The organism is Fictibacillus fluitans (assembly GCF_030418125.1).
Classification (GTDB): Bacteria; Bacillota; Bacilli; order Bacillales; family Fictibacillaceae; genus Fictibacillus_C; species Fictibacillus_C fluitans.
Genome location: NZ_JAUHTR010000015.1, coordinates 1 through 57,671 on the forward strand (window position 1 = coordinate 1; position 57,671 = coordinate 57,671).

General features: G+C 45.7%; 53 protein-coding genes and 1 riboswitch (1 of these 54 running past the window's edge). Of the genes, 32 read left to right on the top strand and 21 right to left on the bottom strand.

Annotation, left to right across the window (positions count from 1 at the left end; translation table 11 throughout):
• The first annotated feature begins 241 nt into the window (after positions 1-241).
• Together iadA and QYB97_RS20265 are read left to right on the top strand one after the other, a co-directional pair.
• Entirely contained in the window at positions 242-1,414 is a 1,173-nt protein-coding gene (gene iadA, locus QYB97_RS20260) for a beta-aspartyl-peptidase (protein WP_301167847.1), read from the top strand.
• Positions 1,415-1,677: 263 nt separating this feature from the next.
• Positions 1,678-3,039 carry an aspartate kinase gene (locus tag QYB97_RS20265; RefSeq protein ID WP_301167848.1) on the top strand — a complete coding sequence of 454 codons (1,362 nt, stop codon included), beginning with the start codon at positions 1,678-1,680 and terminating at the stop codon, positions 3,037-3,039.
• 40 nt (positions 3,040-3,079) lie between these two features.
• On the opposite strand, the gene QYB97_RS20270 is transcribed toward QYB97_RS20265, so the two are convergent.
• The 3 genes from QYB97_RS20270 to QYB97_RS20280 are packed head-to-tail and all read right to left on the bottom strand — an operon-like array spanning position 3,080 to position 4,098.
• Entirely contained in the window at positions 3,080-3,523 is a 444-nt protein-coding gene (locus QYB97_RS20270; RefSeq protein ID WP_301167849.1) for a hypothetical protein, read from the bottom strand.
• 9 nt (positions 3,524-3,532) lie between these two features.
• Positions 3,533-3,889 (bottom strand): ASCH domain-containing protein, encoded by a 357-nt coding sequence (locus QYB97_RS20275; protein WP_301167850.1) that lies wholly within the window; start codon positions 3,887-3,889, stop codon positions 3,533-3,535.
• A complete protein-coding gene (locus tag QYB97_RS20280; protein ID WP_301167851.1) occupies positions 3,886-4,098 on the bottom strand; it encodes a YwbE family protein in 213 nt (70 codons plus the stop codon). The genes QYB97_RS20275 and QYB97_RS20280 overlap by 4 nt, the downstream gene beginning before the upstream one ends.
• A 303-nt stretch (positions 4,099-4,401) precedes the next feature.
• Here QYB97_RS20280 and QYB97_RS20285 point away from each other — a divergent pair, with 303 nt between their 5' ends.
• From QYB97_RS20285 to QYB97_RS20305, 5 genes are all read left to right on the top strand, one after another.
• Entirely contained in the window at positions 4,402-5,097 is a 696-nt protein-coding gene (locus tag QYB97_RS20285) for a Na-translocating system protein MpsC family protein (RefSeq protein WP_301167852.1), read from the top strand.
• Between the two features lie 126 nt (positions 5,098-5,223).
• Positions 5,224-5,898, top strand: coding sequence for a Na-translocating system protein MpsC family protein (locus QYB97_RS20290; protein ID WP_301167853.1), 675 nt, complete (start codon positions 5,224-5,226; stop codon positions 5,896-5,898).
• A gap of 185 nt (positions 5,899-6,083) precedes the next feature.
• Positions 6,084-7,823 carry an ABC transporter ATP-binding protein gene (locus QYB97_RS20295; RefSeq protein ID WP_301167854.1) on the top strand — a complete coding sequence of 580 codons (1,740 nt, stop codon included), beginning with the start codon at positions 6,084-6,086 and terminating at the stop codon, positions 7,821-7,823.
• Positions 7,804-9,642: an ABC transporter ATP-binding protein gene (locus tag QYB97_RS20300; RefSeq protein ID WP_301167855.1), complete on the top strand. Its 1,839-nt coding sequence runs from the start codon at positions 7,804-7,806 to the stop codon at positions 9,640-9,642. The genes QYB97_RS20295 and QYB97_RS20300 overlap by 20 nt, the downstream gene beginning before the upstream one ends.
• Before the next feature lie 154 nt (positions 9,643-9,796).
• Positions 9,797-11,182, top strand: coding sequence for an aldehyde dehydrogenase (locus QYB97_RS20305; protein ID WP_301167856.1), 1,386 nt, complete (start codon positions 9,797-9,799; stop codon positions 11,180-11,182).
• A 184-nt stretch (positions 11,183-11,366) separates the two neighbouring features.
• Here QYB97_RS20305 and QYB97_RS20310 read toward each other — a convergent pair whose 3' ends face one another.
• Together QYB97_RS20310 and QYB97_RS20315 are read right to left on the bottom strand one after the other, a co-directional pair.
• On the bottom strand, positions 11,367-11,507 hold the full coding sequence (locus QYB97_RS20310; RefSeq protein WP_301167857.1) for a hypothetical protein: 141 nt from the start codon (positions 11,505-11,507) through the stop codon (positions 11,367-11,369).
• Positions 11,508-11,630: 123 nt separating this feature from the next.
• Complete coding sequence (locus QYB97_RS20315) at positions 11,631-12,089, bottom strand: NUDIX hydrolase (RefSeq protein WP_301167858.1); 459 nt, start codon at positions 12,087-12,089, stop codon at positions 11,631-11,633.
• Positions 12,090-12,366: 277 nt separating this feature from the next.
• Here QYB97_RS20315 and QYB97_RS20320 point away from each other — a divergent pair, with 277 nt between their 5' ends.
• From QYB97_RS20320 to QYB97_RS20335, 4 genes are all read left to right on the top strand, one after another.
• Positions 12,367-13,776, top strand: a complete 1,410-nt coding sequence (locus QYB97_RS20320; RefSeq protein WP_301167935.1) for an alanine/glycine:cation symporter family protein — start codon at positions 12,367-12,369, stop codon at positions 13,774-13,776.
• Positions 13,777-13,927: 151 nt separating this feature from the next.
• On the top strand, positions 13,928-16,387 hold the full coding sequence (locus QYB97_RS20325) for an alpha-amylase family glycosyl hydrolase (RefSeq protein ID WP_301167859.1): 2,460 nt from the start codon (positions 13,928-13,930) through the stop codon (positions 16,385-16,387).
• A gap of 157 nt (positions 16,388-16,544) precedes the next feature.
• Complete coding sequence (locus tag QYB97_RS20330) at positions 16,545-17,810, top strand: sensor histidine kinase (protein ID WP_301167860.1); 1,266 nt, start codon at positions 16,545-16,547, stop codon at positions 17,808-17,810.
• Between the two features lie 55 nt (positions 17,811-17,865).
• A complete protein-coding gene (locus QYB97_RS20335) occupies positions 17,866-20,154 on the top strand; it encodes an ATP-dependent DNA helicase (protein ID WP_301167861.1) in 2,289 nt (762 codons plus the stop codon).
• A 51-nt stretch (positions 20,155-20,205) separates the two neighbouring features.
• Here QYB97_RS20335 and QYB97_RS20340 read toward each other — a convergent pair whose 3' ends face one another.
• Entirely contained in the window at positions 20,206-21,882 is a 1,677-nt protein-coding gene (locus tag QYB97_RS20340; RefSeq protein WP_301167862.1) for a M14 family metallopeptidase, read from the bottom strand.
• 278 nt (positions 21,883-22,160) lie between these two features.
• Between QYB97_RS20340 and pheA the strand changes: the two genes are divergently transcribed.
• The 4 genes from pheA (at position 22,161) to QYB97_RS20360 (ending at position 27,361) form a co-directional block, all read left to right on the top strand.
• Entirely contained in the window at positions 22,161-22,985 is an 825-nt protein-coding gene (pheA, locus tag QYB97_RS20345; protein WP_301167863.1) for a prephenate dehydratase, read from the top strand.
• A 9-nt stretch (positions 22,986-22,994) separates the two neighbouring features.
• Complete coding sequence (locus tag QYB97_RS20350; RefSeq protein ID WP_301167864.1) at positions 22,995-23,948, top strand: DUF1835 domain-containing protein; 954 nt, start codon at positions 22,995-22,997, stop codon at positions 23,946-23,948.
• A 313-nt stretch (positions 23,949-24,261) separates the two neighbouring features.
• Complete coding sequence (locus QYB97_RS20355; protein ID WP_301167936.1) at positions 24,262-25,371, top strand: endonuclease; 1,110 nt, start codon at positions 24,262-24,264, stop codon at positions 25,369-25,371.
• Positions 25,372-25,558: 187 nt separating this feature from the next.
• Positions 25,559-27,361: a Xaa-Pro dipeptidyl-peptidase gene (locus QYB97_RS20360; protein ID WP_301167865.1), complete on the top strand. Its 1,803-nt coding sequence runs from the start codon at positions 25,559-25,561 to the stop codon at positions 27,359-27,361.
• A gap of 250 nt (positions 27,362-27,611) precedes the next feature.
• Here the strand turns inward: QYB97_RS20360 and abc-f are convergent, their stop codons facing one another.
• Positions 27,612-29,168, bottom strand: a complete 1,557-nt coding sequence (gene abc-f / locus QYB97_RS20365; RefSeq protein ID WP_301167866.1) for a ribosomal protection-like ABC-F family protein — start codon at positions 29,166-29,168, stop codon at positions 27,612-27,614.
• A gap of 156 nt (positions 29,169-29,324) precedes the next feature.
• Here abc-f and QYB97_RS20370 point away from each other — a divergent pair, with 156 nt between their 5' ends.
• A complete protein-coding gene (locus QYB97_RS20370) occupies positions 29,325-29,522 on the top strand; it encodes a DUF2188 domain-containing protein (protein WP_301167867.1) in 198 nt (65 codons plus the stop codon).
• Between the two features lie 936 nt (positions 29,523-30,458).
• On the opposite strand, the gene QYB97_RS20375 is transcribed toward QYB97_RS20370, so the two are convergent.
• The 5 genes from QYB97_RS20375 to QYB97_RS20395 all read right to left on the bottom strand — a co-directional run bounded on the left by QYB97_RS20375 (position 30,459) and on the right by QYB97_RS20395 (position 34,672).
• A complete protein-coding gene (locus QYB97_RS20375; protein WP_301167868.1) occupies positions 30,459-31,067 on the bottom strand; it encodes a class I SAM-dependent methyltransferase in 609 nt (202 codons plus the stop codon).
• A gap of 122 nt (positions 31,068-31,189) precedes the next feature.
• Positions 31,190-31,933, bottom strand: coding sequence for an SDR family NAD(P)-dependent oxidoreductase (locus QYB97_RS20380; protein WP_301167869.1), 744 nt, complete (start codon positions 31,931-31,933; stop codon positions 31,190-31,192).
• Positions 31,934-32,001: 68 nt separating this feature from the next.
• Entirely contained in the window at positions 32,002-32,652 is a 651-nt protein-coding gene (locus tag QYB97_RS20385) for an SdpI family protein (protein WP_301167870.1), read from the bottom strand.
• On the bottom strand, positions 32,649-32,936 hold the full coding sequence (locus tag QYB97_RS20390; protein ID WP_301167871.1) for an autorepressor SdpR family transcription factor: 288 nt from the start codon (positions 32,934-32,936) through the stop codon (positions 32,649-32,651). The genes QYB97_RS20385 and QYB97_RS20390 overlap by 4 nt, the downstream gene beginning before the upstream one ends.
• A gap of 131 nt (positions 32,937-33,067) precedes the next feature.
• Positions 33,068-34,672 (bottom strand): FMN-binding glutamate synthase family protein, encoded by a 1,605-nt coding sequence (locus QYB97_RS20395; RefSeq protein WP_301167872.1) that lies wholly within the window; start codon positions 34,670-34,672, stop codon positions 33,068-33,070.
• A 125-nt stretch (positions 34,673-34,797) separates the two neighbouring features.
• Between QYB97_RS20395 and QYB97_RS20400 the strand changes: the two genes are divergently transcribed.
• Positions 34,798-35,532, top strand: a complete 735-nt coding sequence (locus tag QYB97_RS20400) for a hypothetical protein (RefSeq protein ID WP_301167873.1) — start codon at positions 34,798-34,800, stop codon at positions 35,530-35,532.
• Between the two features lie 31 nt (positions 35,533-35,563).
• Here QYB97_RS20400 and QYB97_RS20405 read toward each other — a convergent pair whose 3' ends face one another.
• On the bottom strand, positions 35,564-35,719 hold the full coding sequence (locus QYB97_RS20405; RefSeq protein WP_301167874.1) for a hypothetical protein: 156 nt from the start codon (positions 35,717-35,719) through the stop codon (positions 35,564-35,566).
• Between the two features lie 65 nt (positions 35,720-35,784).
• Positions 35,785-36,069 (bottom strand): hypothetical protein, encoded by a 285-nt coding sequence (locus tag QYB97_RS20410; RefSeq protein WP_301167875.1) that lies wholly within the window; start codon positions 36,067-36,069, stop codon positions 35,785-35,787.
• 145 nt (positions 36,070-36,214) lie between these two features.
• On the opposite strand from QYB97_RS20410, the gene QYB97_RS20415 reads away from it, so the two are divergent.
• From QYB97_RS20415 to QYB97_RS20425, 3 genes are all read left to right on the top strand, one after another.
• A complete protein-coding gene (locus QYB97_RS20415) occupies positions 36,215-37,105 on the top strand; it encodes an AraC family transcriptional regulator (RefSeq protein WP_301167876.1) in 891 nt (296 codons plus the stop codon).
• A 102-nt stretch (positions 37,106-37,207) separates the two neighbouring features.
• Positions 37,208-38,713: an alpha-glucosidase/alpha-galactosidase gene (gene melA / locus QYB97_RS20420; protein ID WP_301167877.1), complete on the top strand. Its 1,506-nt coding sequence runs from the start codon at positions 37,208-37,210 to the stop codon at positions 38,711-38,713.
• 151 nt (positions 38,714-38,864) lie between these two features.
• Positions 38,865-39,206: an HIT family protein gene (locus QYB97_RS20425; protein WP_301167878.1), complete on the top strand. Its 342-nt coding sequence runs from the start codon at positions 38,865-38,867 to the stop codon at positions 39,204-39,206.
• 36 nt (positions 39,207-39,242) lie between these two features.
• Here the strand turns inward: QYB97_RS20425 and QYB97_RS20430 are convergent, their stop codons facing one another.
• Positions 39,243-39,647: a hypothetical protein gene (locus QYB97_RS20430; protein WP_301167879.1), complete on the bottom strand. Its 405-nt coding sequence runs from the start codon at positions 39,645-39,647 to the stop codon at positions 39,243-39,245.
• 108 nt (positions 39,648-39,755) lie between these two features.
• Here QYB97_RS20430 and QYB97_RS20435 point away from each other — a divergent pair, with 108 nt between their 5' ends.
• On the top strand, positions 39,756-40,124 hold the full coding sequence (locus QYB97_RS20435) for a DnaJ family domain-containing protein (protein WP_301167880.1): 369 nt from the start codon (positions 39,756-39,758) through the stop codon (positions 40,122-40,124).
• A 412-nt stretch (positions 40,125-40,536) separates the two neighbouring features.
• On the opposite strand, the gene bshB2 is transcribed toward QYB97_RS20435, so the two are convergent.
• The 4 genes from bshB2 to pdxK all read right to left on the bottom strand — a co-directional run bounded on the left by bshB2 (position 40,537) and on the right by pdxK (position 42,820).
• The gene (gene bshB2, locus QYB97_RS20440; protein WP_301167881.1) at positions 40,537-41,199 is read right to left on the bottom strand and encodes a bacillithiol biosynthesis deacetylase BshB2; all 663 of its coding nucleotides are present in this window, start codon (positions 41,197-41,199) and stop codon (positions 40,537-40,539) included.
• A gap of 11 nt (positions 41,200-41,210) precedes the next feature.
• A complete protein-coding gene (locus tag QYB97_RS20445; protein WP_301167882.1) occupies positions 41,211-41,561 on the bottom strand; it encodes a YojF family protein in 351 nt (116 codons plus the stop codon).
• A 142-nt stretch (positions 41,562-41,703) separates the two neighbouring features.
• A complete protein-coding gene (locus tag QYB97_RS20450; RefSeq protein WP_301167883.1) occupies positions 41,704-41,901 on the bottom strand; it encodes a YfhD family protein in 198 nt (65 codons plus the stop codon).
• Positions 41,902-42,007: 106 nt separating this feature from the next.
• Complete coding sequence (gene pdxK, locus QYB97_RS20455) at positions 42,008-42,820, bottom strand: pyridoxine/pyridoxal/pyridoxamine kinase (RefSeq protein WP_301167884.1); 813 nt, start codon at positions 42,818-42,820, stop codon at positions 42,008-42,010.
• A gap of 224 nt (positions 42,821-43,044) precedes the next feature.
• Between pdxK and QYB97_RS20460 the strand changes: the two genes are divergently transcribed.
• Positions 43,045-43,551, top strand: coding sequence for a PTS sugar transporter subunit IIA (locus QYB97_RS20460; protein WP_301167885.1), 507 nt, complete (start codon positions 43,045-43,047; stop codon positions 43,549-43,551).
• A 35-nt stretch (positions 43,552-43,586) separates the two neighbouring features.
• On the opposite strand, the gene metH is transcribed toward QYB97_RS20460, so the two are convergent.
• Positions 43,587-47,030 carry a methionine synthase gene (metH, locus tag QYB97_RS20465; protein WP_301167886.1) on the bottom strand — a complete coding sequence of 1,148 codons (3,444 nt, stop codon included), beginning with the start codon at positions 47,028-47,030 and terminating at the stop codon, positions 43,587-43,589.
• Positions 47,023-48,870 carry a bifunctional homocysteine S-methyltransferase/methylenetetrahydrofolate reductase gene (locus QYB97_RS20470; RefSeq protein WP_301167887.1) on the bottom strand — a complete coding sequence of 616 codons (1,848 nt, stop codon included), beginning with the start codon at positions 48,868-48,870 and terminating at the stop codon, positions 47,023-47,025. The genes metH and QYB97_RS20470 overlap by 8 nt, the downstream gene beginning before the upstream one ends.
• Positions 48,871-48,964: 94 nt before the next feature.
• Positions 48,965-49,082: riboswitch (SAM riboswitch) on the bottom strand.
• A gap of 109 nt (positions 49,083-49,191) precedes the next feature.
• On the opposite strand from QYB97_RS20470, the gene QYB97_RS20475 reads away from it, so the two are divergent.
• The 10 genes from QYB97_RS20475 to QYB97_RS20520 form a co-directional block, all read left to right on the top strand.
• Positions 49,192-50,121, top strand: coding sequence for an MBL fold metallo-hydrolase (locus QYB97_RS20475; RefSeq protein WP_301167888.1), 930 nt, complete (start codon positions 49,192-49,194; stop codon positions 50,119-50,121).
• A gap of 80 nt (positions 50,122-50,201) precedes the next feature.
• The gene (locus QYB97_RS20480) at positions 50,202-50,450 is read left to right on the top strand and encodes a spore germination protein (protein ID WP_301167889.1); all 249 of its coding nucleotides are present in this window, start codon (positions 50,202-50,204) and stop codon (positions 50,448-50,450) included.
• A gap of 37 nt (positions 50,451-50,487) precedes the next feature.
• Complete coding sequence (locus QYB97_RS20485; RefSeq protein ID WP_301167890.1) at positions 50,488-50,730, top strand: spore germination protein; 243 nt, start codon at positions 50,488-50,490, stop codon at positions 50,728-50,730.
• Positions 50,731-50,830: 100 nt separating this feature from the next.
• Positions 50,831-51,067 (top strand): spore germination protein, encoded by a 237-nt coding sequence (locus QYB97_RS20490; protein ID WP_301167891.1) that lies wholly within the window; start codon positions 50,831-50,833, stop codon positions 51,065-51,067.
• Between the two features lie 268 nt (positions 51,068-51,335).
• Positions 51,336-52,130, top strand: coding sequence for a serine hydrolase (locus tag QYB97_RS20495; RefSeq protein WP_301167892.1), 795 nt, complete (start codon positions 51,336-51,338; stop codon positions 52,128-52,130).
• Positions 52,131-52,207: 77 nt separating this feature from the next.
• Positions 52,208-53,614 (top strand): amino acid permease, encoded by a 1,407-nt coding sequence (locus QYB97_RS20500; RefSeq protein WP_301167893.1) that lies wholly within the window; start codon positions 52,208-52,210, stop codon positions 53,612-53,614.
• A 191-nt stretch (positions 53,615-53,805) separates the two neighbouring features.
• Positions 53,806-55,203: a Na+/H+ antiporter NhaC gene (gene nhaC / locus QYB97_RS20505; protein ID WP_301167894.1), complete on the top strand. Its 1,398-nt coding sequence runs from the start codon at positions 53,806-53,808 to the stop codon at positions 55,201-55,203.
• A 113-nt stretch (positions 55,204-55,316) separates the two neighbouring features.
• Entirely contained in the window at positions 55,317-56,327 is a 1,011-nt protein-coding gene (locus tag QYB97_RS20510; RefSeq protein WP_301167895.1) for a LacI family DNA-binding transcriptional regulator, read from the top strand.
• 67 nt (positions 56,328-56,394) lie between these two features.
• On the top strand, positions 56,395-57,624 hold the full coding sequence (locus tag QYB97_RS20515; protein WP_301167896.1) for an ABC transporter substrate-binding protein: 1,230 nt from the start codon (positions 56,395-56,397) through the stop codon (positions 57,622-57,624).
• 27 nt (positions 57,625-57,651) lie between these two features.
• Positions 57,652-57,671, top strand: the 5' portion of a protein-coding gene (locus QYB97_RS20520; protein WP_301167897.1) for a carbohydrate ABC transporter permease. Its footprint extends 844 nt past the window's final position; only the first 20 of its 864 coding nucleotides appear in the window; its start codon is at positions 57,652-57,654; its stop codon lies off the right edge, out of view.

Below are 57,671 nucleotides of genomic sequence, written 5' to 3' on the forward strand. Positions count from 1 at the left end.
GACCGTGCGATAGGCACGGTCTTTTTTTGTCGGATTTGATATCCTAAATCATAAAAAACAAAGGAAAAGGCTAAAAAAACGCCAAAAAGGGGGAACAGTAAGTAATAAGACCAAAAAAGGCATGGCTATACGGAGAAGCCAGCAAGAGGATATCGTTGCGAGGAGCCATGAATGCCAAGCTGTTTGAACACATATCTTTAGACAATAGCAGCAACTGATAAAAATTGGAGGGAACGTTGAAGTGCTTACTTTAATAAAAAATGGTGAAGTTTACAGCCCGAACCACCTGGGCCAAAAGGATATTCTTCTCACGGGCAGCAAGATCGGGTACATCCGGAAACAGATTGATGTTCCGGAGAGCTTTGTTCCGATACAGGAAATCGATGCAACGGATAAACTGATCGTTCCTGGGTTCATTGATTCGCATGTCCATATTACTGGAGGCGGCGGGGAAGGCGGGTTCAGGACACGTACACCTGAACTGATGCTTACGGATGCGACTACAGCAGGAATTACGACGATGGTCGGGCTGCTTGGCACAGACGGAACGACAAGAACATTACAGAACCTTCTGGCCAAAGCGCACGCGCTGGAGGAAGAGGGGATTACAACTTTTATTCATTCAGGCTCGTATCAGCTTCCCGTACGGACGATCACCGGGAAAATAGAAGAGGATATCATCTTTATTGAAAAAATTATCGGTGTTGGTGAAATTGCCATTTCAGACCATCGTTCGTCCGTGCCGACATACGAGGAATTGATCAAAATTGCAACCGCTGCCCGTAATGGCGGCTTATTAACGGGAAAGGCGGGTATTCTGGAGGTTCATATCGGAAGTGGAGAGTCACGGCTGGAGCCGATTGAGGAAATGATTGAACACACGAATATCCCTATTATGCATTTTCATCCCACTCATATAAACCGTACGGAAGAACTTTTTCATGATGGCATCCGTTATGCCAAACGGGGGGGATTTGTCGATTTCACGACGAGCACCATTCCGAGGTTTCTCGAAGAAGGAGAAGTAAAGTGCAGTAAGGGATTGAAAATTATGCTCGATCAGGGAGTGCCGATTGGGAATATTACCTTTTCATCGGATGGACAGGCAAGTCTCCCAATATTTAATGATGATGGAGAGTTCAAAGGCCTTCAGGTTGGGAAAGTGTCCTCACTGTTTGAAGAAGTCCGTGAGGCTGTGTTAAAGGAAGGGGTTTCTCTTGAAGATGCATTGAAAGTAATTACGTGTAACCCCGCACAGGTATTGAAGCTGAAAAACAAAGGATATGTCCATGAAAAGAAAGATGCCGATCTTGTTCTGTTGAATAAAGATACGTTGGAAATTGATACGGTTATCGCCAAAGGCAGGGTAATGGTTAAGAAAGGAATCCCTGTTGTAAAGGGGACTTTCCAATAGAATGTTGAGAGGAGAAAAGGGTTCTGTCGGGAAAGACTGACAGAACCCTTTAATATTTCCCTTACTATTTTATTATTCCCTCGGAAATAATCGAAATTCCACGGAATATTGCCCGGAATGACTTAGTAACACCACGGTGTAGTTCCTGTGGTATGGACATTTGTTTATGCTGTATGGAAAAACTTCTTGCATCTTATTCGAAAACGCGCAATAATAAGAACTAAATTTCAGCGGACAAATTCCAACAGTAGGGGATGTTAACAATGAAAGTAGTAAAGTTCGGCGGTTCATCTTTATCATGTGCGGAACAGATAGAAAAGGTATTTCAAATTGTAGTTTCCGATCCGAATCGAAAGGCTGTGGTGGTGTCAGCACCAGGAAAACGGAATACAGATGACACAAAAGTGACGGATCTTTTAATAGAGTGTGCGGCCTCCTATTTACAGGGTAAAGAAGACAACGAGTCGTTTGAAGCCATTATTGGCAGATATGAAAGCATCGCCCAGGATCTTCAGCTTCCAGGGGAAACAGTGGAAGGCATTCGCAGCAGCCTTCTGAAGCTGTTAAACAGTGACCGCAGCAACCCAAAAAAATATATGGATGCGATAAAGGCGAGCGGGGAAGACAATAATGCCAGGCTCATTGCTGCCTATTTTCAGTTCAAAGGGGTAAATGCACGGTATGTCAATCCAAAAGAGGCGGGACTGCTTGTCACAGATGAACCGGGAAATGCACAGCCCTTGCCTGAAACCTATGAGTCTCTTTACAGGCTGAGAGAACATTCTGGCATTGTGATCTTTCCAGGCTTCTTTGGGTTTAATAGGGAAGGAGAAATTGTAACGTTCTCCCGCAGCGGCTCGGACATTACAGGCTCGATATTGGCCAGCGGGATGAGAGCCGATGTTTATGAGAATTTCACGGACGTGGATGCCGTCTATTCGGTCAATCCAAACATCATTCACCAGCCCAAAGAAATTACAGAGATTACGTACAGAGAAATGCGGGAGCTGTCATATGCTGGCTTTTCTGTGTTTCATGATGAAGCGCTTATGCCTGCCTTCAGAGCGGGGATTCCCGTTAATGTAAAAAATACAAACCAGCCTGATAAGCCCGGAACAATGATTGTGAAGGAGCGAAAGCTTACAAACGGGCCGGTGATCGGAATCGCGAGTGATGATGGTTTTTCAAGCATCTATGTCAGCAAGTATTTATTAAACAGAGAAATCGGATTTGGCCGACGGCTTTTAAATATTCTTGAGGATTTTCATTTGTCTTTTGAACATATGCCGTCAGGGATTGATGATATTTCTATTATTTTAAGGCAGCATCAGCTGAGCGAGTCCGTCGAAGAACAAATTGTTCAGCGGATTAAAGAAGAACTTCATGCCGATGACGTGAAGGTGCAAAGAGACCTTGCGCTGATCATGATGGTTGGCGAAGGAATGAGAGAGTCCGTCGGGACGGCGGCAAGAGCTTCAACCGCATTGGCAAGAGCCGGGGTTAACATTGAGATGATCAACCAGGGATCATCAGAGGTCAGCATGATGTTTGGTGTAAAAGCCGGGGATGAAAGAAAAGCGGTGCAGGCGATGTATGAAGAATTTTTTGCGGGAGTAACAATTTAATAGATTAAAAAAGAACAAAACAGGAGCGTTTTGTTCTTTTTTATGTCCAAAGCTGGGGCTTGGCTACCATGAACCAAAGCATGGAGAGCATCAGCGCCAGATAAATCCAAATCGTTCTTTTCAGCTTGGATGTAAGTTCCGCCCGCTGTTCCTCCGGGTCTTTAAACCTTCGGATCGTGGGAGAAAAGGCCCGTGCCAGAAAATACAGTGAACAAATTAAGATAACAATGGTAGTGAGCAGCCAGGAGGTGGTCCAGGACCGTTTTGTGATCCACACAAGGAGTACGCCGGTAACCACGAGTATGTGACCCGCATGCTTTGCCAGCCGGACGGCAGCCTTAAAGGTATCCAGATATGCTTCCTCATGGCCGGGGCCGGCCACCCTGAGTTTTTTCAGTAAGGGCAGAAGTATGAAAAAGGGACCGACAGACAGGATGACACTGAATATATGAAGATATAGCAAAAAGGGATACGTCAGGTTCATTTAATCCTGTTATTCCTCTTCCACTGCTTTGAATTCATGAACCCATACCTTCATATGAGGAAGCCATGGCATTCCGGGATGAATCGACAGAATGGAATTTTTATAGCCTTCTACATCTTCAAATCCTTCTTGCCGTGCATGCTCATCTGTTAATTCACCCAATGACTGGGAATAAACGTTTTCAACAACAAACTTTTTGCCTTTGAGTTCCATAATCTCTCCCACATCGGCATATCGACCGTTTCGGCGGGTTGCTGTTTTTTGGCCTGCAAGCACTTTTTCCACGTCCTGCGGCTGTGTGACAAGCCGCTCAACACTGCATGTTTTTGGCGGCAGGCTGTTATTTTCGGTCGTTTGATTGGTCATTTTTGTTCCTCCTTATTTTGCACGATCTCTTTTACTCTTCCGACTTGTCCATCCTCTAGACGAACCTTTATTCCATGTGGATGCTGGGCAGAATTGGTCAGAATATCTTTTACTATGCCTCTTGTGAGCTTCCCGGTTCTTTGATCCTTTTTTAAAACGATAAACACATCCAAACCTGGAGTGATATTTTGGCGGCTTTGGCCATTCATAGTGGATGCTCCTTTCCTTCAGCCTTTTTCCTAATAACTTTTGCTGTATATAATAGTATATCACGCCCGAAAAAGAGAAAAAGGTTGAAAAAAATCTATTCTATATTAAAATAAAGCATGGATAAGAGAAAGAACGCTGTTATCCGGAGATTTGCACAACTTGAATGTTTTATAGATAGTCAATCAATTAAATAGTTGGCGGTAATGAACTAGACATAGATGAGCTGGACTTGAGCCAAATAGAAACAGATACCCTCTGTTTCTATTTGGCTTTTTTAATATTGTGAATGAAGGGCGGTTAGAATGGAAAAAACTCAGATAAACAATCTTCAAATCAAGCTTGGGAGTATGATAGGAAAGATGCTCCGGGATCGTTTTGGAAAAGGCCCTGAATCAATTTTTGTTACAATCACCCCTTCGTTTTTTGCTGTGGTAATCAAAAACTTCCTTTCCCCCATGGAGCAGAATCTGCTGATCAAGGGAAAAGAATCGTTTGTTCATCAAGCTCGTGACATTATCATGGATGAGCTTCTGCCCGAAATTAGAGAACAGTTTTATTTGATGACAGGGGTGGAGCTTGCGGGAGAAATTTATTGCGACTGGAACCTACATAAGAAAACCGGATTGCTTCTTGCTGAAATTCCAGGAACAGAGCCGCTTTGGAGCTCTGATCAAGTAGTACAGTCGATAAATTATGTTGTAGACCAGGTCAGTGAAACCGCACAGAAAAGGCCGCTTAACATATCTTCCGTATTCTTATCAAACCGGCTGCTCCTGGTTAAACGTGAAGGAGTCCTTACGCGAATAGAGAGTGCATTGATAGAGGATGGTTTTGTTAAAGAACTGTTAATGACAAAAAAGAAACTGGAAAAGAACCTGATGGAAGCAAAAATAACCAGATTAGAAGAGATACTTGCTAAACGGATTTCGGATATTTTTGTCGAATGGAACTTCTTGCAGGACAAAAGTTATATATTAATTGCTCTATCGTCTAAATAAAGGCATTAAGCAGTTGAAGTTTTATGTATTTCTTACTGGGGAATTAGAAATAATAGCTCACATGCGTCAGGACAAGGATAAAAGAAAGGATGCTTTTATCTTAAAAGAATGTAGGTGTTAGGCCATATGTCTATAGAAGTGCAAATTTCGAGTTACATGGGAAAATTGTTAAGAGATAATTTTGGTAAAGGGCCAGAATCTGCTTTCGTTACCATTGAGCACCCTTTCATATTTATTCATATCCGCAACTTTATCTCGCCAATGGAAAGTGCCCTGCTGAAACAGGGAAAAGAATCTACGGTTGAAGAAACTCGAGAGACCATGCTGTCAGGCCTTCTTCCGGAAATACAAGCCTATATCATGGCTTTAACAGGAACAGAATATGAAAAGTTCTTTTATGACTGGAATACAGCAAATCAGTCCATGATGATAACCGGTGTGGTCAATAAAGAGGAAATGCTTCAATTTGATTACCCTTACAGTAAGAAGGATGAAGTAGAGAAGAAAATCAATGAGATTAGTCATATGGTTCAAAAAACACCTGAGCAAACAGTAACCGGAATGGTCAATGACAGAATACTGGTTTGCCTCAGGGATGGCATCCTCGTTACCATAGAAAAAGAATTGATTCAAAAAGGATATGCAAAGCCATTAAAGGTTACAAAACGAACTCTGGAAAAAAAGTTTTTTATCAACGATGGAATCGATCCAATTCTGGGCAAAAAACTGACAGATGTTTTTTGCGATTGGGATTTTGATACAGATACCGGGTTCCTTGTTTTTTACTTTTCACCAAGATAACAGGCGGAAATGAATAAGAGTCATACATGAGTGGAAAGAAGGCAGTGAAGACTGTTTTTCTTTCCGCTCTTTATTTTTTTGAAAAAGGTTCAAATAATTTCAAAAATTTAGTTGGCGATGTATGATTAAGCTAGTGAAACTTACATATTGTGCTTTTTATAGAAGACGTGGAGGATGATGCACCCTTGAAAGTAATCCGGATTTTAAAGCCATACCGAATACAAATAGCAGTAGCCCTGATATTAATGCTCGTTGAACTGGCGGTTGAGCTCCTGCAGCCGCTCTTGATTGCGAAAGTAATTGATAACGGAATAATGAAAAAGGATCTCGGTGTTGTTATGTTATGGGGGAGCGTGATGATCGGCATTTCGCTCTGTGCCTTTATTGCCGGCATTATTAATTCGTTTTACGCATCCCATGTCAGCCAGAATTATGGATATGATATCCGGAAAACACTTTTTACAAAGATTCAGGCCTTCTCCTTTGCCAACTTCAATTCTTTTCCAACTTCTTCCCTTATTACGAGAATGACCAATGATGTTACACAGCTGCAGAATACTGTCTTCATGAGTCTCAGGGTAATGCTGCGTGCGCCTCTATTGGTAGTGGGCGGACTGGTGATGTCCTTTATTGTGAATCCCGAACTGGCGCTTTTTCTGGCAGTGGCCGTTCCCAATCTGTTTGTCTTCTTACTGTGGGTTTTAAAAAAGGGCGGAACATTGTTCAAGTTTGTTCAGGGCTATCTTGATAAAGTGAACGGCGTGATGCGGGAAAATCTCTCGGGCATCCGCATTATCAAGGCTTTTTTAAGAAGCAGGCATGAGGTAAAGCGTTTTACCAATGCCAATACAAAACTGAAGGATCAGACCGTTTACGCATTGCGGCTCATGGAAGCCACCAATCCGATTTTACTTCTCGTCATGAACATTGCCATTATGTGCGTTCTATGGTTTGGAAGCGAACAGATCAGCACCGGCAGTGCGCAGGTAGGGGATTTAGTGGCGATTATTAATTACAGTACAAGAATTACTTCAACGTTCTCCATCTTTTCCTGGATTATCATGGCGTTTTCGCGTGCAAAGGCTTCAGCCAACCGGCTCACGGATGTGCTGGATACGGAAGTTGACCTTGTGGACCGGTCGGATTCAGAAATCGTCACTCCTGATATTAAGGGAAAAATCGAATTTCAGGATGTGGCTTTCCGTTACCCTGGAACTGAAAAGAAGGTGCTTGAGCATATTTCCTTTACCGCTGAAACCGGGCAGACAGTGGCTGTGATGGGGGCCACGGGGTCAGGAAAGTCTTCGCTGTTTCAGCTCATTCCCCGGCTGTATGATGTAGCGGAAGGAAAGATCCTGCTTGATGGCGCGGATATCAGCTCTATGAAACTGGAATCTCTGAGAAATGCCATTGGTCTTGTTCCGCAAGAGTCGCTGTTATTTACCGGAACAGTAGCGGAAAACATTGCCTGGGGCAAAGAAAATGCAACACCTGATGAAATTGAAACGGCAGCAGAGCATGCCCAGATTGCCGAGACCATTGCCAAACTGCCAGAGCAGTATCGTACCCGGCTGGGGCAAAAAGGAGTAAACCTATCGGGTGGCCAAAAACAGCGTTTATCGATCGCCAGGGCATTGGTACGGCATCCGAAAATCCTTCTTCTGGACGACAGCACAAGTGCGCTGGATTTAAAAACAGAAAGGAAGCTGCTGGAGGCCCTCCATCACTATCCTTCAACCCTGTTGATTATTACGCAAAAGATCGCCACAGCCATGGAAGCTGATAAAATTCTGTTAATTGACAATGGAAAGCTTTTAATTGAAGGGAAACATGAAGACCTGCTGCTGCGTTCAAGGCTTTATCAGGAAATTTTTGAATCCCAGTTTGGAGAGGAGACGTTGAAGCATGCTCAAGGATTTGATTGAGCCGTTCCGCCATAAAGGGGAAGTCGTCCAGGAAGTCTTGGAAAAGGAACCCCAGGTTAATAAAAAAGTAGAAAAAGCAAAGGATTGGCAGGGCACGCTGCGGCAGATCTGGAGCTATCTTGCCAGGGAAAAGGGCCGTCTATGGCTCGTTCTGCTGATGGTTGTGCTCAGTTCTGTATGCGGACTCCTTGGACCATTCATGATCGGGAGGGCGATTGACAACTATATCATCACACGGGACAACAGCGGTCTTTTGCGCCTCTTGGCCGGCTTGCTGGGTGTTTATGTTCTAAACTCAGCATCACTCTGGTTCCAAAACTACTGGATGATTGGAATTGCACAGAATACAGTGTTTTCCATGAGAACCCAGCTGTTTCGCCATCTTCACAGACTTCCGATCCCTTTTTTTGATAAACGTCAGTATGGGGAAATCATGAGCCGGGTTATTAATGATATAGAAAATGTAAGCTCCACGCTGAATTCATCGGTAATCCAGATTATTTCAAGTGTGCTGACACTGTTTGGGACGATTGGATTCATGCTTTGGCTGAGCCCGCTTCTGACTGCCATTACCCTCGTCATTGTGCCGGTCATGTTCTTCGGAATGCGCTGGATTACGAAACGAACGGGGAAACTGTTTAAGATGCAGCAAAGAAACCTGGGAGAACTGAACGGTTATATAGAAGAGACCATTTCCGGACAGCGGATTGTTAAAGCCTTCTCACAGGAAGACCGGGTCATTGCCGAGCTGCTGGAAAAGAATGATAAATTGAAGGAATCGGGTTTCTGGGCCCAAACCTATTCAGGCTTTATTCCCAAGCTGATGAACGTGCTCAATAATATCAGCTTTGCATTAATTGCCGGAGCAGGCGGGCTGCTGGCCCTCAAAGGGGTTGTTACTATTGGGACGATTGTGATTTTTGCCGAGTATTCCCGCCAGTTTACCCGGCCGCTGAACGATTTGTCCAACCAATTTAACACCCTTTTATCTGCCGTAGCAGGCGCCGAGCGGGTATTCGAAATTCTGGACGAAGAGGAAGAAGCAAGGGATGAGGAAGGTAATAAGGAACTCGGAGAAGTAAGGGGCGAAATTGAATTTGTGGATGTTTCCTTCTCCTATGAAGAAGGTGGAAACACGGTCAGCCATATCTCGTTTCATGCTGCGCCCGGTGAAACAGTCGCCCTCGTCGGACCGACGGGTGCCGGAAAGACGACGGTCATCAATTTGCTGTCCCGCTTTTATGATACAGACGGTGGAAGCATCCTGCTGGATGGCCGGGAAATTAAAAGTATCAAACGGGAAGCGCTTCGGGCCCAAATGGGATTTGTTTTACAGGATCCGTTTTTATTTGAAGGAACAATTATGGAAAATATCCGCTATGGACGACTGGACGCACGTGATGAAGAGGTGGTGAAGGCTGCCAAAGAAGCAAATGCTCATTCGTTTATTACGAAACTTCCCAATGGCTATGATACGGCCATCGAACAGGATGGCAGCGGAATCAGCCAGGGGCAGAAGCAGCTGCTCAGTATTGCGAGGGCCATTCTTGCCAACCCGGTTATCCTTGTACTCGACGAAGCAACCAGCAGCATTGACACCATAACGGAAATGAAGATCCAGGAAGCGCTGCAGCGGCTGATGAAAGGCAAGACCAGCTTTATCATCGCGCACAGGCTCAACACCATACAAAAAGCCGATCAAATCCTTGTTCTAAAAGACGGAGGGATTTTGGAAAGAGGCTCGCATCAGCAGCTGCTTAAGGAAAAAGGTTTCTACTCGGAGCTTTATCACAGCCAGCTGCAAAAGGAAATAGGCTAAACAGTTACCCGGTGCTTTGTTTCAGATTAGAAATGAAGTGCCAGGTATTTTTTTGTGAAAAATAAAAAGCAGCCTGTGTTGATTATTTGGCAGGAAGACTCTATAGTTTCTTTGTAATTATGTTTTATAAACGTTCAATTATGAGGTGAGCAAGATGATAGAAAGGTCAGCAGCGGAAATCCAGCAAATACTACAAAATCAAAGAACTTATTTTGCGTCACAGGAAACAAAGGCACTGCCTTTTCGGATGGAGCAGCTGAAAAAACTGAAAACCGGCATCAAGAGGCACGAGCAGGAAGTAATCGATGCTCTGGCGCTTGACTTAGGAAAGTCAGAACTTGAATCGTACACTACAGAAATCGGAATTCTGTATGAAGAAATCAATTTTACAATTAAGCACCTGAAAAGCTGGGTAAAACCAAAGAAAGTAAAAACCGCGTTAACCCATGTTGGCTCAAAAGGCTATGTTATTCCTGAGCCATATGGAGCAGTGCTGGTTGTAGCCCCATGGAACTATCCTTTCCAGCTTGCATTGTCCCCGCTGATCGGCGCGATTGCAGCCGGAAATACCGCTGTCATTAAACCCTCAGAGCTGACACCCAATGTATCGGGGATACTTGCAAACCTGCTTCAGGAGCTTTATCCTCCGTCGTATGTATCTATTATTGAAGGTGGAGTGCAAACAAGCCAGGCCCTTCTTGAAGAACGTTTTGATTATATCTTTTTTACCGGCAGCCCGGCGGTTGGAAAAGTGGTGATGGAGGCAGCTTCAAGGCATCTGACGCCAGTGACTCTGGAGCTGGGCGGAAAGAGCCCGGTGATTGTCCATGAGGATGCCAACATACCGCTTGCTGCAAAAAGAATTGTATTCGGGAAGTTTATGAATGCAGGGCAAACCTGTATCGCCCCCGATTATTTGCTTGTCCACTCAAAAATAAAGGCTCCCCTCATTAAAGCGATGAAGGAAGTCATACAAACCTTTTATGGTTCAGACCCGACAGAAAACCCTGCATATTCAAAAATCGTAAATGAACGGCACTACAACCGGCTGTCCGGCTACCTAAAGGATGGAACGGTCATTTATGGCGGGAAGAGGAATGACAGTAAACAAAAAATCGCACCAACTCTGCTCGACAGTGTAAAACTGGATTCCCCTTTGATGACGGAAGAAATTTTCGGACCAATTTTCCCCGTTTTGGAATACACATCGCTTGAAGAAGCGATTGAGCTGATTCATTCCCGGCCAAAGCCGCTTGCCCTGTACGTGTTTACGCAGGATAAGGACACAGCTGCCGAAGTCACCGGCAGAATTTCCTTTGGAGGAGGCTGCATCAATGACACGCTCATGCACATTGCCACGCCATTTCTTCCGTTCGGTGGTGTAGGTGAAAGCGGAATGGGAAACTACCATGGAAAAGCAAGCTTCGAGACGTTTTCCCACCACAAAAGTGTATTGCAACAAACGAACCGCTTTGACTTCTCCTTTCGTTATCCATCCGCAAAAAATGGATTAAAACTGGTCAAAAAACTGCTGAAATAAAACAAAAGCCGGCAGAGGATGCCGGCATTTCTAACTTTAAAGATTGTTTTCAAAGTTTCTTCACGGATTTATTGTTTCCTTCATTGATCAGTTGATTGCAGTGAAAGGTGCGAGCATCCTGAAACGAAAATCAACCGCTTCCAAAGGCATCGAAGGATATCGATATCGATATCGAATTTATCCTTTAAAAGAATGTCTTAACTTCTGTTTCTGTATGATCACAATTGGTGCACGTGTACTCCAGTTCGAGCGCATCTTCCCGCACCACGTGCATGGTTTCCTGATTACAGCTGCTGCAGTGCCTCTTTACTTTTCCTTCTTCCATTGGTGTGCACTTCCTTCCTTGGACATCTTAAAAATAGTATTCCTCCAACCTCTTGTTATAAAACAAACTTTCGGGTTGTGTCCTGGACTGGCAAAAGAGCCTGCAGAAAGCTAAAACAGTGGTCTACCATTGCCGCTTTTTCTCGATAAAATATTCAATGACCGGAACATCAGGCGGGTTTAGGTTTTCAGGAAGTTCATGAAGTCCAAAGAATGAAAGTTCCTCCACCTCAATCCCGTCAGGATGGGATAAACCTCCATATTTTACACAAACATAGGCAGCTATCACGTTATAAACCTCATCCCCATGAGGATATTTGTAATAGAATTCCTCTCCGGAAAAGATGTGCATGATCTTCAGATCACGAGCAATGTATCCAGTTTCTTCAAGCAGCTCTCTTGCTGCTGCTTCCTCAAGCTGTTCTCCCGGCTCCAGTGCCCCGCCGGGAAGTCCCCAGCATCCATTGTCCTTTCTTTTTTGCAGCAAAATTTCTCCTTTATTATCAAATAAAAGAACACAAGCGCCGGTCATGATGATTGGGCGGCTTCCGATTAGCTTACGCAACTCCATAATATAACCCATTTTCTCAGTCCTCGTTTCTGTATTCTTTCCTAAGATTCCGCGGAATCTTCTAAAATCCTTTTTTGCACTCCTTTTACTGTTTTTGCCTTGCCAATTACTTCCTTCCTGGTACAAAGGGCTTATTTATAGCATAGAATTTCATTTCTGACATTGTCATAGTACAGGTCATAACTTATAATTCTAAATAAGTAAAAAATTCAGACGATATAAATAAGGGGGAATACGTTTGGAGAAGTTTATCGATTTTTTGAACAATAACATTCTGTGGAGCCAGCCGATGATTTACATCTGTTTGGGTGTCGGCCTGCTGTTTTCCATCATCACGCGCTTTTTGCAGGTGAGGCATTTTAAAGACATGATCAAGCTGATGTTTCAGGGGAAAAGCTCTGCTGCTGGTGTTTCTTCCTTTCAGGCACTTTCCATTGCGCTTTCCGGCCGTGTAGGAACGGGGAATATCGCAGGTACAGCGACAGCCATCGGATTTGGTGGTCCCGGAGCGGTGTTCTGGATGTGGGCGATTGCTTTTATTGGAGCGTCTACTGCCTTTATCGAATCGACTCTTGCCCAAATCTACAAAGAAAAACATGAGGGGCAATATCGCGGCGGTCCCGCTTTCTATATTGAAAAAGGGACAGGCTGGAGATGGTATGGTGTACTATTTGCCCTGGCCGCCGTTCTTGCCATGGCGATCCTTATGCCGGGGGTGCAGTCCAATTCTATCGCGTTAGGAATTGAAAATGCGTTTGGAATGAATAAATCGATTACTGGACTTATTATTATTGTTCTTTTGGGTATTATTATTTTTGGCGGAGTCAAACGGATTGCAAATGTTGCTCAATATGTGGTTCCATTTATGGCGATTGGCTATGTAGCCGTTTCATTGATTATCGTCGCAATCAATATCACGGAGCTGCCTTCTGTGTTTGCATTGATTTTCAAAAGTGCATTCGCTGCTGACTCCGTATTCGGCGGAATCGTCGGTATGGCGGTACAATGGGGAGTAAAACGCGGAATTTATTCCAATGAAGCTGGTCAGGGAACAGGTGCCCATCCGGCGGCTGCTGCTGAAGTTTCCCATCCTGCTAAACAAGGATTGGTCCAGGCCTTCTCTGTCTATATTGATACGATTCTTGTATGTTCCGCGACAGCATTCATGATTCTGTTTACAGGAATGTACAATACGCAGGGACCAGATAGTACCTACCTTTATGATAATTTAAAAGGGGTAGAACCAGGGCCAGGGTTTACACAGGCTGCGGTTGAGCAGGTTATCCCAGGATTTGGTGCAGGCTTTGTTGCTGTTTCATTGTTCTTTTTTGCTTTTACAACCATTATGGCATATTACTATATTGCAGAAACGAACGTTACGTACCTGATCCGCGGCCGCGAAAATAAATGGGCGGTTCCGCTGCTGAAAGTGGTTCTTCTTGCGGCAACTTTCTACGGCGCCATCAAGGAAGCGGCTATGGCCTGGAAACTCGGAGATACCGGTCTGGGAATTATGGTGTGGCTGAACCTTATTGCCATTTTAATTCTTGCCAAACCGGCGCTAAAAGCATTAAAAGACTACGAACAACAGAAAAAACAAGGTCTGGATCCTGTCTTTAACTCCCTTAAAGTTGGCATTAAAAATGCTGACTATTGGGAAAAGGAGTACAAGGAACCGGAGAAGGAGCAAGTATCTTAATAAAAAAAACAGGCGATTGCCTGTTTTTTTTTTGCGGAAAAGACGAAATCAATAGTAAAAAAGATTCATTGCATATTTCTGTCAAGACAGATAAACTTTTACTAAAGGTTTATGAAAACGTTTGCACAATGTGATTAAGGGAGGAATTTGGTTGAAAAAAAGTTTTGGCATTCTGATGTCTTTGGTGCTTCTTTTAGGGATTATTCTGGTGCAGCTTCCACAAACAGTTGCTGCAGCAAGCTATCAAAAAGTAGTAGTAAGGGGAAGCCTGTCTCCGCTTGATTGGGGAACAGACAATAATCCGCTGACCCTTCAGCAGGATGGATCATGGAAGAGCAACCCCATTCCGCTGACAGGCGGCAATAAGCTGGAGTTTAAGTATGTAAGAGATGATCAGTGGATGGACGGCAGCAACCTGGAATTCGTACCGCCGCAGACAGGCAGCTATGTGTTTATCTTTCATCCGGAGGACGAAAGAAAAGTAGATATCCAGCTTGTGGAAGGCAAGGGGAAAGTCACGCTTAATGTCACCGTGCCAAATTCTACACCCGACTGGGCGAATGTCACAATTGGGACAAGCCTCAACAAGTTCAATTATTCACTTACCAGTCTGAAAAAGACCGGGGACAAGACCTACAGCATCCAGTTGACCGGGGAGCCAGGACAATCGTTCAGCTACCTGTATGCTCTCGGGGATGCCAAATATAAAGAAGTCAAAAGTGAGCCAAGAAAAGCAACCTTCTCAGAGGCGGGACAAACGGTCAGTGATACAGTGAAAGACTGGAGCGCCGTACCCGTTGCCAAAAGTGTAACACACGATTTTAACTATCAACCCTCTATTCCGGACCATAAGGATAAGGTAACCGTTAAAACCACTGTGGAACATTACGGGCCAATCGACAAAGGCGGAATATACTACACAACTGACGGTTCAACACCTGTGGGCAAACGCGGATTGGCAACGAACGGGCGGTTTGCGCCCATGTATGTAACCTCCAAGGTGAGCCTTGGCAACGGACTGTACAAGTCAGTGCTGACGGGTGTCATTTCAAAGCAAAAAAATGATACACGGGTAAAATACAAGGTTGACGTTTGGGATACAGAAGGCACTGGCTCTCAATTTGCAGACACGAACAGTATTCTGTCTGCAGATGCGACGGAATTTGCCTATTATGTGGATGACTACAAATCCCCTCAATGGGCGAAAAATGCCTCAATCTATCATGTGTTTGTCGACCGTTTCAAGGACGGCAATCCATTGAACAATGAGCCGGTCGACCCTAACCTGTCATACGATGAAAAGCTAAAAAACTGGATGGGCGGGGATCTCCAGGGTGTAAAAGAGAAAATCAGCTATATTAAGAGTCTCGGTGTAAATGCGATCTGGATTTCACCTGTATTCAAGGGTCCGTATTTTCACGGATATCATCCGGCCGACTTTTTGAAAATCGACCCACGCTTCGGAGACAACAAGGTGATGAAAGAAGTTATTAAAGAAGCGCATAAAAACGGGATGAAGGTGGTTTATGACCTCGTTCCCAACCATACCTCCAATCAGCACCCGTTTTTCAAGGATGCTGCAAAAAATGGAACCAAAAGCCCGTATTATAACTGGTACACGTTTACCAACTGGCCGAACGAGTATAAAACGTTTTACGGAGTCACTGAACTGCCTGAACTGAATAATGATAATCCGGCAACACGCAGCTATATGATGAACAAGGTTGTGCCGTTCTGGCTGAAGGATCTTGGCTTTGACGGGTTCCGCCTTGACTACGCCAAAGGGCCGAGCTACAGCTTCTGGGTGGACTTCAGGCATACTGTGAAAAAGCTGAAGCCGAATGCCTTTATCTACGGAGAAGTTTGGGACAGCAGGGAAAAAATCAACACGTACGCGGGCAAGCTGGACGGGGCGCTTGACTTCCCGATGCAGACTGCATTGCTTGATGTATTTGCCAAAGGCCAGTCGATGCAAGAGCTTAGTGACGCGATCCGTTTGAATCAGGAAACCTATGATCCTCAGTATGTGATGGGAACCTTCCTGGATAATCATGACATGCCGCGCTTTTTATTCGAGTCCAAAGGAGATGTAAACAAACTGAAGCAAGCAGCAGCGGCACAGTTTACACTTCCGGGAGCACCCATCATTTACTATGGTACAGAAGTCGGTCTTTCTCAAAGTAAAGACCAGACCACAGTCGATGAATATCAGGACCGCTATTACCGTGAACCAATGCCTTGGAATAAAGCGAAGCAAAATCTCGAGCTGAAAAAGTATTACAAAAAATTGATCAAGCTCCGAAATGATGAGCCTGCGCTTCGTACAGGCAAAATCAAAGAATGGTATTCCGATGATCAAGTGCTGGTCTATGAAAGAAGCAACAAACATGACCGTTTCCTCGTTGTTCTGAACAACGGAAGTGCCGAAAACATCACGCTGCAAAAGTCTTCGGATAAAGGCCATGAAGTAGTGTTGAAAAATGTATGGGACAAGAAAGATGTAATACACCCAGGAAAGAAAGATGATCTGAAGATTTCTTCCAAAGCAGGCGGTGTTCAGATCTACGAAATGGTGAAAGGCAAGAAGTACAGTAAGAAAAAAGCTTCCTGACCAGAAATGAAGGCCGATCCTCCAATTTAGGAGGGCCGGCTTTTTTTGCTTTTGGGGATATTTGCCACAAAAGGTCGATTTTTTCGGGTGGCGGCAGGGGAAGTTCATTTCTTGTCGTAATAAAATAAGAAAACTAAATTCGTCAGGAGACAGGCTGATGCTGACAGAAAAACTCCTTTTACACGTGTTGATGGTACTCGCCCCCGTTTTAAGTTACGGCTTCTTTTTTGAAAAAAAGCAGTTTTCCTCGTCTCCTTATCTTTGGGGAGCACTGCAAAGCATTTGTGCGGCTTTTTGTATGATCTTCGCGTATGAGGAAGGGGGCCTTTATTGGGATTTGCGTTATGTAGCGTTGATCCTTGCCTATTTATACGGAGGTAAAGTTTCAGGAGGGATGGTTTTAGTAACCATTCTCGTTTGCCGTACAGCTCTTGGCGGAGAAGCTTTGTTATTTGCTTTGGCAGGAATAATATTGGCTGCCTTGATTCCTTTTTGGTTTAGTAGTACTTTCAGGAACTACCCTCCATACAAACGGGTGAAGATAGCCATGCTGGTGGGTGTATGGCCGACTGTTGTACAAATCTTTATCCTTTTGTCCTACACCGCGTATTCGGGTGAAATCAACAGCATGATGATGGATTCGGTCTATCGTGTGCTGTCCTTTGGCATTATTGGCGTCCTCGGGGTGGGGACGGCGGCCCGTCTGAATGAATTAATTATTGAACGTACTCTTATGAAGCGGGAGATTGAGAAGGCCGAAAAGCTGAACACCATGGGTGAGCTGGCAGCCTCAATCGCTCATGAAGTAAGAAACCCGCTTACAGTTGTGAAAGGTTTTCTTCAGCTTATGCAAAAAGACGACAAGGATCATCATTTTTCTTATATTCCCCTTGTGTTAAGCGAGCTGGGAAGGGCAGAGGTGATTATTAATGATTATTTGAATTTCGCCAAACCCGAGTTTAAGAAGCTTGTGCGTTTCTCTTTATCTCAAATTCTTTCAGAGGTATGCATGCTTTTGAATGCCCTGGCAGTAAAGCAGGGAGTGGAGCTGAAATGGGAAGGGACGGAAGAGGCTTTCCTCTTTACTGACCGGAACCAGCTGAAACAGGCACTCGTTAACGTGATAAAAAATGCGATTGAGGCCACTCCCGGCGGAGGAACCGTTACCGTGTCACTCTCTTTATCCGGCGACCGGGCGGTTGTTTCAGTTGCTGATACAGGAAAAGGCATGACACCCGAACAGCTGTCACGCATCGGTACTCTGTTTTATACAACAAAAGAGAAAGGGACAGGGCTTGGAACCACGGTTTCAGTTAAAATTATTGAGTCCATGCAGGGGAAGATCTCGTTCAAAAGCGAAACCGGAAAGGGAACTGAAGTCACTCTCAGTCTTCCGCTCCACAAAAAGATGAATATCAATTAATAATCGTTATATTCTGTTAAACTGTTCATAAGAGAACTTATGGAATGGTGATAACATGCCGGACATTGTAAAAGTCTCCGTTCGGGGACTGGTCGAATATGTGTACAGAAGCGGCAGTATCGACTCCCGCTTCCGCTCGGTGAGCACGATGACCGAGGGCACAAAAGCGCATCAAAAAATACAAAAAACTTATGCCGACAATGATCAAAAAGAAGTGTTTGTCCAGACTGAGGTGGTACGGGATCAGCTTGCATTCGTTATCGAAGGGCGCTGTGACGGACTGCTCTTTTCCGAGGGCAATGTCACCGTAGAAGAAATCAAGTCCACGTCCCGTGATTTGCAATGGATTGAAGAAGATACCTATCCTGTCCATTGGGCACAGGCCAAGGTGTATGCGTGTATCTATGCTGCTGACCATGACCTGGATTCGATGGATGTGCAGCTCACCTATATGCAGGTGGAAACAGAGGAAAAGAAGCGATTTAAAAAGACTTTTACTCAAAGCGAGCTGTCTGATTTTTTAACCGAAACGGTGGACAAGTATGTCCCTTATGCGCAGCTGATGGTTCACCACCGCCAGGAGCGTGACCGGAGCATCAGGGAGCTGCCGTTTCCGTTTGACACCTACCGGGAAGGGCAGCGGAAACTGGCCGGAGCCGTCTACACAACGATTATGGAGGAGAAAAACCTGTTTGCCCAGGCGCCCACAGGCATTGGGAAAACAATGTCCACCATGTTTCCGGCTGTAAAAGCAATCGGTGAAAATCTTCTGCAGCGCTTTTTTTATCTCACGGCTAAAACCATTACAAGAGAGGCGGCCGAAGAAGCGCTAATGCTTATGCAAAAAAAGGGGCTTCAACTGCATACCGTCACACTGACTGCCAAGGAAAAAATGTGCTTGAAGGATAAAACCATCTGCCAGAAGGATTATTGTGAATTTGCAGAAGGCTATTATGACCGCGTAAACGGGGCCGTTTTGGATATTCTGGCCAATGAGACGGTTATTCACCGCAGTGTGATCCAGAAATATGCGCTTAAGCACAGGCTCTGTCCGTTTGAGTTTTCACTCGACCTTGCCTATGGAGCTGATGCGGTGATCTGCGACTACAACTATGTGTTTGATCCGAGGGTATCGCTCAAACGGTTCTTTGAGGAACAGAAAAAACAGAGCGCTCTGCTTATAGATGAGGCACATAATCTTGTTGACCGCGGCCGCTCCATGTTTTCGGCAGAACTGTACAAATCAGCGTTTCTTCAGGTATCCAGAGAATTTAAGGGAAGAAACAGTGAGCTGCAAAAAGCGGCCAAGGCTGTTAATGATTTTGGTCTGGCTTTGAAAAAACAATGTGGTGAAGAAAGAAGTTTGGTAAAGGAAGAGATGCCCGAAGAGCTTATTGAACTTCTGGAACATTTTGTTGTAACGGCTGAAAGCGAACTGCTTCGCCAGGAAGAGGGAGAAAGCCAGCAGCTTCTTCTTGATACGTATTTTACCGCGCAAAGCTTTATCCGCATTTCCAAACTGTATGATGAACGGTATGTCACCTATGTGGAATATGTGAGGAGCGAGGTGAAGATCAAGATGTTCTGTCTTGATCCGTCAGTGCTGCTTCAGCAGATGAGCAAAGGCTACCGTTCAAGCATCTATTTTTCGGCCACGTTCACACCAATTGATTATTACAAGGATATGATCGGTTTTCGGGAAGACGATTATGCCCTGGCGATTCCATCTCCTTTTGACCCTGAGCAGCTGGAGGTTTATATCCAGCCGTTGTCCACCCGGTACAGGGACAGGGAAAGTACGAAAGAGCCGATTGCAGAGATGATTGCCAGCGTGACCGGAAAAAACAAAGGAAATTTTCTTGTGTTTTTCCCTTCCTATCAATATATGAATGACGTTTATGAACAGTTTCAGAATCTTGATGTGGCTGAGCAGTCCATCGTACAGTCCCCCGGCATGACAGAGGAAGAGCGGGAAGGCTTTCTACAATCCTTTCAAGCAGGCACAGACGGAACACTGGTCGGCTTTGCCGTGATGGGCGGCATCTTTTCAGAAGGAGTCGATCTTGTCGGCGACCGTTTAAACGGTGTCATTGTGGTTGGAGTCGGGCTTCCTCAGCTAGGGCTTGAGAGGAATATTATAAAAGACTATTTTTCTTCGCGGAGGAAGAATGGCTATAATTATTCCTATGTGTTTCCAGGCATCAATAAAGTGCTGCAAGCCGGCGGCAGGCTGATCCGTTCGGAGAGCGACCATGGGGTCATCGTGCTTGTCGACGACCGGTTTTTAACCAGGCAGTATCAGTCGCTCCTGCCTATTGAGTGGAAACATTTCACCGTCATATAAAAAGGAAAAGCAGCAGCACAGCGGGAACATTCCGCTGCGCTGCTGCTTTGTTTATTTCACATTCAGTTTTTTATCGCTCATGTAGCGGTAGACCGGGATTTCGTCTCCTTTTTCAACCGGCAAAAAGTTAAAGGTAACATAACTGTCCACCGATTCGGGTTCAAGAGCCAGGGAGATAAAGTTTGCTTGGGGCTGTGCCATGCTGAAAACATAGCTTCCGGCCGGGAACGGATGAACATGTTCCTTTACCTCGGTGGTTACTTTATTGGTATAATGGCCGTTTTCAAGTTCCGTAGAAACAACTTTATCGGTCACTTTGTAGCTCTCAACAGAAAGGGAGGCCGGCTTTTTCAGCTTTTCCACTTTCACACCGAGAACAGAAAGCTTATTCGCAACATCATGATACGCTGGCGGCATGATATACGCTGTTGGGCGTTCTCTCTCAAGCGTTGGAAACGCATCAGTGGAGTCCTCCCAGATGATCGGGATGTCCGTTTTTTTCGCAGTGGCAAGGTCCACGACCTTCAGTTTCTGGTCCGGTACCCGTTTGTTTTCACTGGTAACCACTACGTTATCCTGATCGTTGGTTGTTTTCCCTTTTGCAACTACTTCCTGACGGGCATTGTTGACCAGCTTTTTCACTTTTGCGCCATTACCGGCCGTTACTTTGATGAAATATTGCTGTGCCATGGTCTGTGCATAGACACGGCGGTCAAAATCAGCACGGCCGATGTTAATTCCCCTTGTTTCAATGAGGAAGGTCATCGTATTTTTCAGGCCGAGTGCATTTCTTCCGATTCGGGTTTCTGTGCTGCCTTCCGTGGCAACGAGGTCACTGCCTTCGGTCGCCAGCGTATAGTACGGATGATGGGATAAATTTTTTTCATCGAGTCCTTTATTCACATTCTTCAGGAGAAGATTGTCAGATGCTTTTCTCAGGCTCTGCGGAATATTCAAGTTCTTTGCAGATGAAATCAGCAGGTCGAATGAAGGAAGTGATCCGCTTTCGCCAAACTTTTTAAGCGGGCTGGAATTCACCGTATATTCGTGTGTATCAAGCACAACGTCCGGCTGATATTCATTGATTGCCTTATGTATGGCCTGAACTTCCGGATATTCCACTTTCATGTAGTCCCGGTTGGCATCCAGATTGGTGGCGATATACCGTTTGAAGTAGTAGGAACCATCCGGGTTGACGCGCGGCATGATCGCAATATTTACTTTATCAAGAACATTTCCCATTTTGCCCTGTGCGAGCTTTTGAGCAGTGACAAGCACGGACTCACCGGCGGCTGGTTCGTTGCCGTGAATTTGCCCCTGAATCCAGATCAGCGGCTTCTTTTTGTTCGTTTTTATTGTGTCGGGATTGTCGTTGCTGAAGAGAAGCAATGGAAGCTTTCGTCCTTCAAGGGAACTGCCGATGGTGGTTAAGGAGACATTCTTGTACTTACGGTCCAGTTTTTTGATGAACGACATCATTTCTTCCTGGGAAGTGAAAGGCAGCCTTCCTTTTTCAAAGGCAGGAGTAGAAAAACTTTCGCTGGGCTTTGGGAACAGGTACGAAATGTTATCTGGCTGAATATAACTTGGCCCGTTGCCATAGTAGGGAGTGAACGGATCCGAAGCTTCAGCAGCGGCCGCCTTTTCGGTGTGAGATGCAGGGGCTGAGATGCCGGCTGCAAGGGCAAGAGCCAGTACGAAAGAAGTGGAACGCAGGACTTTTTTCATAAAAAAACCTCCTGTTAAGTTGTTTGATTATTCAATCTATAACATAGTTTTTGTGGTTGTTAAACCGAATACACCCAATTATAAGTAAAACAGGAGTAATTTACCAAACAAAGAGTGAATTTTGAGAGAAGCTGAGTGATTTGGCCCAGGAGGGCTGACAGGTGGTATGGACCTTGTATAATGCGAACAATCAGACATCTATGGTTATTCTTTCCCTAACATGGTATAATCCTCAGAAAAGTTTCCGTAAATGAAACATTAAAAGAGGAGTTTTGGCAATGAAAGTGGCATATTTGGGGCCTCATGGCACATTTTCCGAGGAAGCAGCGCATCGTTATTTTAAAGACCAGAATGTGGAATGGCATATGTGTGATTCGGTGCCTGAAGTGCTGGAGGCAGTTGGGGACGGACTGGCAGATTGGGGCATTGCACCCATTGAAAATGCAATAGAAGGAACTATCAACATGACTGTGGACAGCTTGCTGGTAAATGATTTATATATCAGGGGCGAAGTCATTCTTCCCGTTTCTCTTCATTTACTTGGCACGGAAGGTACACAGGAGGAGGATATACAGGAGGTTTGGTCGATTCCACCGGCTCTTGCGCAATGCAGGGAATACATACGAAGTCTGAAGGTAAAAACACGGCACTTTGACAGCACGGCTTCTGCAGCAGCAGCGATTCGCGAAGCTGGGCGGAGTGATGTGGCTGCAGTGGCATCCGCATATGCAGGGGATTTGTTCGGTTTGGTGAAAGTGCGCCAAAATATTGAAGAAAGCTATGAAAATCAGACGCGTTTTGTAGTCGTGACCAAGGACAAGAAAGCGCCGTCTGATGCTAAGAAAACGATGCTCCAGGTAATTCCGAGCGATGAATATACGGGGGTGCTGTCTTCTATACTGAATGTCTTCTCGGCATTGAATGTCAATCTGACCTGGATTGAATCACGGCCTACCAAAAAGAAGCTTGGGGCCTATCAATTCTTCTTGGAGGCGGGATTTGGAATTCAGGATCCATTGATCGAAAAAGCGGTTGCTGTTTTGCAAACCTATGGACACGAAGTCAATATTCTGGGCAGCTTCACTGCCACAAAGCTGGATTAGGGGGATTGCATGAACGTTCATATTGTCAATGGTGACACGGTTGGAAATAAGTTGACTGATCTTGAGGGTGACATCATCATCTGGCGGGAAATGTATGACTTGGGTCCTGTTGACCCGGATATGAATGATAGATTGCTAAAGAAAAGAGCAGGATTTTTTGAAAAGAAGCTGGGCCTACCAGCTGAATTGTTTCTTAACACGTGCCGGCTGCAGGAACAGGAGCTTCGTTCCATTCCTGCCGACGCGGACATTACGCTTTGGTTTGAGCATGACCGCTATGACCAGACCATGCTTCTCTATTTGCTGAAAACCTTGAAAGAGCTTGGATTAACCAGTCTATATATGGTGACGGCGGACGCCTATCCAGGCATCGAGCCATTTTTCGGATTGGGACAGCTGACTGCATCCCAGCTTGCGGCACTGCATAAAGACCGCGTCATCATTTCCGAAACACAGCTTCATGAGGCTGAGCTTGGCTGGAATGCTTATGCGTCTGATGACCCGAGGGATTTGAGGCACTGGCTGCTGCATGGGGAATGCAGTCTCCCTTATACAAAACGTGCGCTCCGGAGGCATCTCTCTTATTTTCCGTCAGAGAGTAATGGGTTGAACGAGGTGGAGGAGCACATTTTTCAGTTGATGCATGAGGGAATCAGCTCCTTTACTGAACTCTATCAACAGGTAAGAGCACAACGACCGGACGACGGGCTGAGCGATTTGCATTTTGCAGCCATCCTCGATCACCTGAAGCCGCTGCTCAAACTCACGGAGGGCGAACTGCCTCGATATGACGCTGAACCAGAGGAAGCTGTTTTGGAACTGACCTATGACGGCATTGAAGTGTTAATGGAACGTGAAGACCGCTTTGACTATGCCGCAGGTGAATGGTGGCTCGGCGGTGCAGCCGTGCAGTATGGAGAATGGCGCTGGAACGGGGGAAAAATAATCAATAAACGTACGTGAGAAAAGCCAGGATGAGAGTTCTGGCTTTTTTGCGTTTCAATCCATATTTGCAGTGTCAAAAGGTACGCTTTTTGATCATAAATAATTCCTTCTTTGGTAACTGTGTGAATGTTTTACAACTCTGTAAAATGGAATTAACAGAAGTCTTTTATGATAAAACTATATTCATCGTACATGATGCTGCTATTTCAGAGGGAATTCGAACTTCAGTCAGTATGTCCAATGGATAGATTAAGGTGCGGGAGGGTTCCATATGAAAGGTAAACCGGTTAAACATGTAAAACTGGTCTTTCTTTTTTCACTTGTTTTAACGATGATCATTGGCAGTCTGGCTTTTGTTCCAACACTGAAAGCTGCAGGGGATGGCTCGGCATCATCGCCGTATACGGTGTCACAGGCAATGGCCAACCAAAGCAACACACTAAAAACGGTGCAGGGGTATGTGACAGGACAGCCCACGGCGGCATCAACAGTGGTAACCAGTAATTATCCGAGTGATTATGCCATTGCCCTGGCAGATGCGGCCGGGGAAACAGCAACATCCAAAATGATTTATGTTCAGGTGCCATCCTCTTATCGCAGCCAATTTGGCCTGCAGAGCAATCCCGGCCTGAAGGGCACAAAGGTAACGGTAACCGGCTATTTAACCTCCTACTTTACACATCCTGGTGTGAAAAATGTTACTTCGATGGAAACGGGAAGCGGAGGAACGCCGTCTGATCCGCCGCCAGCAGATGCGGGGTCCTATTATGACAGTGCACAGGGAAAAACAGGGGCGGCCTTAAAGAGTGCGCTTCACGGCATTATCGATGACCATACAGAAGTTTCGTATGATGCGGTCTGGGATGCGCTCCGCCATACGGATGAAGATCCGAACAACAAAAACAATGTCAATCTTTTGTATACCGGACGTTCGCAAAGCAAAACGACCAATGGAGGCGGAGTGGACGACTGGAACCGGGAGCATGTCTGGGCGAAATCCCATGGTGACTTTGGGACTGCGATGGGCCCTGGCACCGACCTTCATCACCTTCGCCCAACCGATGTATCGGTAAACAGCTCAAGAGGAAATCTTGATTTTGACAACGGCGGAACGGAAAATTCCGAAGCCAAAGGGAACTATTCGGACAGCGATTCGTGGGAACCGAGAAATGCCGTTAAAGGTGATGTCGCACGGATGATTTTCTACATGGCGGTCCGCTATGAAGGCGACTCCGGTGAACCGGATCTTGAAATGAATAACAGTGTCAGCAATGGAACAGCTCCCTATATTGGCAAAATGTCTGTTCTGCTGCAATGGAACCAGCAGGATCCGGTGGACAGTTTTGAACGCCACCGCAACGAAGTTATTTATAATGATTATCAGAATAACCGCAATCCGTTCATCGATCATCCCGAATATGCGGCTGCCATCTGGCAGTAAGGAGCAGGCTCACCCGTGTGAGCCTTTTTTTATTTAGGCCAAAGGTAACGTTTTGACAAAAAGAATGGTAACAAGTTCCTGTTTTATCCATTTTTGATTAACGGCTGCTAATTAGCTCCTTCTTTTACGTTATGATGAAGATACAACAAAGTCAGTCATTTTTTATAAAAAAGGAGGAGATTGATAGGTGAAAAAGTCGCTTTCGGTTACATTGTGTTCTGCTTTGCTCCTGCCCCTTATGATGGGGGCCAACGTTCAAAAAACGGTACATAACACAGCAGCGGATGTGCAGCATCCAGTTGTGAAAAACGGAATGACACAGCCAGTCTATTCGCTGGATGATGCCATCACGGAGAAGGTTTTCATAGAAACAAAGATTGATAGCGACAGGGATGGAAAGCCGGACCGTGTGCATGCGGATATCATTCGTCCAAAAGAAACGGAAGAAGGGCTGAAAGTACCGGTCATTTATGAAATGAGCCCATATCGCGCAGGCTTGAAGGACGTGCCGGTCTATGATGTTAACACAGAATTGTATGCGGTTCTAAAAAAGGGCGGGAACGGCCACCGGGAAGGAAAACCGGCACCGGAAGCGAGTGCAGCGAATCTGCCGGGCTATTATGATGATTATTTCGTTCCGAGAGGATATGGGGTGGTGCTGGCAGAAAGCATCGGCACAGGATTATCGGAAGGATGTCCGACAACAGGCGATGAGCGGGAAATTGAAGGAACAAAGGCAGTCATTGACTGGCTGAACGGGAGAGCCAGGGCGTATACGGAGGATGGGAAAGAAGTGAACGCCGACTGGTCAACGGGTAATGTCGGGATGACCGGTGTTTCGTACAACGGCACCCTTCCCAATGCAGTCGCCGGCACTGGGGTTGAAGGGCTGAAAACGATTGTTCCAATCGCGGCTATCAGCTCATGGTATGACTACTACAGAGGAAACGGTGCAGTTATCGCTCCAGGCGGCTATCCGGGGGAAGACACAGATAATATGGCAGAAGCCATTTTAACCCGTGATAATCCGGAGGTTTGCCGTGATGTGATCAAAGAGCTGACAGAGGGACAGGACCGTCAAACAGGAGACTACAATGATTACTGGTCTCACCGTGATTATGTGAAGGATGCGGACAAGGTAAAAGCGAGCGTTTTTGTTGTGCACGGGCTGAATGACTGGAATGTAAAGACCAAACAGTTCGCCCAGTGGTGGGAAGCGCTTGGAGAAAATAATGTTCCCCGCAAGCTTTGGCTTCATCAGGGAGCGCATGCCAATCCGTACAGCTTCAGGCGTGACGTATGGCTGCCTACGCTGAATAAATGGTTCGATTACTGGCTGTATGATGTGAAAAATGACATTATGGACGAACCTGCAGTGGATATTCAGCGGGAAGACAAGCAATGGAAAACAGAAGACGTCTGGCCGGCCGCCAAAACAAAGCCGGTTGCGCTGCATCTCCGCCCTGGAGCGCTGTCCAAGCTGCCGGTTAACAATGGATCCAAGGTGCATCAGACCATCCTTGATGATGCAACAAAAAAGGCAGAGGATCTTGTATTGAACCCGAAAGCAAATTCGGCGAACCGATTGGCATATTTGACACCGGAGCTGGGCAAAGATGTCAGAATCAGCGGTACACCGAAAGTGAAAGTCGCAGCAAGCATTGACCGTCCGGTGGCTAATTTGACTGCCTTGCTGGTTGATTACGGACCAGAGAAAACAGAAATTGTGACGCGTGGATGGATGGATCCGCAAAACTTGAAATCCGATTCCCGTTCCAAAGCATTAAAGCCCGGCAAGCAGTATACGTTTGCATGGGAAATGCAGCCGGATGATTATGTGATCCAAAAGGGGCATAAACTGGGAGTAGTGCTCGTTTCGAGCGATTATAATTACACCCTGAGACCGGTGGCAGGCACAGTGATTACAGTGGATCCGCTAAAAAGCGAGCTGATCCTTCCGGTAACCGGGGGAAGCAAAGCACTGCAATAAAGAGAAGGAAAGTAAAAAGGAGCTGTCCTGAAAGTCAAAAATTGACCTTCAGTCAGCTTCTTTTTCGTAAAAAGCTTCTATGAAAAGTTGATTGTAGTGGAAGGTGCGAGACTCCTGGGGGACTAGCGTGACAGGTGAGACTCCCGCAGACGCTTGCGTCAAGAGGCTCACCGCACGCCCCGCGGAAAGCGAGCGGCCTGGAACGAAAATCAACGGCTTCCAGACTTCTTGGCCAGCCCCTTTTCCATTCTTAAAATACTTTAGTTGTCCAGTCTTCACAGTTCCAAACTTCGGTTACAACGTCACGGTAAAATTCCGGTTCGTGGGAGATGAGAAGAATGCTTCCTTTATACGCTTTTAAGGCACGTTTCAGTTCATCCTTCGCATCCACATCCAGATGGTTGGTCGGCTCATCAAGAATGAGAAGATTGGTTTCGTTGTTAATCAGCTTGCAAAGGCGCACCTTGGCTTTTTCGCCGCCGCTCAGCACCTGCACCTTGCTTTCAATGTGTTTGGTGGTGAGACCGCACTTTGCGAGAGCTGAACGAACTTCATGCATATTGAAGGAAGGGAACTCATCCCATACTTCTTCAATACATGTATTGTTGTTGCTGCTTTTGATTTCCTGTTCGAAATACCCGATATGGAGAAACTCGCCTTGTTCAACGGTACCTGATATCGGTTTAATTTCGCCGAGGATGCTTCTTAGTAAGGTGGTCTTACCGATTCCGTTTGCCCCGACAAGCGCAATCTTTTGCCCACGCTCCATGCGCAGGTCAAGCGGGCGGGAAAGCGGTTCGTCATACCCGATGACAAGGTTTTTCGTTTCGAAGATCAGCTTTCCTGAAGTTCGTGCTTCTTTAAAGTTAAACTCAGGTTTCGGCTTTTCCTTGGCTAATTCGATGACATCCATCTTATCCAGCTTTTTTTGGCGGGACATCGCCATGTTTCGGGTCGAAACACGGGCTTTGTTTCGCGCAACAAAGTCTTTTAGCTGAGATATTTCCTGCTGCTGGCGTTTGTATGCCGCTTCAAGCTGCTGCTTCTTCGCTGCATGGATATTCTGGAAGTTGTCGTAATCTCCGACATACCGGTTAAGACCCTGGTTTTCCATATGGTAAATTAAATTTATGACGCTGTTTAAAAACGGAATATCATGCGAAATCAGGATAAACGCGTTGTCATACTCCAGCAGATACCGTTTCAGCCATTCGATATGCTGCTCATCGAGGTAGTTGGTCGGCTCATCCAGAAGAAGAATTTCAGGTTTTTCAAGCAATAGCTTGGCAAGGAGTACTTTCGTACGCTGCCCTCCGGACAGGTCATGTACATCGCGATCAAGACCAATGTCATCCAAGCCGAGTCCCCGGGCGATTTCTTCCACTTTTGCGTCAATGACGTAAAAATCGTTATTGGTCAGTGCATCCTGAAGGACACCCACATCCTCAAGAAGTTTTTCGAGCTCTTCAGGAGTTGCTTCTCCCATTTTTTCATACATGCCGTTCATTTCCGCTTCGACATCAAACAGATACTGGAACGCGCTCTTGAGAACATCGCGCATGCTCATTCCCTGCTCGAGTACGGTATGCTGGTCAAGGTAGCCCACGCGGACTTTCCTGGCCCATTCCACCTTGCCTTCATCGGGCTGAAGCTTGCCGGTAATGATATTCATGAAGGTTGATTTACCTTCACCGTTTGCTCCGATCAAGCCGACATGCTCTCCTTTTAAAAGACGAAAGGAGACGTCATTAAAAATGGCACGGTCACCAAAACCGTGGCTTAAGTTTTTTACTGTTAATACACTCATCTATATACACCTTTTCTTGTTTGTTAAGATCACCATTTGATTATAGTATGTTTGGCAGGGAGAACTCAATGTTTCCGGGATATTTTTCAAATAATGTTTGATAGGGAGGAAGGTTGGGAAACTTTTACTGTACCAAGAAAAAGGAGGATTGCCAACATGAATGACTACAGTGTAGTACCTGACAGGGGAGTCAACGGATGGATTGTAAAACTTCAGGATGTGGCACCTACAGAAACATACACAAGCAGGGCAGAAGCCATTGAGGAAGCGGAGCGGCTGGCAAAGGAGAATACGCCAAGCAGAGTTCTTGTATATGATTCAAAGCTTGAAATTGAGGAAGAAAAAAAATTCTAAGAGAAAGGGGCTGTCCAGAAAGTCAAAAATTGACCTTCAGGAAGCCTCTTTTTGTGTAAAAAGCTTCCACGAAAATCAACGGCTTCCAGGCTTCTTGGACAGCTCCTTTTCCACATAAAAAAAGGAGCCTTGGGACCAAGACTCCTTCAATCTTAATTCTTCTTCAACATACGTGGTTTCTTGCCTTTCATTCGTCTTGCAGTGTTACATTCTTACATTCGTACTACAAACTTGCATTTGTTCTTAAAACTTACCTTCTTGCATTTCGTTCATATTTCCACCATTAGGTCCATCTTTCGGTTCTTCGCAAGGTTCGGAACCTAATCGCTCCGCTCCATGACAAATCACTCCAATTTGGATCTGAATAGCGTTTATTCCATTTTCATTAAAAGTTGCACAGGTCTTACATCCGTACAATGCTTTTACTTAAACTTTCTAAATTACCTTACGGACTTTCATGTTTCCTAAATCGCTCTTACACACTTACACGTAATACTAGGTCCATCTCTTGGATCATTGCATGTCTCGGAACTGTAAACGTTCTTACCCATTGCAAACCCTCCAGTATATGACTTAGTAAAGAGTAAAGCATCTTTCATAGAGCTGACTTTTTGAATCATAAATCGGTGTGGCTAAATTTCTTCTTGCTACTTACTACTTACTTTTTTGTTACCTTAATACTGAACTTCCCAATGCCTTTGTTGCTGAATTTCCTTCTTACTGTGTTGATGTAGTACTGAATTGCCTTTTACTGTCTTGCTGTATGGCTTGTGTTGCATTCACTATTTCGGTCCATCTCTTGGCTCATTGGATGTTTCGGAACGATTGTTCTTACTCATCACAATTCCCTCCATATGGTTGATATAGTGTTGCATAGTTTGTTTTCCCGATCATCCAGATTTAAAACACTTTTTTTAAATAAATTTTAAAAAAACTTTAGAGTGGATTAACAGCCGTTACAATGACTGCATCCACAGGCTTTAAGTCCAAAATGGTCTCATTGATTTGTCCGAATTCGGCTTCTTTTAAATACAATGAAATAACCTTGCTTATTTCCTGTGTTGTTTCATCATCTGCGCCTTTTTCATGAGGCTGAAGGGTGATGGCAATGCGCGCTCCCGGTTTCATTAACTGCTTGATCGTTTTAAGGTAAGCAATGGGATCCTTCCATATGAGGATCGAGTTGACGGAATACACACCGTCAAACTGCATGGACTTCTCCGCAGAAGAAATAGGGCCGTGGTATAGTTCCACACGACCATCATTAATATATTCCTCATTTCGTGAGGCTGCTTGTTTTTTCATTTCTTCAGAGACATCAAAGCCAACGATATGGCAGGAAGGGTAGGTACTGCATACATATTCAATGCCTACGCCGGGGCCGAAACCCACTTCAAGCAGATTGTCGTTGTCTTTAGGATTTAGAGCGGAGATGGTTTTTTCATTTAATTCTTTATTTTCATTGGACATGATCTTGCCGGCAATCTTGCCCAGCAATCCCTCCGGCTTTTCAAATTGCTCTGAAACTTTTTTACGAATGCTCATGCGGCACACTCCTGTTTTTATGGATTCACTAATCAATGTACCCAAAAGGGAGCCATCCAAAAAGTCAGGAGAAGGTAAGAACACAAAAAGGACCGGATGAGATTCCATCCGGCCGGAGATTCCTATTGAGCTGTATATCCGCCATCAACAAGCAGATTAGCTCCGGTAATAAAGCTTGCGTCATCAGAAGCCAAAAAAGCAACGGCTTTGGCCACTTCTTCGGGTTTGCCCAGCCTGCCGACAGGATGCAGGGAAATCAGGTGATTTCTCATATCATCATCAAGCTGCTGAAGAAGAGGGGTATCAATGTAACCCGGACAAACGGCATTTACCCTGATATTTTCCTTGGCATATTCAACCGCCAGAGTACGGGTCAGGTTAACTACGCCGCCTTTGGCTGCGGTATAGGCTGCGGTAGCTCCCTGACCGACATGACCGAGGATGGAAGCACAGTTGACCACACTTCCGCCTCCACTTTTTCTCATGGCGGCAATGGCGTGCTTGGCACAGAGAAAAACACCGTCAAGGTTAATGGAAATCACTTTTCTCCATTCTTCAATTGAAAGGTCAACTGAAGGAGACATGCCGCCAATCCCGGCATTGCTGAACAGGATGTCGAGCTTTCCAAACTCTGTAACGGCTTTCTCCACCATGTTCTGAATGTCGTCTTCATTGGTGACATCAACATGCTGGTAGATGACTTTCGTTTCATCTGAATGGAGCTCGGCGGCAAGCCGTTTGCCGCGTTCGTCGTTAACGTCAGCGATCAGTACATGTGCACCGCTGGCTGCCATTTCCCGTACAGCAGATTCTCCGATTCCACTGGATCCTCCTGTAATAATGGCTGCTTTTCCTTTTAATCTCATGAGTATGACCTCCCTGTTTTAGTCACTTTCACTATACCCTTAACAGCGGTAAAACAATGTGAATAAAGTTACAGGTTATTGGTAACATTTTTATTTTTTTTGAAAAAGTAGTAGGAAGAAGCAATGGAAATAAGTGAAGATATGATTATGACAGGGAAAATCAGATAGCTTCTCCAGCCGGAAGGGGCCAGCAGCGAAAGAAGGATAATAATCCCTGTTGCAAAAAAGAGCTTGGCGCTGAACCGGTGAGTCTTCTTCCATACCTCTTCATCGGAAAGGGTCCATGGAGTTTTAATGCCAATGAACCAATTCGGCTTGACCTGCTGCATATAGTTTCCAAGAATAATAAACAGAAGACCAAGTATGACCGGCATTACGATTTTAATGGAAACGGAATACCCAAGTCCTGAAACAATGATCATGAGATTAATGACAAAGAACAGGGCCATCAGGCAATAAATAATAATGAGATAGCTGCGGGAAAATTTTTGGTAGTTGTCTCGCTTTGGGTCGATCTTCGGTAAAAAGTAAAGAGACAGATAAACAAAAATCAAGAGTGCGAGGCTCATAGCCATGGCTGAGAACTTGGAGGCATATCCATCAGCCTCGCCGTTCAGTCCCCAATGAATAGGCAATTGGGAAGGGAGCTGTGAATAGAATATGAGCCAAACAGCTGCTGCAGCAAGAATGATGAAAATGGGAAAGGCGTGTTTTTTCATTTTTCATTCTCTCCTTTATGGATAGGATTGCTTTGCATGACACCAAAAAACCAATTCATCACGTCCTGGAACACAGTGGTGTTGATGGAATAGATAATATATTGTCCTCGCTTTTCATCCTGGATCAGCTCGGTTTTCTTGAGCGTGTTCAAATGGTGGGAGATTGTCGGCTTTGTCATTTGAAAATGATCAGCGATTTCACCTGCCGTCATATCCCTGTTTTTAAGAAGGTCCAGGATCCGGCGCCGGGTGGGATCGGCTAACGCCTTAAACACCTCGTTCACATCAACTCTCCTTTCTGGAAGAAAAAGTATTTAGATGTTCATCTAAATAGTATATAAATAAAAAGAAATTGTAAATAGGCAGAGATACAAATGGCAAAAAAAAAGACAGCGGTATGCTGTCACAGGTTTTTTTAGTGTTCCTGATGCTGCGTTTTCTTTGCGGCGTGTAAAATCTCATCCAGCGGGAACACACGTCCGAGCTTATCTTTATGAACGATATGCTTTCGTTCGAACTTGGTGGGGGAGTCAATCCCCGCAGCTGCAGCAAGGTTAAATAAACCTTCCCTCAGCGAAACCAGATAGTTGCAGACCCGGTATTGTTTTTCCTCAACAATGAGCCCGTCCTGCAGCTTTTTGTTGGTGGTTGCCACCCCGACAGGGCAGTTATTCGTATGGCAAACCTGTGCCATAATGCAGCCCACGCTGATCATGAACCCGCGGGCGAGGTTGACCAAATCTGCGCCCATGGCGAGCGCAATGGCGATTTTGTCCGGAGTGATCAACCTTCCAGATGCAATGAGCTTGACCCTGTTCCGTATGCCGTATTCTTTGAGCATTTCATCGACAATAGGGAGGGCGGACTGGATCGGCAGTCCGACAGTATCGGCCAATTCCTGAAAGGTCGCTCCGGTTCCGCCCTCACCGCCATCAATCGTAATAAAATCAGGGCATTCACCGCTTTCTTTCATATAGGCCACCAATTCTTCCAGTGCGTCCAGGTCTCCAACTACAATTTTAATGCCGATGGGTTTTCCTGACACATTCCTCAATTCTTCAACAAAGTGAAGCAGGGTGGCTGGAGAATCAAACTCTTTGAACCGGTTGGGGCTGTTGATTGTTTTACCGGGTTCAACCAGCCGTATTTTTGCGATTTCTTCTGTAACTTTTTCACCCTCCACATGTCCGCCGCGAGTTTTTGCCCCCTGTGCAAGCTTGAGTTCAAACGCTTTAATCTGTTCCATTTCGCTTTTTTGCTTAAACGCTTCCCATGAAAATTCTCCGTCCAGGTTTCTTACTCCAAACAGCCCCGGACCGATTTGGAAGATAATGTCCGTCTTGCCTGCAAGATGATGCTCGGAAAGTCCGCCTTCACCTGTGTTCATCCACGTACCACCGGCCATCGCCAGGCCTTTGGATAGAGCGGAAATCGCGTTTTCGCCGAGAGCGCCATAGCTCATGCCTGATTGGCCGATTAGTCCTTTAAGCTTAAAAGGGTGCCGGCATGTGTGTTCTCCCAGAATCACAGCGTTCTCGTCTGTAAGATAAACCGGATTAATCAGCTTTTCCTCGCTGCGCTCTTTTCGGGAAAATAAGTTATCGCCTTCCTCTACATAAATCCTCGTTCTGATCTTGGGCTCATTATCCACCTTCAGCTCTGTTCTCAATTTTGGGAACAAGGTATTGCGGATAAAATATCCCTCTTCACCAAAATCCCTTTGAGAACCAAAGCCCACCAGCCTGTCTTTATACTTCCCGGACTTCACCACATCCTGAAATTCTTTGCGTGAAAACGGCTTTCCTTCATTGTCGTTGTTATATAAATACTGCCTTAGCTCGGGTCCTATTTTTTCAGTGAAATACCTGACTTTCCCGAGGACCGGGAAGTTTCTGAGGATGGAATGCTGCTTTTGGCGGTCGTCTTTTATGTACAAGTAAATGAAGAAGACAATGGGAACCAAAAGCAAGATACCAATTATGATAAGTAAAGCGATTACAAGATCGAATAGAACGTTCATCACAATCCTCCTTACAAATTTTGTGGACAAAGCACTTATCATTCCTTTTCCACGAATGGCAAAAATAGAAACCAGGGGGAAATCGGGTATACTGGTAAGAAATTGATGGATAAAGGGAGAGGCAAATGGAGTTTTTTGATCACTACCTAAGGGCTTTGCTGTCCTTGCCCGTAAGGGAGCGGTACAGCAGGGAGGACTTGCTGACTTCCGCGTTTCTGATGGAAAAACACGGTCAGCTTGAAATGTTTTATTCTCCGCATAATGAAGCGGTAAATGAGAAGGGGAAAATCGTAATTGTTGGCATAACCCCGGGTTGGGTGCAGATGGAGCTCGCCTTCCGGACGGCGAGAAGGCTATTGGAAGAAGGGGAGGGTACGGCGGAAATTTTAACAGCAGCCAAAAAGGCGGCGCAGTTTTCAGGAAGCATGAGAACGTATCTGATTCAGATGCTGGATGAGATGGAACTGCCCTCGTTTTTTGAACTTCCGGATGCATCTGCTCTGTTTGGTGAAGAGCGGCAGCTGCTGCACACGGTTTCGCTCCTTAAATATCCGGTGTTTTCAAACGGGAAAAACTACACAGGACACCAGCCGCCCATCAAAAATAATTCGTTTTTAATGAACTATGCAAGGGATACCTTAGAAACGGATATCCTGACCCTTGACCGACCCTTGATTGTTCCGCTCGGAAAAGCCGTGGAAGACGTTCTGCACATTTTTATCGATGAAGGAAAGATCGATGAATCGCAGTGCCTGCTTGGCTTTCCCCACCCTTCAGGTGCGAATGGCCACCGGCACAGACAGCTGCGGGAAAGAAAGGGAGCGCTCCGGGAAAAACTGCAAACTTTTTTTACAACATAAAAACCGCCGGCAGATGGCCGGCGGCTGATTTTTATTCTTCTTCTTTTCGGTTCTTGAAGGCTTCATTGGTTACGATATACGGATCCACTTCGGCTTTTTCCTTCCCTTGATCAGCAATCATGCTTTCTTCAGGAAAGTTGCCTGGATGACCTTTTTTCTTATGTTCGAATTCTTTTCCGCGAGACATTGTACAGTATCCTCTCTATGGTTAAATAATCGTTTCATAAAGATTATGTGCCAATGAACGATATTTTAAACCATTCCCACAAGTTCAACAGAAACATCGTTGAACATCCCGTTTCCGGTATAGTTGCCGTCAAGGTCAAATTGCCAGTCATGCGGGCCGGCTTCAATATGTATGACGCCAGGCATAATATCCATCACGATAGTGGTGATTAAGGAAACCGAAATTTGCTCTTTAATAAAATCATCTGCTACTTTATAGGCAATTTTCATCAAATGCTGATCTATGATATTCAAGTCTTTCTCCTCAAAGGCCATCACAACATTCATTACCGTGTATTCATATACGTTCATTCAGCTCATCCCCTTAATCTTATTTACAACCAGTATTGCCTTAATCTATGAATCTATTCATCTCTTTTTAAAAAAACAGAAAGAACTGGAAGGTTAAAGGAGAACATTTAATTGAACACAATAAGCTTGGCAGAAGGAGGCTAGCATGAACAAAAACAGCATATATCAAGAAAATCTGCTGGAAGGTGATTATTTTCCAAAAGTAGTTGCTTATTACTTTAAAGAATGGAACGAGTTTCGTATGCCGCCTCACCGGCATGATCAAGTAGAGATTATGTATGTGATCCACGGAAAGTGTATGGTCGATGTAGAAGGTGAGAGAATTTTACTGAAAAAAAATGATTTCATTTTATTGGATGCAAATATCGCTCATGCACTAACCGTGGAAAAACATCACCCATGCCGGATGCTGAATATTGAATTTCGTTTTATGAAAAAAGAAGGTCCTTCCCCTTCCTTCAAGGTATTGGCCGCTCAGGATAAGGCATTTTCACAGATGCTGAACAATTGTTGGCCCTATCTCGTTTTAAAGGACCAGGAGGACACCTATCATATTCTTAAAAGTTTGGTTCAAGAGCTTAACAAGAAGAATTCACAGAATGAAATAATGACTCATCTCCTGATTTCCCAGCTTCTTATTCAAATCGCACGAATGGCGGAAGATTCCATAGTAAACCCACCGAGGCAGCAAACCAATCAATATGTACAACAAACCATTGCTTTCATTCGTGAAAACTATGATCGCGATCTTGAAATCAAAGAACTGGCTGATAGGGTTAACCTTCACCCGGGGTATCTTCACCGCATTTTTAAGCGCTTTACTGGAGCAACGGTTATAGAGTATGTAACTTCCCTCCGAATGGAAAAAGCGAAAATGCTCTTGGCAGAGACCGAAATTCCGGTAATCGATATTTGTGATTATATTGGAATGAACAGCCGGCAATATTTTAGTGCTTTATTTAAAAAATATACGGGGCAGGCACCAGTGGAGTTTAGAAAGGCAAGGCTCAGAGAACAAGAGATTTGTTCCTGGTGAGAATATTATACATGCCATCCTTAGAATGGTTACGATTTTAATAACCTTCCTCTGCAAAACTCGATACACTTTTTGTAACAACTTCTAGGGGAGGATAAATAAATGGCATTTAAAGTCGCATTTATAGGCGCGGGAAGCATCGGGTTTACCCGGGGGCTGCTGAGAGATTTGCTGTCTGTACCAGAGTTTAAGGATATTGAAGTGGCATTCACTGATATCAATGAACAAAATTTACAGATGGTCACCGAACTGTGTCAGCGGGATATGGTTCAGAATGGATTCAATATACGTATTCATTCTACATTGGACAGAAGAGAGGCATTTCGGAATGCAAAGTATATTTTTTCAGTCGTCAGGGTTGGAGGGCTTGAAGCATTCCGCCACGATATCGATATCCCCCTGAAATATGGGATTGATCAGTGCGTAGGGGATACGTTGTGTGCTGGCGGAATCATGTATGGTCAGCGGGGCATTCATGAAATGCTGAGTATTTGCAAAGATATTCGGGAAACAGCTGATCCGGACTGCCTGCTGTTAAACTATGCCAACCCGATGGCCATGATCACCTGGGCATGCAATAGGTATGGCGGAGTGAAAACAATCGGCCTATGCCATGGAGTTCAGCACGGACACAGTCAAATCGCACAAGTACTTGGCTTAAAGAAGGAAGAAGTGGATATCATCTGTGCTGGGATCAATCATCAGACATGGTACATTCAGGTTAAGCACAAAGGCGAAGACATGACAGGTAAATTGCTTGTGGCCTTTGAAGCACACCCGGATTTCAAACAAACGGAAAAAGTACGAATTGATATGCTTAGAAGATTCGGTTATTACAGCACCGAATCAAACGGGCACTTAAGTGAGTACTTGCCATGGTACAGAAAGCGCCAGGAAGAAATTCCAGAGTGGATTGATCTCGGAAGCTGGATCAATGGGGAGACAGGAGGCTACCTGAGGACCTGTACAGAAGGACGGAACTGGTTTGAAACCGACTTCCCTAACTGGTTAAAGGACCCGGCGATCGTTTATAAAGAGGAAAACCGAAGTGAAGAACATGGTTCTTATATCATTGAAGCTTTGGAGACAGGAAGAGTGTACCGGGGACATTTTAATGTGGTGAATCATGGCGTTATTTCCAACCTTCCGGATGATGCTGTGATTGAAGCACCAGGATATGTGGATAGAAACGGGATCAGCATTCCCAAAGTTGGAGAATTGCCACTCGGATGTGCGGCAGTTTGCAATGCGAGCATTTCTGTACAGCGCCTTGCGGTTGAAGCAGCAGTACAAGGGAACGACCAATTGCTGCGCCAGGCCATGATGATGGATCCTCTTGTTGGAGCGGTATGCAATACGAAAGAAATTTGGCAGCTGACCGATGAGATGCTTGTCGCTCAGGAACAGTGGCTCCCTCAGTATGAAAAGGCGATTTGTAAAGCAAAAGAACGCCTCAACAATGGCCCTCTTTTACCCACGAAGAATTACAAGGGAGCTGCAAGAATTCCAATAAAAACGATAGATGAAATGGCAAGTAACCGCGAGGCTGCCAATCGAAATGCCGGAGAGTCGGATAAAGCCAAAGATCGCTCCCCTGCAGGAAGATAGTATACAAACGATAAGAATACCGTGATCCTGATTAATTAATAATTGGGATTTTTTCTATGGAGTGTAATTTTTTATTTGTATTTAACCTTATACTTTAGTCATACGATCATTTGCTTGATCTTCGAGTTTTCAGCAAAAGGGGAGATGTCAATTGACGACGGCAGCAGAAGATTTTTATTGTGATGAAGTATTAAGTGGGAATACAGAAGTAGAAAAGGTGTGGGAAACGGAGCACACGCTGGCTTTTTATCATACCCGGCCGTTTTATAAAGTACATATTGTTGTTATCCCGAAGCAGCATATTCTCTCCTTTCTTGAGATTGACGAAGAAACGAAACATATAATGGAGGATGTATTTTCTGTTATTCAAAAGGTCGCAAATGGTGTAAATGAGAAGTATGGCGCTTGTACTGTATCTTCCAATGTAGGAGGATACCAAAGCAATAAACATATGCATTGGCATGTCCGTTTTGGCGACCGCATCCGGTCATAACCCCATTCAGGAAGTAAGAGCCCGTGTCCCGGGCTCTTACTTGACAGTTGGCGTTTCTTTTACCACAATGACGGGCGTGATTTTGCGCTGCACACACTCATCCAGTTCTCCATTTGGAATAAGGCCGAGAGTCAGCGCAGCTTCAATTTTTTGCTTATCAGGCTGTTTGGTAGTGATGATGCAATCCTTAAGGTTCAGTTCTTCGAGCTTTTGAACCGTTTTATCGTTATGAAAGCTTTCGGATTTGCGGATTTGCCTCTGCAGCTTGTAGGTTCCGTACCGGATTTCGCCTTTTTCACTGTGTCCAAGGACAGAATCAAAATGTGCATTGAATTTTGTTTTCAACTCGGAAAGCTCTGCGTCAATGGCTTTTGAAAGCTGATTCAGTTCATGAAAACGTGATACCATCTCTTCGGTAACTTGTCCCACTTTTGTATCCATTTATTAACCCCCTTGGTTTTACTTCATCTTTATGCGGCAGAGCAAAAAATAGTACGGTGTAGTATAATAAAAGGAGGTAATTACTCTTTTTGAAAGGGGAGCTGATGTGTGGATTTTGCCTTTATGATGGCTGAGCAGCGCATTAAGGATGCGATTCAAAAGGGAGACTTGGACGATTTGCCGGGGAAAGGGAAACCGCTTGAACTCGAGGATCTCTCCACCGTTCCCCAGGAGTTAAGGATGGGCTACAAGATCCTGAAAAATGCAGGATATGTTCCTGAAGAAGTGCAGCTGAAAAAGGAAATGATGTCAATTCACGATCTCATTGATCTTTGCCAGGACCCTGAGGAAAAAGAAAGGCTCAAAAAGAAATGGACCGAGAAGTCACTGCGGTTTAATGCATTAATGGAAAAGCGAAAAATATCCAATTCCTCCGCATTCGGAGCGTATAGGAATAAAATTCATAAAAAATTTTAACAGCTCCCACGTATATGGGGGGCTTTTGTTTTTGATTTAAGCCCTAAAAAAAGATGCCCTTAAAGTCAAGAATTGACCTTCAAGCAGGTTTTTGCATAAAAAAGCTTCCTGAAAAGTTGATTGTAGTGGAAGGTGCGATATCCTCGAAAATGAACAACACATTTTCTTCGTGCGATGAGAAGCTGCCGAAGCTTTTCTTGTCCTACGGGACTAGCGGGGCAGGTGAGACTAAGGAGGTGTTTACGCCGGTTACAGGCTCACCGCCCGCCCCGTGAAAGTAGGCGCTCGCGCCGGTAAAAGCGAGCAGCCTGGAACGAAAATCAACGGCTTCCAGACTGCCTTGAAAGCCCCATTTTTTTTACTTTTAACCCAAAAAAGCTGACCTCCATCTAAGAGGCCAGCTTTTTATACATTAGAATTTATATGTCCAGAACTGCTCTTTGTTGATGCGCTTAAGCACTTCCGGTACTTTTTCAGGGTTTTCTTCGGCCATTGCTGCGATGATCCATTCAGTCTGCGAACGATGGGCTTTAATTGCTTCAAGCTTTTGGTGTGATACGGAACTGACATCGTTAACCACATCAGGCTCACCGAGCATCTCATAGCAGTCATTGGAGAAGGCGACGGCATGAACAACGGGGCGCTGATCTTCCGGAAGCTGTTCCACTGCCCGGATGACGGCGCGTCCTGTTGCTTCATGGTCCGGATGCACACTGTAACCGGGATAGAAGGTAATGATCAACGTCGGCTTTATCTCTTCGATCACATTTCCGATCCGTGCTGCCAATGTTTTGGGGTTCTCAAATTCAACGGTTTTATCGCGCAAGCCCCACATTCTCAGGTCTTGGATGTTCAGTGTATCGGCTGCTGCCTGCAGTTCTTTTTTTCTGATTTTCGGCAGGGATTCACGAGTGGCAAAAGGTGGATTCCCCATGTTGCGGCCCATTTCACCTAAAGTCAGGCAAACATAAGTGACAGGCACTCCCTTTTTGGTATTCATGGCGATGGTGCCGGAGACCCCGAATGCTTCATCATCTGGATGGGGAAATACGACTAAAACATGTTCATGTGACATATGGTAACCTCCTATTCAAACGGATGGGGACTAAGCTGAAGTGCAACAGCCAGTTTGCCTTCTGCATCATGTCCGGCAAGCAAAAGCTGGCCGTCCTCGTTTACTTCCCAATGCGTCAGGCCTTCAGCGTAAACCCATCCCAGTTCAATTTTCAATCCAGCACGGTAAGGAGCCTTGTCTCCCGTGATAATTCCCCGCTCAAAATTCACTTTTGCATTACGTATATAAGCGCCCACTGAAAAGAACGACTGATTAAAGTGAGAAGCGTATGCTCCGTTTGTTGTTTCTAAATGTAAGTAAACATCCTGGTTCAAATAGTTATCGATTTCTTTTTGAACCGTATCTAGTGTGATCGGCTGCAAGGTTTTCCCTCCTCAATAAGCTTCATTTCAATCATTATACTTGAACTTCTGCCAAAGCGTTAAATAAACTGCCTGACAACCGGAGGGCTTTTTGCCCATAAAAAAGAGGAATTCGTTATGCTTAATTCCTCTTTTCACGCGTTTATTCAGCTTCTTCATCCTTGCGAACCACTTCAGTCGGCTCGAAGCCCGGTGGCGATGTTAATTCATATTGAGAAGTCAGTTCTTCGGCAAGTTCTGCTTCCTGGTTGTCATGCACAATTTCGTATTTCGGAGTTTGAGGAAGCGTTGCTTTGTTTTTGTCGCGTGCCGGCTGTTTATGGCTGTTGCCTCTGCCCATGGTTACCCCACCTTTTCTTAACGGATATAGTGGTTAGGGTCCCAAGCTGCGTCATTTTTATTCAGACCATAAAAAAAGAGCAGACCGGGGTCTGCTCCTGTGGGTATTATAAATTTTTGGAGTTGCGGTAGGCGCTGTGGTCCGTCGGGCCGACATACTCGTTCAAAGGGAAGGAGTGCCGGATTGCTTCTGTAATAAAGTCCTTGGCAACAGAAATGGCTTCTTTCACCGATTTTCCTTTTGCAAGCTCTGCTGCTACTGCGGAAGAATACGTACAGCCTGCACCGTGCGTGTAGGTGGTGTCAATGCGGTCAGATTCAAGAACATCGAATGTTTCTCCGTCAAATACTACATCGACTGCTTTTTCGTGTACGAGTTTGCCTCCGCCTTTTACGATGACATACCTGGCACCTGCAGATTGGATTTTTTGCGCCGCTTCCTTCATTTCATCCACTGTTGTAATCGGAGACATTCCTGCGAGATGGGCTGCCTCAAACAAGTTCGGCGTCACGACCGTAGCACGCGGCACCAGAACGTTTTGAAGGGTGTCGGCGAGCTCGGGCTGAAGCGGTTCTGCGCCCTTGCAGACCATAACAGGGTCAACGACTACGTTTTTCAATTCATACTTGTCGATTACTTCAGCTGTCGCTTTTATGACATCAACTGAAGCGAGCATTCCCGTTTTCACTGCGTCAACACCAATTCCTGCAAGTACGGTTTCTAGCTGTGCCTTGAATAGGTCAAGGGGCAGCAAAGTTACTTCGTGGAACCAGTCCCGCTTCGGATCCTGGGCCACAATAACGTTAATGGCTGTCATCCCGTATACGCCGAGCTCCTGAAAGGTTTTTAAATCTGCCTGAATGCCTGCTCCGCCGCTAGTATCGGAACCGGCAATGGTTAATGCTTTATACATACTCATTGTCCAATCTCCTTTTATGCCTTTTTGTATGATTATTATAAATGTAATTATAGCAATGATCTGATCCAAGACAAAGCCGCTGGCCTTCTTGGATGCTTTTTGCCCAATCGTTGTTTAGTTTGCCGGGAAAACGTGAAAAGTAGTAGCAGACGTTATTTCTTTGCTTCAAGCCTCCGGGTTATGTTTTACTTAATAAATAAAAATAAAACGAGGAAGGTGTTCTTATGCTGCGCAAGTTATTTGGAAAAAAAGAACAAGACACACCCACTGAAGAAGTTGTGGTTTCACCGTTAAATGGCCGAATTATTCCTCTCGAAGAAGTGCCTGACCCCGTTTTTTCTGAAAAAATGATGGGTGACGGTATTGCCGTCGTTCCGGATGACGGTGAGCTGATGTCACCGGTCGATGGCGAGGTGCTCCAAGTATTTCCGACCAAGCATGCCGTCGGAATTAAAACCAAGACCGGTCTTGAGATTCTTATTCACATCGGACTTGAAACGGTAATGATGAAAGGGGAAGGCTTTACCTCTCTTGTTAAAGAGGGAGACCGTGTGCGGGCAGGCCAGCCGTTGATTTCCTTTAACGTCGATCTCGTGAATGAAAAAGCAAAAAGCACGGTTACCCCCGTTATTATTACAAATGGCGAGAAAGCGGGCACTGTTGAAAAGCTCAGCCCGGATCATGCTGAAGCTGGAACGACCCCGATTATGCGCATCACTGACATTAAATAACCAGGAAAGAAGAGTAATCTTCTTCCTGGCTTTTTTTATACCATTACATTGAAGTAGCGGGCCTGCGGGTGGGAGAACACAAGGGCCGTTACCGACGCCTCAGGCTCCATCATAAAGCCCTCAGTGAGCTGAATGCCGATTTCCTCGGGCTGCAGAAGCTTAAACAGCTTTGCCTGGTCCTCGAGTTCAGGGCAGGCGGGATAGCCGAATGAGAAGCGCTGACCCTGATATCTTGCGGAGAACCGGTCCTGCATGGACATGCTGACAGGGTCAGGGAATCCCCATTTATCCCGCATCTGCCTGTGCACCAGCTCGGCGAGCCCTTCTGCCGTTTCAAGTGCCAGGGATTGTAATGCAAAGCTTTCGAGGAAACGGCCCTCAGCTTTGAGCTGTTGCGCCCGTTCACGAATGCCGCTTCCCGCTGTAACAGCGAAAAATCCGACATAGTCCATCTCGCCGCTCTCAACCGGTTTTGCATAATCTGCCAGACAAAGATGCGGCTCCCGGCTCTGGCGCGGAAAATCAAATGTTTCAATGATCCGGGACGTATCTTCAGGATCGTAAATATATAATTTTTGGTCCTCGGACTGTGCAGGGAAAAACCGGTACATCGCTGCCGGGGCAATCAAGTTATTTTCCTGGCTGTCTTTTAAAAGCTGATCCACCGTTTCCTTTACTTCTAGCGCGCGTTCATCTTTTTCTGCAAGCAGACGCGATACCTTTCCTTTTACACCCAGGTGATGACCGAGCAGCATCTGCAAATTGATGTACGGAATGACAGAAGACAGAGGATAGGATTTGAATACGTGCCGCTCTGTATCTTTGGGAACAAAGACTTTCAGTGTCTGATCCACAGAAGGACGGACCTTTACCGCAGTGGCAGCCGAACCGGCTGAACCCGCGGCAGGGAAGTCATCAGGCTCCTGTACGGGTGCCTTAATTACAGGTTTTTCAAACGTTTCTCCTTTTTGAAGCTTGTTCGCCAGGCTTAATCCGTCCATCGCATCCTTCGCATAAAGAACGGTGCCTTCATACTCGTTGGCAATCCGGTTTTCGGTGAATTTACGGGTTAAAGCCGCACCGCCTACGAGAATCGGAACAGATATGCCGGAATTTTTTAAGTCCGTAGCCGTCAGCACCATCTGCTGAGCAGATTTAACAAGCAGACCTGAAAGGCCGATCATATCAGGCTTTTCCTTTTGAATCGCCTGGATCAGTTCCTGTGGTGCGACCTTTATGCCAAGGTCAACCACCTCATAGCCATTGTTTCCAAGAATAATGTCCACCAGATTCTTTCCGATATCATGAACGTCGCCTTTCACCGTGGCAAGCACTACTTTTCCTTTGGTGCTCGTTGCTCCTCCCTTTTCCATGTGGGGTTCGAGATGGGCGACAGCGGCTTTCATGACTTCCGCACTCTGCAGGACCTCGGCGACGATCAGCTGGTTATCGTTAAACAGCCGGCCGACTTCTTCCATCCCCGCCATTAGCGGGCCGTTAATAATATCAAGCGGGGCGTCGTATTCTTTTAGCGCAAGGTCAAGGTCTGGAATAAGCCCTTCCTTTGTTCCTTCCACCACATAAAAGGCCAGACGTTCTGCGAGAGGGAGTGCCACAACGGGAGTTTTGGGTTCTTTTTTCTTGCCGCGGTAAAACTCCGTAAACTTGGCAAGGTTCTCATCATTCGTTTCGAAAAGCAGGGCTTTTGCGAGCTCCACTTCCTCCTGCGGGATGGAGGCAAAGCGTTCTAGCTTTTCAGTATTCACAATCGCGTAATCCAGTCCGGCCTGTGTGCAGTAATACAGATATACCGCATTTAAAATTTCGCGGCCAACGGGTGGCAGACCGAAGGATACGTTTGATATGCCGAGAATCGTCTGGCATTCAGGGAGCTGCTCTTTTAGCTGCCGGAGTCCTTCCACTGTCGCATTCGCAGACCCGATATACTGTTCATCACCGGTGCCGACAGGAAAGACAAGCGGATCAAATATGATATCGCTCGGTGCAATGCCGTATTTATTGACCAATAAATCGTACGAGCGTTTGGCGATTTCCAGCTTGCGCTCGGCTGTTACACCCATCCCTTTTTCGTCAATAGTTCCGACAACCACGGCCGCTCCGTAACGGGAGACGATCGGTGCCACTTTTTCAAACCGTTCTTCGCCGTCTTCCAGGTTGATGGAGTTGATGATTGCTTTTCCCTGCGAGTATTTTAATGCTTTTTCAATAACCTGGTCGTCAGTTGAATCAATCACAAGCGGAACCTTAACTTTCTTGACGGCTTCTTTAATGAAATTCTCCATGTCCTCCAGTTCCTCACGGTCGGGGTCGGCCAGGCAGATATCAATGACGTGTGCGCCCTTTTTTACCTGGGCACGCGCAATTTCCGAAGCTTCTTCAAACTTGCCTTCAGCGATCAAACGCTTGAATTTACGGGACCCGATGACGTTCGTCCGTTCGCCAACCATGAGCGGCCTCATGGAGGGGTCATCGTAAATAAGAGGTTCGATTCCGGAAACCACGTGGGAATGGCTCTCGGGAAGCTGCCTTGGTGACAGGGACTGCATGGCTTCAGCAATGGCCCGGATATGGTCCGGAGTGGTTCCGCAGCAGCCGCCGGCAATGTTCAGCCATCCTTCCTCGGCAAACGCGCTGATTTTCTTTGCCAGCGTCTCAGGTGTTTCATGGTAATTTCCGTCTTCGTCCGGCAGGCCGGCGTTTGGATAACAGCTGACAGCGGAGAGCGCGAGTGAAGAAAGGGAACGAATATGGTCGGTCATAAATTCAGGACCTGTGGCACAATTCAAACCGACGGCGATTGGTTTCATGTGCTCCAGCGAGATGTAAAAGGCTTCGATCGACTGGCCGGCAAGCGTGGTTCCCATTGGCTCGATGGTTCCGGACACCATGAATGGCAGCTCTTTTCCTGTTGCTTTGAACGCTTGTTTAATGCCGATAAATGCGGCTTTAACGTTCAGCATATCCTGACTCGTTTCCAAAAGAAGCAGGTCCGCTCCTCCGTCAATCAGACCGCGTGCCTGCTCTTCATAGGAGGCTGTAAGCCCTTCAAAGGTGGCTCCACCTGTTACACTTAGCGTCTTCGTGGTCGGACCCATTGAACCTGCGACAAAGCGCGGCCATTCGGAGGTAGTAATTTGATCTGCCGCCTCGCGCGCAATTTCTGCTGCCACTTTATTCGTTTCGTAGGCCTTGTATCCGAGGCCATATTCATCGAGCACGATGTCTGTGGCTCCGAACGTATTGGTTTCAATGATGTCGGCACCGGCTTTCAAATATTGAAGATGAACATCGAGAATGACATCGGGACGGGTAAAATTCAGATTTTCATTACAGCCTTCAAGATCTTCTCCGCCAAAGTCATCCGCTGTCAGGTCTGCTTGCTGGAGAATGGTACCCATCGCCCCGTCCATAACCAGTATTTTCTTCTTTAGCTGCTGTTCAAGGGTGATGTTAGACATTTTGAATCCTCCTTACATTTTGTGGGGCAATATCATACGCATATTGCGTAAGTTCAACGGTCAGCTCATAGCGCATAAATGGTGTGATCAAATAGATGCCGTTGAAGAGTTCTGTGGCCGCATCAATCAATGATTTTGAGATCGCCAATCCCTCACGCGCTGCGGCTAAAGGGTCATCCTTAAGCTCCGCCATCCGGTTTCTTACTTCCTCGCTCAGCTTGATGCCGGGCACTTCATAATGAAGGAAATCGGCGTTGCGGCTTGATGTCAGCGGCATAATGCCAACATAGACCGGAACCGGCAGATCTTTTACCGCCTCATGAAACTGCAGCAGTTTTTCCTCGGAATAGACAGGCTGGCTGATAAAATAATCGGCACCCGCTTCTATTTTTTTCTCTGCGCGCTGAACGGCGCGGTCAAGAGCTTTTACATTCGGATTAAAGGCGGCTCCCACGGTAAATTGTGTTTTCTCTCCCAGGTCTTTTCCGGAGAGGGAAACTCCTTCGTTAAACTGCTTGATCATTTTGATCAACTCGATCGATGTCACATCATATACGCTGGAGGCACCCGGAAAATCTCCAACCTTTGCAGGATCGCCGGTAATGGCCAGAATGTCGTGAAGACCAAGCGTATGAAGACCCATTAAATGCGATTGAAGGCCAATGATGTTCCGGTCCCTGCAGGCCAGGTGGACGATTGGTTGCACACCAGTCTGCGCTTTAGCAAGAGAGGACAGGGAGGTGTTGCAGATTCTTGGTGATGCCAAGGAGTTGTCTGCCAGCGTAATCGCATCTGCGCCTGCTTCTTTCAGAGCTTTGGCACCTTCAAAAAATCGCGTTGTATCCAGCTTTCTGGGAGGATCGAGCTCCACGATGACCGAGCGGCGCTCCTGCAGAATTTCCGGCAAAGAGATTTGGGGTTTCTGTCCGGACGATGCCACGGCAATGGGCTCTGGCCGCTGTCGCACATTTTTTTCGGTAACAGGCGGGAGTCCGTTCAGTTCCTTAGCAAAAGCTTCAATGTGAGCCGGCGTTGTCCCGCAGCAGCCGCCGAGAAGACGGATCCCCTGATTTCTGAAAAGAGATGCGCTGTTCTTAAAATACTCCGCATCGCCTTCAAATTGAAACTTGCCGTCCACATAGGAGGGAAGACTCGCATTGGGATAGGCCGAAAGAAAAGCGTGCTTTGGAATCTCGACTTCCTCCAGCGTTTTAATCATGTGAAAAGGGCCAAGCCGGCAGTTGAGCCCGACAACATCCGATCCCAGCTCTTCCAGCCGCTTGATCGCCGTATTGACAGGGGTTCTGTCATTTAATACTCCAACCTCCTGCAAGGAAATCTGCGAGATAATCGGCACATCCGTTTGACTCCGGGCGATTTTAAGCATCGCTTCAAGCTCTTCCAGATCATAGAAGGTTTCCAGAAGAATCCCGTCCACACCCTCCAGGAGAAGGCAGTACAGCTGCTCCCTGAAGCTTCTTTTAATTTCTTCAAGAGACAAGGAACTCGGACCGGTTCCCCGTATGCCTCCAATGGTTCCCAGTACATACGCATTGCCCCCGGCTGCTTTTTTTGCAAGTGAAACGGCTGCACTGTTTAGTTCTTTTACCTGCTCCTCCAGTCCGTACCGCTGCAGCTTAATATAGTTGGCGCTGTAAGTATTGGTCTGGATGACGTGTGCACCCGCCTGAACATAAGCTTGATGAATCGACTGGATTTGTTCAGGGTGAGACAGATTCAGCTGCTCAAAACAGCAGTCGGTTCCATAGGAATATAGCAGCGTTCCCATGGCTCCGTCGGCAATCAAAATCTTGCTTTCCAGGTCTTTCAATAATCCCATTATGAGTCCTCCTGTTGGTTCGGTATCTTCCAGTGGCCCAAAAAATAAAAAAAGCCTTCTTAAAGAAGAAGACTTTGAACATTCCATGTCATTCTTCTTATCTTTCAAGTTCTAAAAATAGAACTTGTTGGACTTAGCACCTTTTCAGCTCGTAAAAACTGAAGGTTGCTGAGGTGTCAACGGGCCATTCCCTTAACCTCTCTGGATAAGAAACCAAATTGCTATAAAATTAGTTCTTTATACCTTACAATAATTATTAGAACATTTCAATAGCTTTTTGCAATCTTGCTGATAAGGTGCTAAACAGGAGGAATATGGACGATGAAGAAGTTCGCCAACCTTGACGACATTCAAAATACACATACATTTAAAGATTTACTCCGCTGGCAGAGGGAGAGGCGCAACAATAAAAAGGATTTGACCCAACAAATTCAGCAGAGTCCGGCAAAGGAGCCTGAAAGATTAAGAGAAAATCGCAGCGACAGCTCGATTACCTGGATCGGCCACTCTACCTTTCTTTTACAGATAGGCGGGCTGAATATCCTTACAGACCCGGTATGGGCGGCCAAAATGGGAATGCAAAAAAGGCTCACCGCCCCCGGACTCTCTATCAATCAGCTGCCGGAAATTGATCTTGTCCTCATCTCCCACGGGCATTATGACCATCTCGATTTCAACAGCATCAAACAGCTAAAAGGAAAAATCTCCTTTTATGTGCCTGCCGGACTTAAAGCTCTGTTTCGAAAAAAAGGCTATCAAACAGTAACAGAGACTAATTGGTGGGAGGAATTTGTGGACAGGGGAATAAAAGTCACCTTTGTTCCTGCACAGCACTGGACGCGCAGGAGCGCTTTTGATATGAATACATCCCATTGGGGAGGCTGGGTCATCGAAGACATGAAAACGGGAGAAAGCATTTATTTTGCAGGGGACAGCGGTTATTTTCGCGGATTCCGTGAAATCGGGGAACGGTTGAAGCCGGATACCGTGCTTATGCCGATCGGCGCTTATGAACCGGAGTGGTTTATGAAGGTTTCCCACATTAATCCGGAAGATGCCGTAAGAGCGTTTCTGGAAACCGGCGCCAAGAATTTCATTCCCATGCACTATGGCGCTTACCGTTTGGCGGATGATACCGGGCCGGAAGCTCTTGAGCGGCTTGAAAAAGAGTGGGAAAAACAGGGGCTGGAAGAGGAGAGGCTGAAGGTTCTTTCGCTTGGAGAAACGTTTTGGAAGAAGCCGGTTACGTAATTTTCAGAGAGCAGTGGATTTTCACAACTAAGGGACATTTATCATACACTACACTAACACTTTTAAAGGTGGAGATAGCAATGGGGTGCATGGTAAATATCTATTATTTAAAGATAAACAGCCTGGCGAGCAACAGTTCATTGAATTTGGGATCCACATTCCATAACAGCCATACGGCCAATACCAAATCGACAGGGGACAACAGTTCTGTAGGTGACCATTCCCCTGCCGAAGCGATGATGAAAAATATGGTATTCGATCCGGATGTTAACGATCAGAACGAATATGCAAACGCGGATACTGCGTATACGAGCCAAAATCATTCGTAGCTGATAACATTATTACTTTATGAAGGGAGGCCACCTTATGCCCTACCTCTTTAACATTTTTAACATCAAAACGAACGGTGTCACCATGAACGGTAACATTGATATTGGTCCCACGGTGCATAACAGCCATACTGCCAACACAAAATCCGTCGGTTCCACCGTTTCATTGGGTGACTTTTCACCTTCAACCGGTTTCATGGTAAACAGCAATTTCGATCCGGATATCAGCGACCAGGATCAAATCGCGAACCCGTCCGCTCCAATTGTCGCCCAGCCGTAACGATTGTCCGCCTGTTTTTCCCTGAATGGGGCAGTCTGTCCAAGCAGCTTTTTGTTCAAGCCATACACTGAAGGTAAAGACAAAAAGGGATGGAACAGATTTGCGTTATTCTTTTAAAATCGGCAGGATCAGTGTGAACGGTGTCACGATGAACGGTAACCTTGATATTGGAACCACCATTCAAAACAGCCATACGGCTAATACAAAATCGGTGGGTGCCGTCATCGCGTTTGGCGATTGTTCGGATGCCTGTGCCTATATGCTGAATTTTAACGAAGACAACGATGTAAACGATATGATTCAGAGTGAAGGACAGGGCGGCGGACAGCAAAAATGAATAGCAACAAGGAAAGGCGCCCTGCTTTGAATGGGGCGCTTTTTTATATGCTGGCAGATGGCCGGGGGGAGCGTTGTTGACATAACGAGCTTTTGGCGGGTAAAAGGTTGATTATGGCGGGTATTTAAAAATAATGGCGGGTAACCAGCACAAAATGGCGGGTAAACGAAGAGAACCGCGTGTATTTCAAAACCAAACACAGGCAGGAGTCCGCGACCCGAAAAAAGAACTGTAATTACAGGAAGGCAGCAGAAGAAAGGAGCAGGAAATGACGTTAGATGAGCTAAGAAACAGGGTAAATGGCATTATTGGCTCCCTTAATGGGGAATTTGCCTACTATATTGAAACCGATGAAGGATACATAGGTGAAAAAGAAGAAAAGGTGTTCCCGGCGGCAAGCCTCATCAAGCTGCCGATCATGATTGAGGCCTTTCGGCAGAGGGAAGCAGGTGTGCTTGACCTGACAAAGCCTTTAAACATTGCGCAAAAGGACAAGGTGGGCGGAGCGGGAGTAATTAACCAGTTATCGCCGAGTGCCTCGCTTACCGTTCTGGATGTGCTAACCTTAATGATTACGGTATCGGATAACACGGCAGCAAACATAATGATTGAAAAGGCAGGCAAAGAACCAATTAATGCCCTGCTTGCGGAACTTCAATGCCGCCAAACCGTACTGCAAAGAAAGCTCATGGATTTTCAAGCGATCGAAGAGGGGAAGAACAATTACACGTCCGCAAAAGACGCTGTTCATCTTCTGAGAGAAATTCATCACGGAAAGCTTCTGCAAAACGACAGCAGAAAAACCATGCTGAACATTTTACGAAATCAGCAGTTTCGGCATAAACTTCCGGGGAGCATGGACGAGGAAGTCATCATGATTGCCAATAAGACAGGCGAGCTTCAGGGTACAGAGCATGATGCCGCAATAGCTGAGTATCAGGGAAGAGCCATTATCGCGGCTGTGCTCACGAAAAATCTCAAGAATGAAGCCGATGCACGGCACAAGCTTGCAGAAATCGGGATGGTGATTCAGGACTATTTAATGATTGTTCAAAAAAATTAGAAAAAAGCTTTTGGTTTTTCGACATAAAATGATAATATAATGAAAGCGCATACATATAAACAACAAGAGGTGAACAGATGAACAGTAATCAGAACAATCAAGAGCTGAAGCGCAGCATGAAGGCCCGGCACTTATTTATGATTTCTTTGGGTGGGGTGATCGGAACAGGGTTTTTTCTGGGCTCCGGGATGACCATTCATGATGCCGGTCCGGCAGGTGCTGTGCTTTCTTATTTGGTGGGCGGTTTTATCATGTACTTAACGATGCTTTGCCTTGGCGAGCTTTCGGTCGCCATGCCGGTATCCGGTTCTTTCCAGACGTACACGTCCAAATTCATCGGGCCCGGTACGGGCTTTGCGGTGGGCTGGCTGTACTGGCTGGGCTGGGCAGTTACCGTAGCGCTGGAGTTTTTATCCGCATCTGCTCTTATGCAGCGCTGGTTTCCCCACTCTGAGCTCTGGATGTGGAGCCTGATTTTTGCGGCAGTGCTGTTCGGGTTGAATGCCTTGTCGGCAAAAGCATTTGGAGAGGCTGAATTTTGGTTCGCAAGCATAAAGGTAATTGCTATTATTCTGTTTATCGTTCTTGGCGGAGCGGCCATGTTCGGGTTCATTGATATGAAAGGGGCCGCTGCGGCACCTGCCTTCACCAACTTTTTATCAGATGGCTGGTTTCCGAACGGGTTTACCGCTTTATTTGTGACCATGATTGCTGTGAACTTTTCCTTCCAGGGAACCGAATTAATCGGGATTGCTTCAGGGGAAAGTGAAAATCCGGAAAAAACGATTCCACGTTCCATTAAGCAAACGGTATGGCGGACACTATTTTTCTTTGTCCTGGCCATTGGTGTGCTGGCAGCTCTAATGCCGATGGAGAAGGCTGGCAAAGTGGAAAGCCCGTTTGTTGTCGTGTTTGACAGCATCGGAATTCCTTATGCGGCAGATATTATGAATTTTGTCATTCTGACGGCATTGCTGTCTGTCGCCAATTCAGGTCTTTATGCCGCGACAAGAATGCTCTATTCGCTGTCAAAGGAAGGAATGGCAAGTCCAAAGCTTGGCAAAGTCAACCAGCGCGGGATTCCTATGAACGCGCTGTACATTACGATCGGTGTGGCGCTTTTATCCCTGTTATCCGGTTTTAAAGCAGAAAAGACCGTCTTTGTATGGCTGCTCTCCCTTGCAGGACTTGGAGCCCAAGTGGGCTGGATCGCCATTACTGCCTCACAGCTGGCGTTCAGGAGAAAATATATCCGCAATGGCGGTAAGAAAGAGGACTTGAAATTTAAAGTGCCGCTTTATCCCATCTTGCCAATTGTGGCCACTACCCTTAACACGGGAGTCCTGGTGAGCATGGCTTTTGATCCGGAGCAGCGCCTGGCTCTTTACCTTGGAGTTCCGTTCTTTATCGGCTGTTATCTCTACTATTACCTGGTCATCAGGAAAAAGGAAAAAGCGGGAACGCTTCGACGGGAAGTTATTTAATAAAAAGCAGCAGTGCTGATGTAATCAGTCTGCTGCTTTTTTTGTATCTTTTTCCATTCAGGTGTTCAGATTGACAAAAACAAGGGATTTCGGTATCATAACATATTGTTACAATACTTCAATGCATAAAAGCGTTTAAGCGTTTAAGTGAAATTTAAAAAAGATTAAAGTGCATCAGGGAGAGATCACACATGAACAGTAAAGTGAAATTGCCGGGAGTTATCCTGTTATTTATATTCATTGTAGGCACTATGTTTACAAGCATGGTTTTTGTAAAAGTAGAACCCCACATTCCTTTGTTTCTTTGTGTTGTACTGACGGGGATTTTTGCTTTGTTTTGGGGAGCAGACTGGAAGCGGATTGAGCGCGGTTTGATAGCAGGAGTGGTCAGCGGCATACAGCCTCTTTTGCTTTTGATGATGATTGGCCTTGTGATCGCAAGCTGGATGATAAGCGGGGCTGTTCCAACGCTTCTTTTTTACGGGATGGATTTTATTCAGCCTGAATGGTTTGCGCTGAGCGCCTTGTTTATTACCATTCTTGTTTCAACATTTACTGGCAGCAGCTTTACTACGGCTAGCACGGTTGGAGTAGCCTTAATGGGGATTGCACATGTATTGAACGTCAACCCTGGACTTGCTGCCGGGGCGATCGTATGCGGTGCCTGTTTTGGAGACAAGATGTCACCATTATCAGATTCCACCAACCTTGCTTCTGGCACAGTAGGTGTGAACTTGTTTGAACATATTCGGCATATGATGTGGACGACGGTGCCTGCGCTTGTTATTACAGCGATCATTTTCTTTTTTGCCGGACATCAGGGCTCAGGTGCCTCTTTGGCCCAGTTGGCGGAGATGAAAAAGACGTTGGGAGACCATTTTGAAATTACACCTGTTACGCTTATATCTCCACTCATCGTCATGCTGATGGCATTTCGAAAGCTGCCCATACTCCCTACGCTGCTTACAGGCGTTATAACGGCTGTAATTACAGCTTTCGTATTGAATGCAGATATAACCATCGCCCAGATGATGAATGCATTAGAAAATGGGATGAACCTGAAAACGGGGAATGAAGCCGTTGATGCGATCGTCAACAAAGGTGGCCTCGTTCCAATGATGTGGTCGGTCGCGCTCATTATTATTGCACTTTCCCTTGGCGGTCTTCTTCACGAACTTGGCGTCATTGACGTGCTGCTCGGTTCAGTGGAGAAACAGCTCAAGAAAACAGGGAATCTGATCGCAGCCACGGCGGCCTCTGGTTTAGGGGTTAATTTGCTCACGGGGGAAATGTATCTATCCATTCTCCTTCCCGGCCAGGCGTTTAAGAAGCATTTTGAAAAGAACGGGGTACCGCTGAAGAACCTTTCAAGAACAATGGAAGATGCGGGGACGCTGATTAATCCACTCGTTCCATGGAGTGTAAGCGGAGCGTTTTTTGCGGCAACGCTCGGCGTATCGGCACTCGACTATATTCCATATGCCTTCTTGCTTTACCTTTCTCCGCTATTTACCTTGATTTACGCATACAGCGGAATTGGGCTCGGAATGAAAAAAGACAAATTAGCATCCGTAACAAAGGCTTCCTAGAAAGCATCCGGAAATTTTTCCGGATGTTTTTTAGTGTTGAAAATGCTTACATATGGTGTTATATTGTTTTTACTAGTTACGAAAACGTTTACGTAGAGAAAGAAGGGCTTAAATTGTCCTACACGATCAAAGATGTTGCCAAAAAGGCCAATGTCTCAGTGGCGACTGTGTCCAGGATTCTGAACAATCTGCCGGGGTATTCGGAGAAAACCAAAGAGAAGGTGCTGCAGGTTATTGCGGAAATGGGGTATCAGCCAAATGCGATCGCACGCGGCCTGATCAACAAAAAAACAAAAACATTGGGAGTGCTGCTTCCAGCAGTTTCAGATACCTTTGCTTCGGTTGTTCTCAGCGGGATTGAAGACATGGCACATGAGCTGGATTACAGTGTAATGGTCTGCAACACCGATAAAGACGGAAAGCGCACAATGAAATATTTGCAGGCTCTCCGCGAAAAACAAGTGGATGGCATCGTTTTTGTCAGTGAATTTTTTAAGGAAGAATACTACAACGCCATCATTGCCATGGATCTCCCGGTGGTGCTTGTTTCAACCAAGTCACAGTATGACGTGCCTTTCATAAAAGTGGATGATAAAAAAGCAGTGTTTGACGGCGTGACCTATCTCCTCGAAAGAGGCCATCGTTCCATCGGGATGATAGCAGGAACAAAAGGGGATCCGATTGCCACCCTGCCGAGAATTGAAGGCTATAAAAAGGCCCTTCAGGATAACGGGATTTCTGTGGACAAGAGGAAGATTGCTTTCGGGGATTTCGGATTTGAAAGTGGAATAACCGCAGCAAAAGAACTGCTGGACCATAATGAAGGCCTTACCGCCATTTTCTGCTCCAGTGATGAAATGGCTGCAGGTGCCTTGTCCTATCTGTACAGAATATCCATCCGGGTGCCTGACCAAATTTCCATTATCGGATACGATAATACGAAGGTGGCAGAAATGGCCATTCCGCCGCTCACTACCGTAGGCCAGCCGCTCTATGAAATGGGAAAAAATGCAGTAAAAATGCTGCTGGACAGAGAAACAGAGGAGTCGCAGAGTGTTTTCATGCCCCATCATATTGTGGAAAGAGAAACGGTCAAAGTGATTGAAAAGGAAGAAGCAGAGTAAACCAAGGTTTGCTCTTTATTTTAACAACATTACGTAAACGTTTACTTAAAAAAGAGGTGAAGCCCCTATGAAGAAAATGATAGCGTTGATTACTGCTTTATCCGTTACCGCAGGCCTCCTTTCCGGCTGCTCTGATAAGGAGGAGAAGGGCGGAAAAATCCATCTTGAATTTTTCCAAAATAAGCCCGAGGCCGTGGGAACCTTTGACAAGCTGATCGCCAAGTTTGAAAAAGAGCATCCAAACATTGATATCCAGCAGAACAATGTGCCCGATGCAGAAACCGTCCTGCGAACAAGGCTGGTGAAGGAGGATGTACCGGATATTCTCGGTATTGGCGGAAATGCCACGTATGGTGATATTGCAGAAGCTGGTGTCTTTTACGACTTTACGAAGGATCCAGTGGTGGATAAGGTAATTCCCAACTATGTGGATACGTTGAATCAGCTGGCGGGCAATAACAAGGAAGTCAATGGCATTCCTTTTGCAACCAATGCCAATATGGTTCTCTATAACAAGGAAAAGTTTCGCGAACTGGGGCTGGATGTACCAAGAACGTGGGATGAACTGATTGGGACAGCCAAAAAAATCAAGGCTGCCGGCGAGGTACCGTTTTACTTAACATTAAAAGATGCCTGGACCGCCATGGTGCCATTCAATTCCCTGGTTGCCAATACACAGGGAAATAATTTCTTTGAAGAAAAAAATGAAGGGCAGGCCTCCTTCCAAAAGCGGTATGGAGAAGCGTCGGATAAGATGCTGACATTGCTGAAGTACGGCCATAAGGATAACTTCGGAAGAGATTACAACTCGGGAAACAAAGCGTTTGCCAATGGAGAATCTTTCATGTATCTGCAGGGGAACTGGGCGATTTCGTCCATCAAAACCATTAATAAAGACATTGATATCGGAACCTTTCCGCTCCCGGCGACCAATGATCCCAAAAAGAACAAGCTCGTTTCGGGGGTAGATACGGCGCTGACGATGGCGAAGGATAACCCTTATAAAAAAGAATCCCTTCTGTTTATCAACTTTTTGCTGAAGCCTGAAAACACAAAGCTGTACATGAAGGACCAGAACAGCTTTTCTGCGGTTAAAGGGGTACTGCAGGATGACCCCACGCTGTCAAACCTGAATCCGTACTTTGAAAAGCAGCAGATCACCGGTTTTCCGGAGCACTTCTTTCCTGCAAGTATTCCGATCGCCAATCTTGTTCAGGGATTTTTGATATCGAAGGATGAAAAAGAATTTTTGAAAAAATTGGACACGGAATGGGACAAAGTAAAAGTCCGGCAGTAAACAGGGTGAAAAAAGGAGGAACATGGGATGAATAAAAACAGCAAAGC

Coding starts and splice junctions, on each gene's coding strand:
- QYB97_RS20395 (WP_301167872.1), bottom strand. CDS start 34,672: ATGAACGTTCTATTCGATCTTGTAATCGCTTTACTTATCATAATTGGT.
- QYB97_RS20300 (WP_301167855.1), top strand. CDS start 7,804: ATGCTCAAGGATTTGATTGAGCCGTTCCGCCATAAAGGGGAAGTCGTC.
- QYB97_RS20480 (WP_301167889.1), top strand. CDS start 50,202: ATGGGGTGCATGGTAAATATCTATTATTTAAAGATAAACAGCCTGGCG.
- melA (WP_301167877.1), top strand. CDS start 37,208: ATGGCATTTAAAGTCGCATTTATAGGCGCGGGAAGCATCGGGTTTACC.
- QYB97_RS20275 (WP_301167850.1), bottom strand. CDS start 3,889: ATGACCAATCAAACGACCGAAAATAACAGCCTGCCGCCAAAAACATGC.
- abc-f (WP_301167866.1), bottom strand. CDS start 29,168: ATGAGTGTATTAACAGTAAAAAACTTAAGCCACGGTTTTGGTGACCGT.
- pdxK (WP_301167884.1), bottom strand. CDS start 42,820: ATGAGTATGTATAAAGCATTAACCATTGCCGGTTCCGATACTAGCGGC.
- QYB97_RS20355 (WP_301167936.1), top strand. CDS start 24,262: ATGATCATTGGCAGTCTGGCTTTTGTTCCAACACTGAAAGCTGCAGGG.
- QYB97_RS20415 (WP_301167876.1), top strand. CDS start 36,215: ATGAACAAAAACAGCATATATCAAGAAAATCTGCTGGAAGGTGATTAT.
- QYB97_RS20310 (WP_301167857.1), bottom strand. CDS start 11,507: ATGGAAGAAGGAAAAGTAAAGAGGCACTGCAGCAGCTGTAATCAGGAA.
- QYB97_RS20285 (WP_301167852.1), top strand. CDS start 4,402: ATGGAAAAAACTCAGATAAACAATCTTCAAATCAAGCTTGGGAGTATG.
- QYB97_RS20335 (WP_301167861.1), top strand. CDS start 17,866: ATGCCGGACATTGTAAAAGTCTCCGTTCGGGGACTGGTCGAATATGTG.
- QYB97_RS20385 (WP_301167870.1), bottom strand. CDS start 32,652: ATGAAAAAACACGCCTTTCCCATTTTCATCATTCTTGCTGCAGCAGCT.
- QYB97_RS20405 (WP_301167874.1), bottom strand. CDS start 35,719: ATGTCTCGCGGAAAAGAATTCGAACATAAGAAAAAAGGTCATCCAGGC.
- QYB97_RS20495 (WP_301167892.1), top strand. CDS start 51,336: ATGACGTTAGATGAGCTAAGAAACAGGGTAAATGGCATTATTGGCTCC.
- QYB97_RS20430 (WP_301167879.1), bottom strand. CDS start 39,647: ATGGATACAAAAGTGGGACAAGTTACCGAAGAGATGGTATCACGTTTT.
- QYB97_RS20280 (WP_301167851.1), bottom strand. CDS start 4,098: ATGAATGGCCAAAGCCGCCAAAATATCACTCCAGGTTTGGATGTGTTT.
- QYB97_RS20290 (WP_301167853.1), top strand. CDS start 5,224: ATGTCTATAGAAGTGCAAATTTCGAGTTACATGGGAAAATTGTTAAGA.
- QYB97_RS20515 (WP_301167896.1), top strand. CDS start 56,395: ATGAAGAAAATGATAGCGTTGATTACTGCTTTATCCGTTACCGCAGGC.
- pheA (WP_301167863.1), top strand. CDS start 22,161: ATGAAAGTGGCATATTTGGGGCCTCATGGCACATTTTCCGAGGAAGCA.
- QYB97_RS20350 (WP_301167864.1), top strand. CDS start 22,995: ATGAACGTTCATATTGTCAATGGTGACACGGTTGGAAATAAGTTGACT.
- QYB97_RS20470 (WP_301167887.1), bottom strand. CDS start 48,870: ATGGGATTATTGAAAGACCTGGAAAGCAAGATTTTGATTGCCGACGGA.
- QYB97_RS20380 (WP_301167869.1), bottom strand. CDS start 31,933: ATGAGATTAAAAGGAAAAGCAGCCATTATTACAGGAGGATCCAGTGGA.
- QYB97_RS20400 (WP_301167873.1), top strand. CDS start 34,798: ATGGAGTTTTTTGATCACTACCTAAGGGCTTTGCTGTCCTTGCCCGTA.
- nhaC (WP_301167894.1), top strand. CDS start 53,806: ATGAACAGTAAAGTGAAATTGCCGGGAGTTATCCTGTTATTTATATTC.
- QYB97_RS20500 (WP_301167893.1), top strand. CDS start 52,208: ATGAACAGTAATCAGAACAATCAAGAGCTGAAGCGCAGCATGAAGGCC.
- QYB97_RS20270 (WP_301167849.1), bottom strand. CDS start 3,523: ATGAACCTGACGTATCCCTTTTTGCTATATCTTCATATATTCAGTGTC.
- QYB97_RS20315 (WP_301167858.1), bottom strand. CDS start 12,089: ATGGGTTATATTATGGAGTTGCGTAAGCTAATCGGAAGCCGCCCAATC.
- QYB97_RS20370 (WP_301167867.1), top strand. CDS start 29,325: ATGAATGACTACAGTGTAGTACCTGACAGGGGAGTCAACGGATGGATT.
- QYB97_RS20475 (WP_301167888.1), top strand. CDS start 49,192: ATGAAGAAGTTCGCCAACCTTGACGACATTCAAAATACACATACATTT.
- metH (WP_301167886.1), bottom strand. CDS start 47,030: ATGTCTAACATCACCCTTGAACAGCAGCTAAAGAAGAAAATACTGGTT.
- QYB97_RS20375 (WP_301167868.1), bottom strand. CDS start 31,067: ATGAGCATTCGTAAAAAAGTTTCAGAGCAATTTGAAAAGCCGGAGGGA.
- QYB97_RS20485 (WP_301167890.1), top strand. CDS start 50,488: ATGCCCTACCTCTTTAACATTTTTAACATCAAAACGAACGGTGTCACC.
- QYB97_RS20410 (WP_301167875.1), bottom strand. CDS start 36,069: ATGAACGTATATGAATACACGGTAATGAATGTTGTGATGGCCTTTGAG.
- QYB97_RS20450 (WP_301167883.1), bottom strand. CDS start 41,901: ATGGGCAGAGGCAACAGCCATAAACAGCCGGCACGCGACAAAAACAAA.
- QYB97_RS20330 (WP_301167860.1), top strand. CDS start 16,545: ATGCTGACAGAAAAACTCCTTTTACACGTGTTGATGGTACTCGCCCCC.
- QYB97_RS20265 (WP_301167848.1), top strand. CDS start 1,678: ATGAAAGTAGTAAAGTTCGGCGGTTCATCTTTATCATGTGCGGAACAG.
- QYB97_RS20340 (WP_301167862.1), bottom strand. CDS start 21,882: ATGAAAAAAGTCCTGCGTTCCACTTCTTTCGTACTGGCTCTTGCCCTT.
- bshB2 (WP_301167881.1), bottom strand. CDS start 41,199: ATGTCACATGAACATGTTTTAGTCGTATTTCCCCATCCAGATGATGAA.
- QYB97_RS20320 (WP_301167935.1), top strand. CDS start 12,367: ATGATTTACATCTGTTTGGGTGTCGGCCTGCTGTTTTCCATCATCACG.
- QYB97_RS20460 (WP_301167885.1), top strand. CDS start 43,045: ATGCTGCGCAAGTTATTTGGAAAAAAAGAACAAGACACACCCACTGAA.
- QYB97_RS20305 (WP_301167856.1), top strand. CDS start 9,797: ATGATAGAAAGGTCAGCAGCGGAAATCCAGCAAATACTACAAAATCAA.